Raw genomic sequence first — 45,635 nt, 5'->3', positions numbered from 1 at the left:
TCACGCCGGGGGTCGCGGGTTCGAGTCCCGTCCGCTCCGCCACTAATTTTAAAGGCCTTCCCGATTGGGAAGGCCTTTTTGCTATGGGCAGATTTTGCCCATTGAAGCCCATGTTTGCACACCAGAGTGAACACCAAAGCCCGCTTTCTCGACTGGGCTTTGTCATTTTTAGTGTGTTAAACAGTCAATGCTTGGCGTTTACCTACCGGGAGATGGCTCAAAAACCTGTCATTCCCGCCATTTTCTATCTATATCAGAGCCTTATCAGCTCAATTTACAGCCATTTGATTGGTGCTATGTCCGACCACAAATCAGGCTTCTGCCGCCTGCTGGCTACAGAGAAGTTCCATATTGACCACCCCATCCTCCATCTGGACGTCGATCTTGAAGCCAAGCCGCTTGGCGAGGTTGACCATGCCACGGTTGCTGGGCATGGTCATGCCGGATAGCTGACCAATCCCCTGCTCTTTGGCATAACGGATGATCTTTTCCATCATCAATTTGCCGAGGCCCACCCCTTTCAAGTCCGATCGCACCAGAATGGCAAACTCGGCATCGCTCAGGTCCGGGGTCGAGATAGCGCGTACCACACCGAGGATCTGATCCTGCAGTTCGCCATCCTGCCCTACCGCCACAAAGGCCATCTCCCGGTCGTAATCGATCTGGGTCATGCGGGCCAGCTCTTCATGGCCCAGTTCGCCCACATCGGCAAAGAAGCGCTTGTACCTGTCTTCATCGGAGACTTGCAGTACGAACTGCTTGTGAGCCGGTTCATCTTCCGGCCGGATCGGGCGCAGCAGGATGTGGCGCTGGTCTTTCAGCCAGGCACCCTCCTCCAGTTCGGTGGGATAGGGGCGGATCGCCAGTCGATTGCTGGTCGGGATGGCGGGGTCTGCCAGCGTGAGGCTGGCATCCAGTACTACCATCTCGGCACCGCACGCTTGTAGCGGATGCAGATCCAGCTCCTGAATCTCCGGAAAGGCGAGCAGCAGCTCGGAGAGCTGGCAGAGCACCTGACCGAGAGCATCGATATCCAGGCGCTCCGGTGTCGCCTGTTCGCGGATTTTGCGACTCTTGAGTGCGCCGATGATCTGGTAACGAGCCAGCGCCTGATTGAGCGGTGGCAAGGCCGCTACCATCTCCTGCGGCTCCGCACCCGATTCACCCAGCAGGATGACGGGGCCAAAGATGGCGTCTTGCTGGATCCGCACCCGCAGCTCCAGGCCGCCGCTGCGTCGTGCCATCCGCTGCACCAGCAAGCCTTCGATGCGGGCGCCCGGATCATGTTGTCTGACCCGATCCAGAATGGCATCTGCGGCTTGCGCCACTTCGGCCGAGGTGCGCAGGTTGAGTACCACGCCATGCACGGCAGACTTGTGGAGGATGTCTGGTGATCGCAGTTTCACAGCTACCGGATAGCCGATCTGCTCGGCGGTCAGGGTCGCCTCGATGGCGTCGGTGACGATCCAGGTTGGCAGGGTCGAGAGACCTGCGGCTTGCAAAATCGGGTGCACCAGATGGGTATCCAGCCTCAGCTGCTTGCGCTCCTGCGCCTGACGGATCAGTTGTTGGCACAGCTCGACATTGAGCTGGTTGCCGTGCAGTGACGCCGGGGTTTCCATCAGCTGCTTCTGGTTGCGACGGTATTCCACCATGTGCATGAAGGCGGCCATGGCGCTTTCCGGGGTACGGTAGGTCGGGAAGCCCGCCTCGGTAAAGAGCTTGCGCCCCTCCTGCGCCGAGTATTCACCCGCCCAGTTGGTGAGGATGTTGAAACGGCGCGCTCTGGGGTGCTGTTTCAGATGGGCGATAAGATGGCTGGCCAGCGGCGCGCTCGGTGCCGTTAGCGAGGGGGCGTGGATGATCAGGATGGCGTCGATGCCGTCTTCTAGCAACACGCTGTCCAGCGCCTCCTGATAGGTGGTGATGGTGGCATCGCTGCCGATATCGAGCGGCGGGCGAGCCAGCTTGCCGCCCCGCTCCAGCAGCACATCCACTGCCATATTGGCCAGCCCGCGACCGTTGGAGATGATGGCGAGCCGCTCCCCCTTGAGGGTCATGGAGTGGCTGAGGGTTTCGACCGCGGCAAACAGTTCGTGGGTATCCCGCACCCGCAGCATACCGGCACGGCGGATGGCGGCATCATAGACATTGTCAAGGCCATGGGCCGGATCGTGGCGCCCGCTTTTCAGCACCAGGATTGGCTTGTTACGCGAGGCTGCCCGCGCCGCCGAGAGAAAGTGGCGGGCATCGTGCAGTTTGTCCATGTAGATCAAGATGGCGCGGGTGACGCTGTCGCGGGAGAGTTGATCCAGCAGCTGGCCGAAGTCGATATCGCAGTGGTCACCCAGGGAGATGAAGGCGGAAAAGCCCAGCTCATGCTGTTTGGCCCAATCCAGAATGGTGGTGCTGACGGCGGCGGATTGCGAGAGAAAAGCGACCTGTCCCGGCTTGGCGGCAATGGGGGAAAAGCTGGCGTTGATCCCCTGGCCGGGCAGCAGCATCCCCATGCTGTTGGGGCCGAGCAGGCGAATGCCATATTGCTGGCAGACCCGTTTCAGCTCCAGTCGCTCCTCGGGGGAAAAGTCGGCGGCCAGTATGATGGCGGCTCCCGCGCCCTTTTGGCCGAGCGCCTCCAGCAATGGCAAGACCCGTTCCCGCCTGGTGCAGATGATGGCGAGATCCGGGGTTAGCGGCAGACTGGCGATATCGGGATAGGCCAGCACGCCGGCGATGGCTGTGTTGCGCGGGGTTACCGGGAGGATGGGTCCTTTGAACTGGCCCGCCAGCAGGTGGCGCACGATTACGTGACCCGCCTTGAGCGGGTCGGTCGAGGCGCCGATCACGGCGATTGATTGGGGTTTGAACAGCCGATCCAGACCGCTTGCGTTCATGGGCACTCCCGACAAAAGGGGGAAGATACCAGTCTAATACGCCTTTGCTGCGGGTTCTGTGACCGGCTCCTGATCACCGTTTGTTCAGGGCATTGGCGCGCAGATAAAAGCGCAGTTCGCCTTGCACCCGGCGAATGGCGCCGAGGTGGCGTTCCTGCAGATAGATATCCTGCTCCCGGTCCAGCGCCGTGCTGGGCACCCCCATGCTTTGCAGATACTCGTCAAACAGGGTTGAACTCTTGATCTCTACCAGATGCTGTTTCATGGCTCTCCTCCCTGCGCCTTGGCGTTTGTTGATTAACGCCCAGTCTGCGATGACCTGTCGGGTTTGCCTATTGTCATTTCTGACACGAGATTTGACACGAGAGCGCTCACACATCTTTCAGAGAGGGCACCGTGGAGGCGCTGGCTGGCGTATCGGCAATCGAGCAGCCTATTCGCGCCCGTAATTTTCATCCCTCTGCCATCTAACTGCGGCCTATCGCGACCGCTATCAGCCTATTTCAGCGCAGTGAACCCTGATTCTGCGCGGTATCCCAGAAGGCACGGATCAGCGGTTCCTCCAGCCGCTTCTTGAGTACCCCGATCCCCACATCAAATGGCTTGAAGGCGGGTTTGAGGTCGATGATCCGCACCTTGTCGCCGAGGGGGCTGTGGTCGATCACCGCCGCCGGTACCAATCCTACGCCACAACCGAGCGCCACCATGGCGACGATCCCCTCGTTACCCGCCACTTCGGCGTAGATGTTGGGGGCTATCCCCTTGTTGCGAAACCACTGATCGCTGCGTTTGCGGGCCAATCCCTGCTCGGAGAGGATGACCGGCAACTGTTCCCAGTCCGGCTCCCCCTGGCGGAACCACTGGTTCAGCTGGGGCGCATTACGCGGCGCGATAAAGACCAGCGGCACCAGCCGCAGGCTGGCGAATTCGAGCTTGGCGGGCAGGGCATCGGGACGGGCGGCGATGGCGAGATCGGCTTCGTCGGCCAGGATCTTGTCCACCGCCAGCGCGGGGTCTCCGGTCTCCAGCTTGATCTCCAGCTGGGGGTAGCGGCGGCGAAAGCGCTCCAGCACTTCGGGCAGCAAAAAGTAGCTAGCAGTGACCGAGCAGAACACTCGCAGCCGCCCTTGCAGCGGTTCGTCGCTGCGTTTGAGCTCCTGTTTGAGCTGACGCCACTCCTGCAACAGGCCGCCACCAAACTCCCGCAGCTTCTCGCCGGCTGGGGTGAGCCGTACCGAGCGGTTGTCCCGCTCGAACAGGATGCAGCCGGTCTCCTGCTCCAGTCGCTGGATGGCGCGGCTCAGGGTGGAGGGGCTGACCGCCATGGCATCGGCGCTCTTGCCGAAGTGAAGGGAGTCGGCGAGGTGGAGAAATAGCTCGAGATTGCGAAGGTCCATTGATCACTTCCTGCTGCAGTCAGGGCATAAATTCATGCCGAACCGTTCGGCTCTGGCAACCGCCTCCCCGGATAAGTCAGCTGCAATTTTGCTGAAATGGGGAGTCACATGGGGTGAAACTGCCAAGAATCATCTTTCAATTCTTGCAACATACTGTTTCGAATATATCAGTTCAGGCAATAAGTGTCCCGCGCTATAGTGGTTCAGACAACGCCGCTAACCGGCATGGAATCAATCGAACGGAGCAATCACCATGGCTAACTATTTCAACACCTTGAACCTGCGTCAGCAGTTGGCCCAACTGGGCAAGTGTCGTTTCATGCAGCGAGCGGAATTCGCCGACGGTTGCGACGTGCTGAAGGGCAAGAAGGTGGTGATTGTGGGCTGTGGTGCCCAGGGGCTGAACCAGGGTCTGAACATGCGTGACTCAGGGCTGGATATCTCTTACGCCCTGCGCAAGGCCGCCATCACCGAGAAGCGCGCCTCCTGGCAGAAGGCTACCGACAACGGCTTCGCGGTCGGCACCTATGAAGAGCTGATCCCGACCGCCGATCTGGTGCTGAACCTGACCCCGGACAAACAGCACTCCGACGTCGTGAAAACCGTGATGCCGCTGATGAAGCAGGGCGCAGCACTGGGCTACTCCCACGGCTTCAACGTGGTGGAAGAGGGTCAGCAGATCCGCGCCGACATCACTGTCGTCATGGTAGCGCCGAAGTGCCCGGGTACCGAAGTGCGTGAAGAGTACAAGCGCGGTTTCGGTGTGCCGACTCTGCTTGCCGTCCACCCGGAGAACGATCCCAAGGGTGAAGGTATGGCCATCGCCAAGGCGTGGGCCTCTGCCACCGGCGGCGACCGTGCCGGGGTGCTGGAATCCTCCTTCGTGGCGGAAGTGAAATCTGATCTGATGGGCGAGCAGACTATCCTCTGCGGCATGCTGCAGGCCGGTTCCCTGCTCTGCTACGACAAGCTGGTTGCTGAAGGAACCGACAAGGCCTATGCCGGCAAGTTAATCCAGTTCGGTTGGGAGACCATCACCGAAGCCCTGAAACAGGGTGGCATCAGCCTGATGATGGACCGACTCTCCAACCCAGCTAAACTGCGCGCCTTCGAGCTCTCCGAGCAGCTCAAGACCCTGATGCGCCCGCTGTTCGAGAAGCACATGGACGACATCATCGCCGGTGAGTTCTCCCGCGGCATGATGGCCGACTGGGCCGAAGATGACGTCAAACTGTTCACCTGGCGTGAAGAGACCGGCAAGTCCGCTTTCGAAAACGCCCCGGCGTTCGCTGGCAAGATTGCCGAGCAGGAGTACTTCGACCATGGCGTGGTGATGGTGGCCATGGTCAAGGCGGGTGTCGAGCTGGCGTTCGAGACCATGGTGGCTTCCGGTATCTACGAGGAGTCTGCCTATTACGAATCCCTGCACGAGCTGCCGCTGATCGCCAACACCGTTGCCCGCAAGCGTCTGTACGAGATGAACGTGGTTATCTCCGATACCGCCGAGTACGGTAACTACCTGTTCGCCAACGCCGCTGTGCCGTTGCTGCGTGAGCACTTCATGCCGACCCTGAAAGCGGGCGATCTGGGTGCCAGCAAGGCGGAAGGGCAGAGCGTCGACAACCTGGCGCTGCTGGCGGCCAACGAAGCGACCCGTAACCATCCGATCGAGAAGATCGGTCAGGTACTGCGTGGTTACATGAAGGACATGAAACGCATCGCTGTTGGTGGTTAATCAGGTATGACCCGCAACCATGCCTGGTGCGAGAAAATCGGTCAGGTACTGCGTGGCTACATGAAGGACATGAAACGCATCGCCGTTGGCGGTTAATCAGGCATGACCCGCAACCATGCCTGATGCGAGAAGATCAGTCAGGTACTGCGCGGTTACATGAAGGACATGAAACGTATCGCTGTTGGCGGTTAAGCCAGCATCGGGCTGGATGATGAAGGGGCGGGGATGACGATCCCCGTCGCCAGTCGGACTGGACACCCGACCGGCCAGCCAGAAAATCCGGCCCGACAGCTATAAAAAAGCCCCGCTCATCGAGCGGGGCTTTTGCATTCAGAAAGGCCGGATAAATCAGGCTTTCCACGCTTTCCAGGTATTGATCAGACCGTTGGTGGAGCAGTCGTGGCTGGTGACAGCCTCGGTGGTGTTGAGCTCCGGCAGGATCTTGTTAGCCAGCTGTTTGCCCAGCTCCACGCCCCACTGGTCGAAGCTGAAGATGTTCCAGATTGCGCCCTGTACGAAGATCTTGTGCTCGTACATGGCGATCAGGGCACCCAGGGTTTTCGGGGTCAGGCTCTTGAACAGTATGCTGTTGGTCGGGCGGTTGCCTTCGAACACCTTGAACGGCACCAGATCCTTGACCTGCTCCAGAGTCTTGCCTGCCGCCAGGAACTCGGCTTCGACCTGCTCTTTGCTCTTGCCGAAGGCCAGTGCCTCGGTCTGGGCGAAGAAGTTGGCCAGCAGTTTCGGATGGTGGTCACCGATCGGGTTGTGGCTGATGGCTGGTGCCAGGAAGTCACAGGGGATCAGCTTGGTGCCCTGGTGGATCAGCTGGTAGAAGGCGTGCTGGCCGTTGGTGCCTGGCTCACCCCAGATGATGGGGCCAGTCTGGTAGTCAACCGGCTTGCCGTTGCGATCCACGTACTTGCCGTTGGATTCCATGTTGCCCTGCTGGAAGTAGGCAGGGAAGCGGTGCATGTACTGGTCGTACGGCAGGATTGCTTCGGACTCGGCACCGTAGAAGTTGTTGTACCACAGGCCAATCAGCGCCAGCAGCACCGGCACGTTCTGCTCATAGGAGGCGGTGGCGAAGTGCATGTCCATCTCGAAGGCGCCTTGCAGCAGGGCTTCGAAGTTTTCGAAACCGACGGAGAGGGCGATGGGCATGCCGATGGCAGACCAGGAGGAGTAGCGGCCGCCAACCCAGTCCCAGAACTCGAACATGTTTTTGGTGTCGATACCGAATTCGGCCACGGCCTTGCCGTTGGTGGAGAGCGCAGCGAAGTGCTTGGCAACGTGGGCCTTGTCACCGGCGATGTTGATGAACCAGTCGCGGGCGGTCAGGGCGTTGGTCATGGTTTCCTGAGTGGTGAAGGTCTTGGAGGCCACCAGGAACAGGGTGGTTTCCGGATCGATCTTCTTCAGGGTCTCGGCGATGTGGGTGCCATCGACGTTGGAGACGAAGTGCATCTGCAGGTGGTTTTTGTAGGGGCGTAGTGCCTCGGTGATCATCACCGGGCCCAGATCAGAGCCACCGATCCCGATGTTGACCACGTGCTGGATTGCCTTGCCGGTGTAGCCTTTCCACTCGCCGGAGATGATCTTCTCGCAGAAGCCCTTCATCTTGGCCAGTACGGCGTTCACTTCCGGCATCACATCCTTGCCGTCGCACTCGACGGGGCGGTCGGAGCGGTTGCGCAGGGCCACGTGCAGTACGGAGCGGCCTTCGGTCATGTTGATCTTCTCGCCATTGAACATGGCGTCGATCGCGCTGCGAAGATCGGTCTCTTTGGCCAGATCAACCAGCAACTTGAGGGTATCTTCGGTGATCAGGTTCTTTGAGTAATCAACCAGAATGTCGCCGCCGAAGGTGAGGGAAAACTTGTCAAAGCGCTTCGGGTCCTGCGCGAACAGATCCTTGAGTTGTGTCTCTTTGTTTGCTGCAAAGTGGGCTGCCAGTGCCTGCCAGGCCTGGGTTTGGGTTGGATTGATATTTTTCATAGGATTCCTGAAATGCCAAGTTGTGTTTGAACCTTGCAGGCAAGGTCCCGCCAAACCTTATTATCCGAGCATTATAGCGAGCCGATCGGGCGGCCCGTGTAACAGATTTTTACCGATTGTCTTTTACCGCAATGGGTCACTGTCGGGAGCATACAACCAGAACATTGGGATTATGAGTCACTAAAGCAAGGCGGATCTTGCGCTTGCTCATGATTGGGGCCACCCCGATGACCTGAAATTGTTTTCATCCGGTTGGCTTGGTTATGCATTGCAACGGCCATGGGCCGGGGCCAGAAACGACAATGCCAGCCCGAAGGCTGGCATTGTGTATTGCAGCAGAACCGCGATCACGCCTGCGGTTTTTGCATGTGCATGACCATCTGCGGGAAGGGGATCTCGATGCCTTCGGCATCAAAGGCCAGTTTCACCTTCTCGTGGAAGTCGAACCAGACACCCCAGTAATCAGCGGTTTTCACCCAGGGGCGTACCACGATATTGACCGAGGAGTCGGCCAGTGCGGCGACGGCGATGGTGGCAGCCGGATCTTTCAGGATGCGCGGCTCTTCATTCACCAGCCGCTCGAGGATCTGCTTGGCCTTGCGCAGGTCAGAGCCGTAGCCAATGCCGAAGGTCATGTCGACGCGGCGGGTATCCATCCGTGAGTAGTTGACGATGGTGCCGTTGAGAATGGCGGAGTTCGGGACTACCACCATCTTGTTGTCAGCGGAGGTGAGGGTAGTGGTAAAGAGCTGTACGGATTGCACGACCCCGTTGGTGCCTGCTACTTCGATAAACTCACCCGCCTTGATGGGGCGGAAGATGATCAGCAGGAAGCCAGCGGCGAAGTTGGAGAGCGAGCCCTGCAGCGCCAGACCGATGGCCAGACCGGCGGCACCGATAATGGCGACGAAGGAGGCGGTCTGTACCCCGACCCGGCCCAGCGCGGCGATCACCACGAACACCAGGATGGCGTACTTGAGGATGCTGCCGACGAAGTGAGTGATGGTGATGTCGAGCTTGCGGGTTTGCATCACCTTGACCACGCCGCCGCTGAGCAGGTTGGCGGCGATATAGCCGACCAGCAGGGTCAGCAGGGCGGCGGCAATATTGACACCGTACTCGATCAGCAGTCCCTGATTATTGACCAGCCAGGTCTGTGCTTCGGTAATGATTTCGGGTTCCATAGGATGTCCTGTCAGGTTCTAAAAGGTTTATGGTGGATAAATCTAACACCGCAGCGCGACAGTCCGGGTCGCATCTGGTACTTCTTTTCTGCCATAAAAACCTGACACAAAAAAGAAGGGAGGCCAAGGCCTCCCTTCTTTTTTGCCGAATGACGCTAAAAAACCATCAGCTCTGCAGCAACTGGCTGCGGATAAATTGCCACTGATCCTCGAACCCGGCGGTCGGCTTGAGCTTGAACTCGGAGCGCACAAACTGACTGATGCGGCCTTCGGTGTAGGCCAGCAGCAGATTGGCCAGCATGGTCTCGTCAAGTTGGAAGCCCTGACCCTCGCGCAGTCGCTTCTCGCGCAGCACCTGTTTGAGCTGGGTTTCCAGCTTGTCGAACAGGATACTGATGCGATCCCGCAGCCGATCGTGTTCACCCAGCAGGGCGTCGCCGTTGAGGATGCGGGTGATGCCGGGATTGCGCTCGGCAAACACCAGCAGCAGCTGAAGGATGTGGTGGCAGCGCGCCATGGTGTCCTTCTCTTCCGCCATGATCAGATTGACCCGTGACAGCAGGGAATCCTCGATAAAGTCGATCAGCCCCTCGAACATCCGCGCCTTGCTGGGAAAATGCCGATAGAGGGCTGCTTCAGATACGCCGACCTCGGCCGCCAGACGGGCCGTGGTGATGCGCTGCCCCGGACTGGTTTCCAGCATATGGGCGAGCGCTTGCAGGATCTGATCGCGCCGACTCTGTTTCTGATTACTGCTTGCCATGGATTCCCCTAAAAAAACAATGGCTTGGTTCTATTATTAGACACCGCCCAAAGGGCTGGTGTGGTCTGTTATTGACGACCAGAAGAACCAAAACCGCCTTCACCCCGTTCGCTCTGATTGAACTCATCGACCAGTTGGAAGCTGGCCTGAACCACCGGCATGATCACCAGCTGGGCGATGCGCTCGCCGGGCTGCATGGTGAACTCATCTTTGCCACGGTTCCAGACCGAGACCATCAGCTGGCCCTGGTAATCGGAATCGACCAGACCCACCAGGTTGCCCAGCACGATGCCGTGCTTATGGCCGAGGCCGGAGCGGGGCAGGATGGTGGCACACAGAGCCGGATCCTGAATGTGAATGGCCAGACCGGTCGGCACCAGGGTGGTATCACCGGGGGCCAGGGTCAGCGGCGCATCCAGCAGGGCGCGCAGGTCCATACCGGCAGAGCCCGGTGTGGCGTAGGCGGGCAGCGGGTACTCGGTACCGATACGGGCATCCAGAATCTTCAGTTCAATTTGTGTTGTCATGAATCGCTTGTTCAGTTGGATCTTGTGTCGGCGCCCCTCTTGGCACGGCAAGGGGGGCGTCATGAGTCTTGCGTTATCGGGACGCTCAGCGCCGGTAGTGGCGCGCAATCAGGGCGATCAGGTGACGGGCCAGCGTCAGCTTGTCGGCCAGCGGCAGCGGGGCCTGGCCCCCTTGCCAGAACACGGTCAGGGCGTTGTCATCGGCGTTGAAGCCCTGCCCTTCGCGGGACACATCGTTGGCGGCGATCATGTCCAGCCGCTTACGCTGCAACTTGTCGAGGGCGTATTGTTCCACATCCACGGTTTCGGCGGCAAATCCGACGGTGAAGGGTTTGTCTGCCAGGGCACCAACGGCCGCGATGATGTCGGGATTCTTCACCAGCTTCACCATCATCTGGTCGTTATCGCCGGTCTTTTTGATCTTCTGGCTGGCCACCTGCTCGGGGCGATAGTCGGCCACCGCGGCGCAGCCGATGAAGAGGTCACACTCGCCGACCCGGCTCATCACCGCCTGATGCATCTGCTCGGCGCTCTCCACATCGACACGGGTAACGCCAGCCGGAGTGGCCAGTGCCACAGGCCCGCTCACCAGCGTCACCTCTGCACCCGCCTCACGGGCGGCACGGGCGATGGCATAGCCCATCTTGCCGGAGCTGTGGTTGCTGATGTAGCGCACCGGATCCAGCGCCTCGCGGGTTGGACCTGCGGTCAGCAGCAGCTTGATGCCCGCCAGCAACGGCTCGGCGGCCAGCTGCTGACAGCAGCGATCCACCAGATCGAGGGGATCCAGCATCCGGCCGGGGCCGACATCGCCACAGGCCTGGCTGCCGGCATCCGGCCCCCACAGCAGAATGCCGCGGCTGGCCAGGGTCTTGAGGTTGGCCTGGGTCGCGGCGTTGAGATACATCTGCTGGTTCATGGCGGGCGCCAGCGCGATGGGTGCCGGGGTCGCCAGACAGAGGGTGGTCAGCAGTTCGTCGGCCATGCCGGCGGCCATCCGTGCCATCAGGTTGGCGCTGGCGGGGGCGATCAGTATCAGATCGGCCCACTTGGCCAGCTCGATATGGCCCATGCCCGCTTCGGCAGAGGGATCCAGCAGGCTGTAGGCCACCGGATGACCGGAGACCGCCTGCAGGGTCAGCGGGGTGATGAACTCTTTGGCGGAGCGGGTCATCACCACCCGAACTTCGGCCCCCTGATCTTTCAGGCGACGTACCAGCTCGGCACTCTTGTAGGCGGCGATCCCGCCACTGACACCCAACAGGATGCGTTTATCGGCCAATCTCATCTGCTGTTTCTCTATCCGGCTCACTTTGACTGGTCGGCTAAGATACCACAGGCAATGGATGACGACAGGGGTTGGCATCAAGGGGGTGGTCGGGTGCGCGCAATTTTTTGCTATGTTTTCTCTCAACAGGGATGAGGGAGAGACAAATGAGCATTAAGGAGTGGCCGGAGGATGAACGACCCAGAGAGAAGCTGCTGCGTCAGGGGCCCGCTGCGCTCTCCGATGCCGAGCTGCTCGCGATCTTTTTGCGTACCGGTGTCAATGGCCTGAGTGCGGTGGATCTCTCGCGCAACCTGTTGAATCAATTCGGCTCTTTGCGCAGCTTACTGGGGGCGGATCAGCGGGCATTCTGCGAGGCACACGGCTTGGGCCCTGCCAAATATGCCCAGTTGCAGGCGGTGCTGGAGATGGCCAGGCGTCATTTGGCCGAACAGTTGCAACGGGGCGATGCCCTCAGCTCGCCCCAGCTAACCCGGGATTATCTGCAGGCTCAGTTGCGAGATCGGCCGCGAGAGGTATTTGCGCTGTTATTGCTCGATAACCAGCACAGAGTCATTCAATTTGTTGAGCTTTTTTACGGCACAATCGATTCGGCCAGCGTCTGGCCCAGAGAAATCGTGCAGATCGCGCTCAAACATAATGCAGCTGCGGTGATTCTGGCGCATAATCACCCGTCCGGCGTCGCCGAGCCCAGCAGGGCCGACCGCCAGATCACGGATCGGATCACGGCCGCCTTGGCCCTGATCGATATTAGAGTGCTGGATCACTTGGTGATCGGTGATGGCATCACGGTTTCGTTTGCCGAGCGCGGTTGGTTATGACTGTGCTCCGGCTCCGTATTAGTTGATCTTTGATCATGGATGCTGTATAAAATGCCGCCTTCTGTTTGCCCCGCAATCGAAGGCCAGCGGGGCAGACATTTGCTCGAGCAATTGAAGTAAGATTTGGAGAGACGGACATGTCTAGAGTATGTCAAGTAACCGGCAAGCGTCCGGCCGTTGGTAACAACCGTTCGCACGCAAACAACGCTACCAAGCGTCGTTTCCTGCCGAACCTGCACACTCACCGTTTTTGGGTTGAGGGTGAAAAACGCTTCGTAAGCCTGCGCGTATCCGCAAAAGGCATGCGTATTATCGACAAGCGTGGCGTTGAAGTGGTTCTGGCTGAACTGCGCGCCAGCGGTGTTAAGGTATAAGGAATTAGATCATGGCTAAAGGTATTCGCGATAAGATTCGTCTGAACTCCAGCGCCGGTACTGGTCACTTCTATACCACTACCAAGAACAAGCGCACCATGCCCGAAAAAATGGAGATCAAAAAGTTTGATCCCGTTATTCGTCAGCATGTGATCTACAAGGAAGGCAAAATCAAGTAATTACTTGATGCTGCATTCCCAAAAACCCGGCTTCGTGCCGGGTTTTTTTATGGGCGGAATTCAGTACACTGCCGGAGCGAAAGGAGGCTTGTCATGTTGAAATTGAGCCGCAAAGGCTGGAATAACGTGATCATCGTGGTGGTGCTGATCGTGATCACCCTGTTGCACCGGATGGAGAGTGCCCAGCAGGAGAACAGCGCCAAGCGGGCGCGCCCCTTGCTGCCTGATGCGGCCGTGGTGCTCACCTGGCAGGGGCCGAGCTGGCAGATCGAGCGGATTGGCCAGGGCTGGCGCAGTGGGGCGGAGCTGGGGCTCAACAGTGAGCAGCTGGCTGCCCGTCTGGCCCGTTGGCAGAGCTGGTTGCTGCCCCCCGGCGAGGCGGTGCGTGGTACGCCGGTGACCATCAAGGTATGGATGGCCGGCCAGAACGATCCGGTCGAGATTGGCCTCTATCAGAACAGCGGCCAATATGGCGCCCAGCTGCCATCCGGTCTCTGGCTCTCCCTCACTGTCGAGCAGTATCGCGATCTGTTGCGTCCTGCTCCCTGAGTGCTTTTTCCTTGCGAGGTGCCAATGCCTGAATTGCCAGAAGTTGAAGTCAGCCGTCAGGGGATCTCCCCCTGGCTCACCGGCATCAAGGTGACGCGCGTGGTGGTGCGGGATGGCCGCCTGCGTTGGCCGATCCCCGGTGAAATTCAGGAGCTGGTGGACCTCACCATCCATCGGGTGCGTCGCCGTGCCAAATACCTGCTGCTGGAGACCGATTTCGGCACCGCCATCCTTCATCTGGGGATGTCTGGCAGCCTGCGGGTGCTGGATATCGGCACCCCGGCCGAGAAGCACGACCACGTGGATATCGAGCTGGAGAATGGCAAGCTGCTGCGGCTCAACGATCCGCGCCGCTTCGGCGCCCTGCTGTGGACCCGTGAACCGGCCGAAGCCCACGCGCTGCTCGCCAAGCTGGGGCCCGAGCCGCTCACCGATGCCTTCAATGCTGATTACCTGCGCGAGCGCGCCAAGGGGCGCAGCACCGCCATCAAGCAGTTCCTGATGGACAATCAGGTGGTGGTCGGGGTGGGCAACATCTACGCCAATGAGGCGCTCTATGCCGCTGGCATTCACCCCAAACGGGCGGCGGGCAATATCAGTGGTGAGCGGCTGGGAACCCTGGTGGCCGAGATCAAGCGAGTACTGGCCGAGGCCATTCGTCAGGGGGGCACCACCCTCAAGGATTTCACCAGCGCCGATGGCAAGCCGGGCTATTTCGTGCAGCAGTTGCAGGTCTATGGCCGTGGCGGTCAGCCCTGTTTCCACTGTCACACCTTGCTGACCGAGATAAGAATGGGCCAGCGCACCACCGTTTTTTGCAGTCATTGCCAGCGCTGAGCGCACTTTTTGCTCCGATCCGGGGGAAGTTGTAACAGCGTATTGCCACGCTGTTGAAGATTTGCACAGCTGTCACTAATATCCCGACCGTTCAGGCGGTTTGAGAATATAAAAATGACAGTTAAATCAATAGACTGGGAATATTTATCCCGGCAGGAGCGCTATTGCGCAAAATCCATGGCCCGCTTCCTCTACCCCGAGGGATGTGACCGAAAAACCTTCAATCGCGGCAAGTTCGTGCTGCGCAGCCTGCTCTATCGCAAGTCGCTGAGCCGGGTCTTCAGCCTGTTTCAGTGCGAGTCGCTCAATGCGCTGCCAGCCATCTACCCCGAGCTGCTCGACAAGCCGATGCGTCCTTACCGATTCGCCTGTGCCAGCGCCCGTCAACGGGCCGAGATGCTGGAAGCTCACTATCGGTTGCTCCTCGAGTGTTACCCGCAGCTGATTGACCCGCTCTATCTGGGCGAGGGGATTGAGCTGGGGCACTATCCCCAGAGCGGCTGCCGCATCCTGCTGCGCCATGACGGCACCTTCCGCCGCGAGGCCGAGCTGGCGCTCTCCATCGTCAACGGCGAGGGACAGCGCCTCTACAGCTGCGCCTTTTCGCTGGCGGGCAGTGCGGAGCGTTTGATTCTAATGATCGGCTCCATGCAGGGGCCGGAGCCTGCGGTCGACAATGCTCAGGATCGGGTGCGCGAGCTGACCAAAGAGGGACACGGCCTGCGGCCCAAATCCCTGCTGGTACAGCTGGTGCTGCAACTGGCGCAGAGCATGGGGGCGGCAGAGGTGCTGGCGGTGCGCAAGCGGGCCCACGTGTTCCAGGCCAAGCGCTACAGCAGCAAGCAGAAAGCCAACCTGCAGGCTGATTATGACGAGCTGTGGCAGGAGTTCGACGCTCGGGATGTGGACGCCAACTTCGTCGCCCTGCAAGCGCAGCCGCGCAAGCCGCTGGAGGAGATCGCCTCCAAGAAGCGGGCCATGTACCGGCGCCGCTACGAGTGGCTCGATCTGTTGGTGCAGGGGATGACCGCGCGGTTTGCCCGCCAGTAACCGGCAAGTAGGCTGAAGTCTCCATAACGAGGCTAATACAACAAGGGCTACCCGCGGGTAGCCCTTGTTCGTTGTTGCTGCTTTGGAAGGTTTTTTACCCTTTCTGCTTGGCGGCGATGGCCTTGGCCACCACGGGATCGACAAACTGGCGGATATCACCGCCGTGCAGCGCCACCTCTTTCACCAGGGTGGAGGAGATAAAGGAGTTCTCTTCCGCCGGGGTGAGGAAGACGCTCTCCAGCTCCGGCATCAGACGGCGGTTCATGTTGGCCAACTGGAACTCGTACTCGAAGTCGGAGACGGCGCGCAGGCCGCGGATCAGCACATTGGCCTGATGCTCCTTGGCGAAATCCACCAGCAGGCCGGAGAAGCCCACCACCTTGACGTTAGGCAACTGGCTGGTCACTTGCTGTACCAGCTGGACCCGCTCTGCCAGATCGAACAGCGGGCGCTTGCTCGGGCTGTTGGCAACGCCGACCACCACCTCGTCAAACAGCTTGGCGGCGCGGCCGATCAGGTCAGCGTGGCCATTGGTCACGGGATCAAATGTCCCGGGATAAATTACCCTGGTAGTCATGTTTGCAGTCCTGCAGCCTGTAAATTTGGTCGCATTATAGGGGGGATTTGGCTGTTATCGCGACAGCCGACGCCTCAGAATTTATTCATTGCGCGCTGTCTGAGGTACATTTTGGCGGTTTTAATCCATGTCAGCAGGTCTCTTCGCTTGAGAATAGCCCTGCATCAGGCAAGAATACGCCCATCGCGCATCAAGCCTCCTTGCAGTGGTGACAGGGAGCAAAGGGATTTTTATGAAACGTATTCTGGTCGTTCGCAATGACAAGATTGGTGACTTCATGCTGGCATGGCCGAGCTTCGCCATGCTCAAAGGATCCATGGCGTGTCATGTGACGGCGCTGGTTCCTGCCTACACTGCGCCGCTGGCCCGGCTCTGCCCCTGGATTGACGAGGTGATCATCGATCCGGGCGTCGGTGCCGACAAGGAGCAACAGCGCGCGCTGCTGGCGCGGATCAAGGCGGCGGCGTTCGATGCGTCCATCTGCCTCTTCTCCAACTCCCGCAACGCCATGCTGGTATGGAAGGCACACATCCCCTACCGGCTGGCCCCGGCGACCAAGCTGGCGCAGGTGCTCTACAACCAGCGACTGGTGCAGCGCCGTTCCCGCTCCCAGAAGCCGGAGTCCGAGTACAACCTGGAGCTGATCCGCCGTTTCCTGGCCGATCAGCAGGTGGCCGTGGTGGAGCCCCAGACGCCTTTTCTGCAGTTCGACCCCGCAACCCTGTTGCAGGTGCGCGAACAGTTGGCGCTCAGGCTCAAGCTCGACGTTAACCGCCCCTGGCTGATGGTGCATGCCGGCAGTGGCGGTTCGGCCAACAACCTCTCCATCGAGCAGTATGCCCGCATCATCATCAAGCTCAATCAGGCCTGCCCAGAGCTGCAGTGCGTGCTGACCGCAGGTCCGGGCGAGGAGAAGATCGCCGAACAGCTGGCTGCCGAGCTGTTAGCCCACGGCGGCAACGGCTGGATCTACCGCTCCAGCGATGGTCTGCCGATGTTCTGTCAGGTGCTGGCCAACGCGGCGTTGTTCGTGGCAGGCAGTACCGGGCCGCTCCACATTGCCGGCGCGCTGGATGTGCCGACCATAGGTTTCTTCCCGATGCGCCGCTCTGCTACCCCGCTGCGCTGGAAGCCCCTCAACAGCGAAGGTCGTCACCTTGCCTTCAGCCCGCCAGAGGATAGCGACCACCCGGAGGATATGAGCCAGCTCGATCCCAAGGCCATGGTGCCGGAGATGGCCCGCTGGGCGGCGCCTTTCTGGCAGAAGTAAGGTATGCAGCAATGCAAACAGGGCCCCGCGGGGCCCTGTTTCGTATGACGGTTATTCCGGCTGCTGTGGCTGCTGGCGCACCCAGAGGTCGGCGTATTTGACGAAGGTGGAGTGGGCGGAGAGGATCGCCAGCAGCAGCCCCTGCTTGCCATCGAGGAAACCGGCTTTTAGCAGGTACATCTTGAGGAAGCAGCCGACGGCGTGGAGCAGCCCCTGACTGAGGGAGCCCTTCTTGCCGCGAGCAGTGCGCTGATCGGCCCAGGCACGGGCATAACCGGCGGATTTCACCAGATAGTGCTCCAGATCCCGATAGGTGAAGTGGAGCAGGTCGCCATGGAGATTGACGATCTTCATGTTGGCCCGCACTTCCACCTTCTCGTGCACCAGCGCTTCGTTGTAGCTGGTGAGTGCCTTGGGATAGAGGCGCAGCACCCGATCCGGATACCAGCCGCTGTGGCGGATAAAGCGGCCAAACACCCAGGAAAGGCGTGGGATCGAGTAGATGGTATCGCTGGCTGGATTGGTCATCACCTTGGCGATGGCGGTTTTCAGCTCGGGGGTGAGCCGCTCGTCGGCATCCAGCCACAGTACCCAGTCGGACTGCACGTGGGACTGGGCCAGTCGGCGCTGCTTGCCAAAGCCCGGCCACTTCTCGTTGACGAAGAAACGGGCGCCAAACTCGGCGGCAATGGCCGGGGTCTCGTCCTGGCTGCCGGAGTCCAGAATGACGATCTCGTCCACCAGTCCGTCGAGGGAGGCGAGGCACTTGCGCAGGTTGTCGGCTTCATTCTTGACAATCAGAACGGCAGCCAGAGTCGGTTTTTTCACAAAATTGGGCTCATGGTTATTGCCCGGCTGGTGGGGCGAATGGGTATTGATGGGCCATTCTAACGGAAAAGCGGGCCAAAGAGAGAGCCGCCATTGCCCGTTTCTGCCTGCTGTTTGCCTGTTTCGTCTCGCCCGGTTGGAAGAAGGTCACCGCTGGAAAAATGAGGTTGCTGGGGGGATTGCCAAGGATCTTCTGTTATTTATCCGACCATTCTTGGGGCATAATCTCGCCCAGTGATGATTAACAGTCGGGCCCGTCCCGAGAGAAGACGCGTGATGAAAATATTGGTGATCGGCCCCTCCTGGGTCGGCGACATGGTGATGTCCCAGAGTCTCTACAAGGCGATCAAGGCCAACCACCCGGAGTGTGAGCTGCACGTGATGGCGCCATCCTGGTGCTGCGCCCTGCTGGAGCGGATGCCGGAGGTGGACAAGGCGATCACCATGCCCCTTGGCCACGGTGACTTCAAGCTGGTGGCGCGCCGCCGCCTTGGTAAGCAGCTGGCGGCCGAGAAGTACGATCAGGCCATCGTCCAGCCCAACTCCATGAAGTCGGCGCTGATCCCCTGGTTTGCCCGCATTCCGGTGCGTACTGGCTGGAAGGGCGAGAGCCGCTACGGTCTGCTCAATGACCTGCGCAGCAACAAGTCTGCCTTCCCGCTGATGGTGGAGGGCTATCTGGCGCTCGCCTATCCCAAGGCGCAGATGAAGAGCCGGGCCGATATTCCGACCATTCCGCACCCTTCTCTGCACGTTGACCTGATCAACCAGAGCAAGGCGCTGGAACGGCTGGGGCTGGATCGCGCCCGCCCGGTGCTGGTGCTCTGCCCCGGTGCCGAGTTCGGCCCGGCCAAACGCTGGCCGGAGGGGCACTACGCCGTGGTGGCCCAGCAACATCTGGACGAAGGGTGGCAGGTGTGGATCTTCGGCTCCAACAAGGATCTGCCGGTCGGCAACACCATCCGGGATCGGGTCAATCTGCTGACCCGCCCCAACTGCCATGTGCTGGCGGGCAAGACCAGCCTGCACGAGGCGATCGATCTGATGGCGCTGGCCAGCCGGGTCATCTCCAACGACTCCGGCCTGATGCACATCGCCGCCGCCCTCAACCGGCCACTGGTCGGCGTTTATGGCTCCACCTCGCCGCTCTACACCCCGCCGCTGGCGGATCGGGTCGAGATCGTCCACACCGACATCGAGTGCCGCCCCTGCTTCAAGCGCACCTGCAAGTTCGGCCATCTCAAGTGCCTGATCGACTTGCCGCCGGAGCAGGTGGTCGATGCCTGCAAGAAGCTGGAGCAGAGCCAGTAAGATGCCCTACCGTCTGCTCTACAACCTGCTGATCCATCTGGGATTGCCGCTGGCGCTGCTGGCGCTCTACAAGCCGAAAAAGGGTAAGCCCGGCTTTGGCGAGCGCTGGGCCGAGCATCTCGGGCGACTGCCCGCCACCGGACAGGATGCACCGCTGTGGATCCATGCGGTGAGCGTGGGGGAGACGCTGGCCATCACGCCGCTGATTCGAGCTCTCAAGGCGGAGCGGCCCGATCTGCCGATCCTGCTCACCACCACCACCCGCACCGGCGCCGAGCAGGCCGCCAAGCTGGGGGAGCTGGTTGTGCATCGCTACGCGCCGCTCGACTACCCCTGGGCGGTGGCGGCTTTTCTCGACACCTTCAAGCCGCGCGCGCTCTGGGTGATGGAGACCGAGCTGTGGCCGAACTGGCTGGCCGCCTGCGAGACGCGCCATCTGCCGGTGACCATCATCAATGCCCGCCTTTCCGAGCGATCCTGCCAGCGTTATGCCCGCTTCCATGGCGCCTTCGACGCCCTGAGTCGGCCGCTGACCCATCTGCTCTGTCAGCATCAGGATGACGCCGACCGCTTCGCCCGCCTCGGCATCGATCGTTCGCGGCTGGCGGTGACCGGTTCCATCAAGTTCGATATCCAGTTTGGTGACGAGGTGCAGACCAAAGGGCGCGCCCTGCGTCAGCAGCTGGGGGCGGAGCGGCCGGTCTGGATCGCCGCCAGCACCCATCAGGGTGAGGACGAGCAGGTGCTGGCCGCCTTCGATCTGCTGCTCAAACGCCATCCCGCTGCGCTGCTGATCCTGGTGCCGCGTCATCCCGAGCGGTTCGATCGGGTGGCCGAGCTGTGCGCCTCTTATGGCTGCGTGCGGCGCACTGATGGTGCTGCGGTGAGTGCGGAGGATAAGGTCTATCTCGGCGATACCATGGGCGAGCTGCCGCTGATGCTGGCGGCGGCCGATGTGGCCTTCGTTGGTGGCAGTCTGGTGAAGATCGGCGGCCACAACCTGCTGGAGCCGGCGGCGCTCGGCAAGCCCTGCCTGACTGGCCCCGCCTACTTCAACTTCAGCGATATCACCCGCCAGCTGGTGGCTCAGGGGGGCGCCGCCATCGTGGCAGATGCCGCCGCACTGGGCGAGCAGGTGAGCCAGCTGTTTACCGATGAGACCGCTTGCCGCGAGATGGGGGAGCAGGCCCGTGCCGTGGTGCTGCGCAATCAGGGGGCGCTGGCGCGCACTCTCTCGCATTGCCTCGCCGCGCTGGAAAACGACTGACTCCCGGCCATGCAGACAAGATGGCAGCCATAAAAAAACGGAGCGCGATGCGCTCCGTTTTGTTGTTGGCTCTGGCCGGGATTAGCGAACGATCAGCCCCAGCAGGATGCCCAGTACCCCGAAGTCGGAGTCGCTGAAGGTGGTGTTGGCAAAGCCTAGGTCGCCCAGCACCGGCAGCAGGAACACCGGCAGAATGGTGAGCAGCAGCAGGCCGTTGGCGAAGGAGCCCAGAATGGCACCGCGACGGCCACCGGTGGCGTTACCGAATACCCCTGCTGCGGCGCCGACGAAGAAGTGCGGTACCACGCCCGGGATGATGACGGTCAGGCCCATCACGTAGAGCAGCGCCATCCCCACCAGACCGGCGGCAAAGCTCGACAGGAAGCCGATCAGCACGGCGTTGGGGGCGTAAGGGAAGACGATGGGGCAGTCGAGCGCCGGTTTGGCGTTCGGTACCAGCTTGTCGGAGATCCCTTTGAAGGCCGGTACGATCTCGGCGATGACCATCCGCACACCCTGCAGGATGACGTAGACCCCAGCGGCGAAGGTGATGGACTGCATCAGGGAGAACATCAGCCAGTGTTTGCCCTTGGCGACGCTGGTCACAAACTCGGGGCCAGCGAAGGCTGCGGTCACCAGGAAGATGATACCCATGGTGAAGGAGATGGCCACCGGGGTGTCGCGCAGGAACAGCAGGCTCTTGGGTACCTGCACATCTTCACAGCTGTGGGCCTTGTTGCCGAATTTGGCGCCGATCAGGGCGGAGAGCACGTAGGAGCAGGTGGAGAAGTGGCCCAGTGCCACATCATCGGAGCCGGTGATCTGTCTCATGAACGGCTGGGCAATCGCCGGGAAGAAGACCATGGCGACACCAACCACCAGGCTGCCGACCGCGATGAGCGGAATGCCGCTCATGCCACCGGCGGAGAGGATCACTGCGACCATCATCGACATAAAGAGGGTGTGGTGGCCGGTCAGGAAGATGAATTTCCACGGGGTGAGGCGGGCGATCAGGATGTTCACCAACATGGCGAAGAACATGATCATCGCCATCTCTTTGCCAAACGAGGTCTGGGCAATGGAGACGATGGCCTCGTTGTTGGGCACGACCCCTTTGATGCCGAAGGCGTGCTGGAAGATGACGGCGAAGTCACCCAGCGAGTTGATCACCAGGGTGGCACCGGCCCCCAGAATGACAAAACCCATGATGGTCTTGACCGTGCCCTTGATGCACTCGGTCACCGGTTTTTTCTGGGCTATCAGGCCAATAAGTGCAATCAGGCCAACCAGTACGGCGGGCTCTGACAGCACGTCAAACATCAGAAAATTGAAAAATTCCATGGTCAGCTCCTGGCAATGGAAGATGCGGCCCGCAGGCCGCATGGAGGATGCTTAGAGGGCGCCCAGTTCGCGCAGGGCGGTGGAGAGCTGCTCTTTCATGGCGACCTTGTCGACCATGTTGGCGAGGGTCACCAGTCGGCCATTGACGCCCATGGATTGCAGCTGCTCGGCGATGTCGCGAGTGGCGACAAAGATCTCGGCGGTTTCGCTACCGGCGGAGGCCAGATCGCGGTGATCCACTTCGGCAGTGACTGCCAGCTCTTTCAGGATGCTCTTGATGCTCATTTCCATCATCAGGCTGGTGCCCAGACCGTGACCGCATACAACCAGAATTTTCATCGTTTCTTCCTTTGTCAGGTGCGCCTTGGCGCAGATCAGTAGCGCGCCAGAATGCGCAAGATGTCGTCTTTGGTGTCGGCCGCAATGATGGCCGCCACGTCCTCTTCATTCATAAACAGCTCGGCCAGCTGGGCGATGGTCTCCACATGGGAGTTGCTGTCGCTGGCTGCCAGGGTCACCAATAGCTGGACCGGGTCGTTGCCTTCGGAATCAAAGTTGACTCCCTGCTTGATGACGGTCAGCCCCAGACCCAGCCGGTTGACCCCATCCTCGGGGCGAGCGTGGGGCATCGCCAGACCGGGGCCCAGTACGTAGTAGGGGCCGAGCTCTTCGTGGGAGCGAAACAGCGCCGCCACATAGGAGGGTTCGATGGTGCCATTGGCCAGCAGGGGCGCCGTTGCCAGCTCGATGGCGTGGCGCCAGTCGCGAGCGGCAGGTTCGATGCGGATGACATCCTCGGTCAGCAGTTGAGTCAGCATGGTGGTGATCCGGCTAGTTAAGATGGGGCCAATCTAACGATCTTGCCGATGGGAAACTGTGAGGGTGATCGCGAAAGTTAGCGCTATCAGATAGCGCTAACATGAAACTGTGATAGCGCTATCACTTCATCCATTAACGGGAGTCATCTTGCCCCCGTGATCCGGGAAAGAGGGTAGAATCGGCCCTGAGCAAATAGTCAGTGCCGCACTTTTGCCTTAAAGTGGGCAGCCGCAAGTCAAGGATGGGATGGATGTCAGAAGCAAAGAAGCGCCGTAGCACGGGTCGGGTGACCCTCAATGATGTGGCTCAGCTGGCCGGGGTGGGAGCCATGACGGTCTCCCGCGCCCTGCGTACTCCCGAGATGGTCTCCGACAAGATGCGCGAGCGTATCGAAGCTGCGGTGGAAGAGCTCGGCTACATTCCCAACCGGGCGGCTGGGGCGCTGGCGTCTGCTACCTCCCAGACCATCGTAGTGATCGTCCCCAGTCTGGCGGAAGCGGGTTGTGGCGAGATGATCGCCGGTCTGCAGCAGACCCTGCTCGATGAGGGCTACCAGATCATGTTGGGGGATGCTCAGCACCTGAAGCAGCAGGAAGAGAGCCTGCTGACCAGTTTTCTGCAGCACAATCCGGCGGCGGTGGTGCTGTTTGGCGGCGATCTCGGCGAGACAATCCGGGCCCGCTTGAAAGCTTCTCGTCTGCCGGTGGTGGAAGTGGGTGCCATGGCCCGCAGCCCTATCGACATGAATGTGGGGGTTTCCAACTTCGATGCCGGTTATCAGCTGACCCGGCACCTGATTGAGCGGGGTTATCGCAATATCGGTTTTCTCTGTGCCCGTCAGGAGCAGTGGATGCTGCAACAGCGGATGCAGGGCTGGCAGAAGGCGCTGCTCGACAATTACCTCTCCCCCGATGCCATCATCAACACCTCGGAGCGGCCCAGCTTCAGCACTGGCGCCACCATGCTGGGGGAGTTTCTGCTGCGCTGGCCCGAGCTGGACGCGCTGATCTGCGTTAACGACGAGCTGGCTGCGGGCGTGCTGTTCGAGTGCCAGCGGCGCCATCTCGCTGTGCCCGGCAAGCTGGCCATCGCCGGATTCGACGATCTGGATGTGGCGCGCGCCTGTTATCCGACCCTCACTTCGGTCAGGATCCCCTATCGCAAAATGGGGCAGGAGGCCGCCGAGCTGATCCTGCGCCAGCTGGCCGGGGAGTCCGTGAGCGGTACTGCTCTGGCTCTCGATTTTCAACTGCAAAAGCGCCAAAGCAGCTGACCCCCATTTCACACGTCATCAAAGAGGCAACCATGTTCAAGGCTCTATTACTGGAAAACCAAGACGGCAAGACTGTTCCAACCCTGACCCGGCTGGCCGAGAGCCAGTTGCCGGACGGTGAAGTGCGGGTGGCGGTCACCTACAGCTCCATCAACTACAAGGATGGGCTGGCGATCACCGGCAAGGGCAAGATCGTGCGTCAGTGGCCGCTGGTGCCCGGCATCGACTTCGCCGGTACCGTGCTCGAATCTGCCGACAGCCGCTATCAGCCCGGCGACAAGGTGGTGCTGACCGGCTGGGGCGTGGGCGAAGGGCACTGGGGCGGCATGGCCGAACAGGCACGGGTCAAGGGGGACTGGCTGGTGCCGCTGCCCGCTGGGCTCGATGAGCGGCAAGCCATGTGTATCGGTACCGCCGGTCTCACCGCCATGCTCTGCGTGCTGGCGCTGGAAGAGGCGGGCATTACTCCCGAAAGTGGCGAGGTACTGGTCACCGGCGCGGCGGGCGGCGTGGGGTCCACCTCGGTCGCTCTGCTGGCGGCCCTTGGCTATCAGGTGGCGGCGCTGACCGGTCGTCCCGAAGAGCAGGGCGCCATGCTCACTGCGCTGGGTGCCAGTCGCATCGTGCCGCGCAGCGAACTGCTGGTGCCCGCCAAGCCGCTGGAAAAACAGCTGTGGGCCGGTGCCATCGATACCGTCGGCAGCCAGGTGCTGGCCAAGTTGCTGGCCCAGATGAACTATGGCGGCGCCGTGGCGGCCTGCGGGTTGGCGGGCGGTTTCGATCTGCCGACCAGCGTGATGCCCTTCATCCTGCGCAACGTGCGGTTGCAGGGGGTCGATTCGGTGCTGTGCCCGTTTGAACGTCGTCAACTGGCGTGGCAGCGACTGGCGCGGGATCTGCCAGCCAGCTTCTTCGAACAGGCAGTCACCGAGATCGGGCTGGAGCAGGTGGTCGCGGCCGCCGAGGCCATTACGCTGGGTCAGATCGCTGGCCGCACCCTGGTCAAGTTTTGATCTCCCCTTGACTGGCGAGCCCGACATTTCCGGATAAAATTGGAGTGCGGGTGAACTATCCAAGGAGAGTGAAGATGGGTGGACACAAGCCGGATTACGACTCCTCTGATGACGAGTGGGATCCGGAATCCTGGGAAGAAGAGCTGGATCAATGGGAAGATGAAAGCTGGCAGGATGATGACACTTTCGATGACCAGTGAACCACAGCATTAAATGAACAGGCGGGCTTTGGCCCGCCTGATTTTTTTGCCGCGCTCACAAGGTTGACTGTTCGCCCTTGGTCAGTGCTGGGCTGCTGGGTAGAATGAACTGCCCAAATGACACTCAAGGATGACTATGCGACTCACCATCATACTGTTGGCTGCCCTGCTGGGTGGCTGCGTCTCGAACGATGATCCCTGCGAGAAGGTGTGGAGCGAGGTAGGGGAGGCGGATGGCAAACTGGGCTTCACCAGTGAGCGGATCGACTTTCATCAGGATCAGTGTGGCAAGAAGGTGGATGCCGAGCTATGGGAGCAGGGACGCCAGAAGGGGCTGGCCTGGTATTGCCGCCCTGAGCATCTCTATCTGGCTGGCCGTTCCGGCAGTGAATATCGCGGTGTCTGCCCCAACGATACCCAGGCGCGCAGATTATTCGATCAGGGGCGTCACGGCTGGACCGATCAATAACGCCCTGGTTGAGAGGGGGCTACTCCTCTTTCAACCGCAGCGGCTGGCAGAGATAACCCTTGTCATTGGCACTGCGGGCACACTTGCCGCAGACAAACTTGGGTTTGCGCACTATCTTGCGCAACGCCTTGAGATCGGTGGGGATCTCGTGACGGCGCCACTCACACAGGGTTTTACTGCCCATAACGACTACCTCTACGACTCGATGGGCGTATTGTAATCGATTTTCATTTCGAATAAACCGGCGAAGCTCGCTTATTGGCCGATATGCCAATAAGCGACTGTTTCGGGAGGGATTACTGGTAGAGGAACTTGGTGAAGATGAGCTCGCGCACCGCTTTCTTGCCGGTCTCTTTCACCAACAGCTCGTTGACCTTGGTCTCGCACTCCTTGCGCAGTTCTTCGCGGCTGACCAGAGATTTGATCTGATCGGCGCTCTTGCTGCCCATCAGGCGGATGATGGTGTCGCGGATCAGCGGGTCATGCTGCTCCAGCAGCTTGAGATCGGCCTCGTTTTCCGCCATCAGCTCCACTGTGACCCGGATATAGCCGAGGGTTTTGCCATCGCTCAGATAGTTGGTGATGATGTCGGGATCGAGCGCGTGGTAGGAGAAGCCCGGCTTGGCGGCCGCAGCGGCCTCTCCCTCTGCGGGCGGCTCCTCTCCCCCGGATGCAGATACCTGAAGCGCGCCGCAACTCAGTAACAACACCAGCAGAATTTTGAAGATCTTCATATAGATGGCTCATCAGCAAGAGATACCCCATTTTTGATGCTGCCATCGGGGCCGTCAAGCACGGATGTTCTTACATTTCGCTATTGATTTACGGATAATAAACCGGATTTTAACCTGAACACGGAAATCTCTGGATGGTGAAGCTGTGAAGTCCGAGTTGACTGTTCCCCTCACGCCATTAAGCGGCTGGTTGGCCCCTGAATGTTGCGAGTTGCCTGCCAGCTTGCGCCCCTGGCTGCTGGAGCCTGGCTCCATGACCCGGCGCCTGCGCCAGCACAATCGCCACTTCTCGGTGGCGTGGCTGGGCAATCACCCGGTCGCCCTCACTGCCGATGAGCAGTGGCTGGTGGATTCGGCTTCGCCGGTCGGCACCTGCCGCGAAGTGATCCTGCACGGGGATCGTGGGCCTGCCGTGCTGGGTTGGACCCTGTTTGCCGATGGTGCGCTGCAAGGGAGCGGCATTGCCGAGCTTGGCGAGCAGCCGCTGGGTGAGCGGATATTTGGCCATGAGCCTGCCCGCCGCGATCATCTGCAAGTGGCGCGCTTCGAGATTGCCGCCAATCCCCGTTGCCCGACAGCCATCGTCTGGGGGCGTCGTTCCCGTCTGTTTCTGGGGCAGTGGCCACTGCTGGTGCATGAGCTGTTTCTGCCCTCTCTCGTCTGTGACAAGGAGCTGGAGTGAATCTGTTAACCAAGGAGCGGGGACTTGCCTACATGCAGTTGGCCCGCGTCGATAAACCTATAGGCACTCTGCTGCTGCTGTGGCCAACCCTGTGGGCGCTCTGGCTGGCGGCCGGTGGCCTGCCCAATCTCTGGGTGCTGACCGTGTTTGTGGTCGGAGTCTTTCTGATGCGCTCGGCCGGGTGTGTTATCAACGATTATGCGGATCGCAACTTTGACGGCCACGTCAAACGCACCGCTGGTCGGCCATTGCCCACGGGCAGGGTCAAGCCGTGGGAGGTGCTGGCGCTCTTTTTCGTGTTGGCGATCATCTCGTTTGCGCTGGTGCTGACCATGAATCCGCTCACCATCAGCCTGTCGTTTGTCGGCCTGCTGCTGGCGGTGAGCTACCCCTTCATGAAGCGTTTTATCTCCAACCCCCAGCTGGTGCTCGGAATGGCCTTCTCCTGGTCGATCCCGATGGCCTATGCGGCGCAGGCGGATGCCCTGCCGCTGGTGGCCTGGCTGCTCTTTTTCGCCAATCTGCTGTGGACCGTTGCTTACGATACCCAGTACGCCATGGTGGATCGGGATGACGACCTCAAGCTCGGCCTCAAGTCCAGCGCCATCCTGTTTGGTCGTCATGACAAGCGGATCATCGGGGCGTTGCAGCTTTCGGCGCTGCTGCTGCTGTTGGCTGTGGGCCATCTGATGCTGCTGGGTGGCTGGTATTACTGGGGATTACTGGGGGCGGCGGTGCTGTTTGTCTATCAGCAGCGGCTTATTCGCGAGCGGCAGCGGGAAGCCTGCTTCCAGGCGTTTCTCAACAACAACTATGTGGGGGCGCTGGTGTTTGCCGGTCTGGTGCTCGACTACCTGCTGGCGTGATAACGTGCTGAGTCACGCGGAATAAAAAAGAGGGTCGCGTGTTGGGGTGCTGTTGTTTGCCGGTCTGGTGCTCGGCTACACACTGCTGACGCGATAGCGCGCTGAGTAAAACGGAATGAAAAAAGAAGGCCGCATGATGCGGCCTTCTTTGTTTGCGTTGCAGGTCAGAGCTGGTTGCCCGCCTGAATGGTGCGGCGGATCTTGTTGCTCAGCAGCGGCACTATGTTGTCGGTCAGCGCCTGGAAGCGGCCGAGATCCGGCTTGCACTCGGGGGAGAGGTAGCCCTCTTTGCGCAGGGTGTGGATCAGAGTGCTGAACAGCTTCTGGTCGAAGAACTCGGGGGCGTTGATGCCGTGCAGGGTGCCGAGGCGTTCTGCCATCATCAGGCCGTCGGCTTCCAGCTGCTCCGCCTCGATACGGGGCTGGGCCAGTACCCGGGTCAGCACGATGGCGTAGCGTTGCAGGGTCTCCTGAATACTTTCTGCCAGCAGCAGCAGGCGCATCTGGTTGCCCGGATTAACCCAGTAACCGCCATCGCGCAGCTCAATCAGTTGCTGGACCTGCAGGGCATCGAGCAGGCTGTCTACCACCGCCGGTAGATCTTCTTCCTCATAATGAAGGAACAGTTCTGTCTTGAGCAGCGGATAGATGTCGATGCAGCGGGCCACGATCTCGCTGTGGGAGATCCCCTCGCAACGCTCGATCAGTGCTGCCACCAGGGATGGCATGGCGAACAGGTGCAAGATGTTGTTGCGGTAGTAGGTCAGCAGGATCGCCTGATAGCGGTCCAGACTGATGATCTGCCCCAGCTTGTCCTCGCTCACTTCGAACTTGTTGAGCTCCATCGCCTGATCCAGCAGGGTCTTGGCATCCTCATCCGGAATGGTGCTCTGCGAGCTGTAGGGTACCGCCTTGAGCAGATCCAGATAGGTGTTGAGCTGGGCCTGCAACTCGTCGCGGGTCAGGGCATGACGCTCGGCGGCCAGCAGCGCCAGCGCGCTCAGGGTCAGGCCGTTGACGGCGGCCGCATCGTTGATGCGGGTCATCAGCAGTTCGGCCAGATCGTTGACGGTGCCCGCCATCCACTCCGGACGCTCCTCTTCCCCGATGTGCTTCTTCCAGTCCGGAATATGTTCACTCAGGTAGCTGTTGAGGGTCAGCGGCTCGCCGAAGTTGACGAAGCCGCGGCCGTAGTTGCGCAGCTTGCGCAGGATGCCGAGCACCTGCAGGAAGCTCTCTTTTTCCTTGCGGCTGCCCTTGAGCTCGTTGTGGTAGGTGTTCACCTCCATCACGTGCTCGTAGCCCAGATAGACGGGCACCAGAGTGACCGGACGATCCAGTCCGCGCATCATGGCCTGCAGAGTCATCGCCAGCATGCCGGTCTTGGGCGGCAGCAGGCGACCGGTACGGGAGCGGCCGCCTTCGGTGAAGAACTCCACCGAGTAACCCTTGGCAAACAGCAGGTTGAGGTATTCACGGAACACCGTGCTGTAGAGCGGGTTGCCCTTGAAGGTACGGCGAATGAAGAAGGCGCCACCGTGGCGGAAGATCGGGCCAGCTGGCCAGAAGTTGAGGTTGATGCCTGCCGCGATATGGGGCGGCACCATCCCCTGGTGGTAGATGACGTAGGAGAGCAGCAGGTAGTCCATGTGGCTGCGATGGCAGGGGACGTAGACGATCTCGTGCCCCTCCTGCGCCAGCTGGCGTACCTTCTCGGCGCCATTGACCGACAAGCCGCGATAGAGCTTGTTCCACAGCCAGCCGAGGAAGCTCTCGCCCAGGCGGATCAGCCGGTAGGAGAAGTTGGAGGCGATCTCGTCCATGTAGCCATGGGCGCGTTTTTGCGCCTTCTCGAGGCTGATGCCCTCGCGCTGGGCCTCCTCTTCAATCGCCTGCTGGATCACCGCGGAGTCGAGCAGCTGCTTGAACAGCAGGTTGCGGTTCGGCAGTTTCGGGCCGGTGGCGGCCAGCTGCTGACGGCTGAAGTGGGTACGGGCCACTCGCGCCAGCTTGTGGGCGATGGCCTCGTCGGTGCCGTGCTTGTCGGCCATATGACGCAGGGAGAGCGGCGGCGAGAAGCGCACCAGATTCTCGCGACCCTTGAGGATCACGATAAGCGCCTTCTTCAGCCGGTTTGGCGCCAGACTGCTGATAATGTTGAGGCCGGAGGCTTCTTCTCCCTCCCGACCCGGAGCGCGGCCCCAGAACAGGGTCACGGGCACCACCTGGATATCCAGTTCGGGATCCTGCTTGTGCAGATCCAGCAGCTGGTGGAACTCTTGCAGGAAGGGCAGCGGCTTGCTGCGTTTGCCAAACAGGGGAGGCGGACGATCCAGACAGACATAGCGCGGCAGCAGCTGGCCGTTAAGTTCCAGCGGCGTGAAGGGGCCGGGCAGACCGAGATCCTCGCAGCACTGCTGCAAGGTCATCAGGTCGGTGATCGAACTGGTTTTCAGGGCGTAGACGATGGGTCTGGCCGGATCCAGATTGAGCTCGGTGATGGGATTTTCCGGCAGGCTCTTGTGATTGACCAAGCCGCTGACCGGCCATTGCAAGATGGCTCTGGAAATCTTCTGTCCTAGGGACATGTGCGTCTGCTCTCCAAAAAAATGCGGCGTGAGCATAGCAAATCGGCAGCCCCTTGTCGCCGAGAGGTACGATGAGTCGGCTGCGCAGGATCAAAACAGCAGTAAATGAGGGGTTGGTTGCGACAAATGTCAGCTGCGCCTTGCCTTGGCCACTGCACTGTATATACTGCCAGTGTGCTGTATAAAAAGACAGGTGCCAATGCTATGAAACCCCTTACCCCCCGCCAGGCCGAAGTGCTGGAGCTGATCAAGGTGAACATGAGCGAGACCGGCATGCCGCCGACTCGCGCCGAGATTGCCCAGAAGCTTGGTTTCAAGTCGGCCAATGCGGCCGAAGAACATCTGAAGGCCCTGGCCAAAAAAGGGGTCATCGAGATCATGCCGGGCACGTCCCGCGGCATTCGCCTGTTGCTCGAAGAGGAAGAGGTGCTGGAAGAGAGCGGCCTGCCGCTCATCGGCAAGGTGGCCGCCGGTGAACCCATCCTGGCGCAGGAGCATATCGAGAGCCACTATCAGGTGGATCCCGCCCTGTTTCATCCGCGCGCTGATTTTCTGCTGCGGGTGCAGGGGATGAGCATGAAGAACATCGGCATTCTGGATGGCGATCTGCTGGCGGTGCACAAGACCCAGGAGGTGCGCAACGGTCAGGTGGTGGTCGCCCGTCTCGATGAGGATGTCACCGTCAAGCGCTTCCAGCGCAAGGGCAGTCAGGTATGGCTGCTGCCGGAAAATGAAGAGCTCGCCCCCATCGAGGTGGATCTCTCCTGCCAGCAGCTCACCATCGAAGGGCTGGCCGTCGGGGTGATCCGTAACGCCGACTGGATGTAATTATCCCCGCCAACTGCGTTTGCCACATGGCCTCCTTCGGGAGGCCGTGCTGTTTCTGGCGCACTTTCCCTGTCATATCAAACAGATCATCGGCGGCAGCATTTTGTCCCGTGCAATCGGTTACCAATCATCCATTTCAGATATATGCTCAGATCAGTGCCCTGTCGCCAAGATGGGGCTTGGCGCCTCCCTCTGGCAACCGCAATGCGCCGTGACGGGAGGGCCGGTAACAACGAGAATCGGGCAGTACACCTTCACGGGATATGAAGGGGGAGTGGGGAGATCCCGAGCCTTGTCGGGCAAAGGGGACCATTCGTAGTGGTTGCAGAGAGTCGTGACGGGCCTGACGTCAGTTCAGGCCGACGAAGCAACATGACCTGTCGGTCAAGGAGGACTGGTATGGCATCAAGATCGCCATGGGATTCAGAGGCTGCGACTGCGCCAGCGGAATCGTCTATTACCCGTTTTGTCAAAGGGAGCCGGATGACCTGGTTCTACGGTCTCTGGTTGCACCATCGTGGGTCGCACTGGACGCTCTGGCTGGGATGCCCGAAAGAGAAGGTGGTGCGTCTGGTGTTGCTGTTCAAGCGGGGTCACGGCGATCGCCAGGGAGAAGAGGGCTGGCTGGCCCCCGTCATTCCCATCGGCGTGCGGGCCATCGGCAAGATGTTGCAGCAGGGGCGTAACGCTCGCCCCTGAGCAGAAGAGGCAAGCAGACGCACACCTAACCGGCACCCGAGGGGCCGGTTTTTTTATGGTCTGAACTGGCGATCAATTGTGCCAAATGGTCGGTTCCTGACTGTGCGAGACACAAGGTTGACCCACGTTGCTGGCTCGCTGGGGTACAATACCCCTCTTGTCCGGTCACTGCTGGCCATCTACCTCGAACTTAAAGGGTCTCTTGTGATGATGAAGCTCCGCTATCCCCTGCTTTTTCTACTGCTGACAGGCTGCCTGACCCTGGCGTTCTACGCCACCCAGCCTGAGCAGCCGCAACAGGCTGACTACTATCCTGCGGGGCGGGATATCAATGATTTCGCCTTTACCGATGCGGACAACAAGCCGTTCACCCCTGCCAACCTGAAGGGGCACTGGACCTTTCTGTTTATCGGCTACACCTTCTGCCCCGATATCTGCCCCACTACCCTGGCAGATATGCGCTCCGTGTATGACCAGCTGAAGAAGATGGCGTCCAACAGTCAGGTGGTGTTTATCTCGGCAGATCCCCAGCGCGATGACATTCCCCGTCTCAAGACCTACACCGCTTTCTTCAATCCCGAGTTCAAGGCGGCCACCGCCCCCCACGACCAGCTGTTCCCGTTCGTGCGCAATCTGGGGTTGATCTACTCCATCGCCAATCAGGGGGAGAAGGATTACCTGATCGATCACTCCGCCTCCATCGTGCTCATCAATCCCAAGGGCAAGCTGCAGGGGGTGTTCCGCCCGCAGGTGGTGCCGGGTGAGGTGCCCCGGGTGCCGATGGCCACCATGTTGTCTGATTTTTCCCGCATGATGAAGCTGGCTGGCTACTGAAAATGACCCCGCCGGTTGCCCCATGGTGGCGTGATCCCTCTCGTCACCGTGCGGTCTTTGTTCTCGCCCTGCCCATGGTTTTTTCCAATATCACCACCCCCTTGCTGGGGCTGGTGGACACCAGGGTGATCGGTCATCTCGGTCAGGCCTGGTTTCTGGGGGGCGTTTCGGTCGGTGCGACCCTCATCAACCTCATTTTCTGGCTGCTCGGTTTCTTGCGGATGTCGACCACCGGGCTGACGGCGCAGGCCCACGGCGCCGCCGACGGTCGTGCCCAGCTCGATACTCTGCTGCGGGCGCTGGGGCTGGCCATTGCCCTCGGCTTGGCGCTGCTGTTGTTGCTCTTTCCCCTGTTGCCACGATTGATCGCCTTGAGTGGCGGCTCGGCAGAGGTGCAGCTCTATGCCAGCCACTATGTTGAGGTGCGGATCTGGAGCGCGCCGGCGGCGCTCTGCAATCTGGTGATCATGGGTTGGCTGTTGGGGATGCAGGATGCCCGCAGCCCCATGGTGATGCTGATCCTCACCAATCTGGTCAATATGGCGCTCGATGCCCTGTTTGTGCTGGGGCTCGGCTGGCGGGTGCGAGGGGTGGCAGCGGCCTCGGTCATGGCGGACTACTGTGCGCTGGCGGCCGGGATCTGGCTGGTGCGCCGTCAGCTGCGGCAGCTGGCACCGACGGTGTGGCAGGATGGCTGGCAGCGCTGGCGGCAACTTGCCCCCATGGTGCGGCTGCTCGGCCTCAATCGCGATATCTTCCTGCGATCCCTCTGTTTGCAGCTCTGCTTCGCCTTTATGACCCTGCAAGGAGCGCGGCTGGGGGATGTGGCGGTGGCCGCCAATGCGGTGCTGCTCAACTTCCTGATGCTTATCTCCTATGGGCTCGATGGCTTTGCCTACGCGGTGGAGGCCATGGTGGGGCGTGCCATCGGCCTGCGGGATCGGCAGAAACTGCGGGAGGCCATAGTGCTCAATCTGGGCTGGGCCGCGCTGATTGCGACCGCATTTACCTTGGGCTTCGCCCTGCTGGGTGGCTGGCTGGTGGGTCAGATTACTGACATTCCGGCGGTAGTGGCGGAGGCGAACCGCCAACTCCCCTGGCTGATCGCCATGCCGTTGCTGGCGGTCTGGTGCTTCCTGCTGGACGGGGTGTTTATCGGAGCGACCCGGGCGCGGGAGATGCGTAACAGCATGATGCTGGCCGCATTTGGCGGCTTCTTCCCGATCTGGTGGCTCTGTCAGTCGTGGGGCGTGGCCGCCTTGTGGGCGGCGATGGCGGCACTGATGGTGGGGCGCGGTCTGTCGCTGGGGGTCAGCTGCTGGCGGTTGGAGCGTAGCGGGCAACTGCTCGACGCCCGCCACTGATCCGCGATGGCGCTTACATGGCGCCGTCGTAACCGAGCTGGCGCCAGCTCTCGTAGACGAATACCGACACCGCGTTAGAGAGATTCATGCTGCGGCTCTGGGGCACCATAGGGATGCGCAGCCGCTGCTCGAACGGCAGGCTCTCGATGATCTCGATAGGCAGGCCGCGACTCTCCGGGCCAAACAGCAGGGCATCGCCAAGGGCATATTGGGCCGCCGAGTGCGCGGTGCGGCCCTTGGTGGTGCAGGCGAACACCCGCTTAGGCGCCACGGCTGCCAGAAAGGCTTCATAGCTTGGCCAGCGCTTCACCTCGGCAAACTCGTGATAGTCGAGTCCCGCCCGCTTCACCCGCTTGTCATCCCACTCAAATCCCAGCGGCTCGATCAGATGGAGCCGGTAACCGGTATTGGCGCAGAGCCGGATGATATTGCCGGTATTGGGCGGAATTTCAGGCTGGTAGAGGACGATATCGAGCATGACGAGTTCCTGCAAAGAGAAGTAAAGCCAAGAAGGGGCGCCAGCATACCCAGCGCCCGTCCGGATGAAAAGGATCAGGCGATGGGCAAGCGGATGGTGATGGTCAGCCCGGTCGGATGATTGTTGCTGGCCGCAATGGTGCCGCCATGGCGCTGAATGGCCTCTGCGGCGATGGCCAAGCCGAGCCCGGTGCCGCCGGTCTTGGCGTTGCGAGCATCATCGACCCGGAAGAAGGGCTGGAACAGCAGCGCTTGCTGCTCGTCAGGCACCCCGGGACCGTCATCCCGAATGATCATCACCCACTCCAGCCCCTCCCGATACCAGTCTACCTTGATGAACTCGCGGGCATACTTGAGGGCGTTGCGCAGGGGGTTCTCCACCGCTCGTGCCAGCAGCTCGGGCCACATCTGGATTGATTCGGCAGGCAGCGGCTGCAATCTGAGCTGCTTGCCACTCTGGTTCGCCTCGAACATGGCATCCTCGAGGATGGGTTCCAGCAGCGCTGCCAGCGGATGGATCACCGGCGCTTCTACGTGCTGTTGCACCCGCGACAGATCCAGCAGATCGCCGATCAGCTTGTCCAGCCGTCCTATCTCCGATTCGATCCGTGCCAGCTCGGCGCTGTCCCCTTGCTTGCGGCGGATCAGCGCCTGCGCCAGCTGCATTCGGGTGAGGGGGCTGCGCAGCTCGTGGGAGATATCAGAAAGCAGCTGTTTCTGCTTCTGGATCATGCTCTTGAGCGTCTCCACCATGCGACTGACGTTATCTGCAAGTTGGCCAATCTCGTCCCCCCGTCCCAGGTTGGGGATCTGCACCTCCAGATTACCGGCCGCCAGCTGGGAGACGGATTTTTGTAGTTGCAGGATAGGGCGGGTCAGCCGCCAGGCCAGCAGCAGACAGAGCGGGGTACTGACCAGCATAGAGATGCCCAGAATGCGGATCGGGTGGTCCAGCACCTGAATGAACAGGAACAGGTAAGGGTTCTCGGCATTGAGGCCGAAATAGACGTGGTAGCTGTGGCCGTGATGCTCCATCAGAAAGGGGCCGGCGATCGCCTTGCGATCCTCGTTGCCCAGCATGGGGTTGGCCGGGTCATCGGCATCCACCATAAAGCGCACCACGAACTTGCGGGGATGGGCGGTGGACTGGATCTGCCCCTTCTCATCACGGATGTAGACGTTATCCACCGGCAGCATGGCGATTTTGTCCATCACCCTGCTCAAGTCGAAATCCCGATCCGGCTCGGCGGCGTTGAGCAGGGCCTGCACGTTATTCTGCATCCGCGTCGCTTCATGGGTCGGCAGCGGGATCTGGTTGCGGGGATCCAGGGTTGGCAGGCTGATCACGGCGGCCAGCATCACCAGCAGCATGAACCAGAACCAGAGGAAGATGTGGGTCGAAATGCTGTTGAGGGAGCGGGGGCTCTCTATTCTTGTTCTAGCCACAGGTAACCGCGCCCCCTTACGGTTTTGAAGCGGGGCTGGTCATCGATACGATCTGGCAGCTTCTTGCGCAAATTACTCAGGTGCATGTCGATAGCGCGATCGAAGGGCTCCAGCTTCTTGCCCAGCACCTGTTCCGAGAGGTGGCTCTTGCTGACGATCTGGCCGGGGCTGCGCAGCAGGCACTCCAGCAGGCCGAACTCGGTGGCGGTCAACTCCAGCAGCTGTTCGCCGCAGCGAGCTTGTTGCAGACCGGGTTGCAGCACGATGTCCATAAAGTGAACTTCGTCGGAGGCGTTGCCACGCTGGGGTGGGGCGCTCTGGGTGCGGCGCAGGATGGCACGTACCCGGGCCAGCAGCTCCCGATCATCAAAAGGCTTGGCCAGATAGTCGTCAGCCCCCGCCTCCAGACCGTTGACCCGGTCCTGGCTGTCGCCGCGCGCAGTCAGCATCAACACCGGGGTGTCGTGGGTCTTGCGCAGCTTGGTCAGCATGGCAAAGCCGTTTAGCCTGGGCATCATCACATCCAGCAGTACCAGGTCAAAAGTCTGCTCGGTCAGCCGCAGCAGTCCCTCTTCACCATCCTCTGCGACCGTGACCTGAAATCCCTCCAGGGTCAGAATTTCGGTAAGCAACTGGGTCAATTCAAGGTCGTCATCAACGAGGAGTATTCTGTTCATCTGGAGTTATTCCGCAGATTTTCGCGCCAAACTGGCGTCGGGGTCAGGGTATAATAAGTTTTTCACCGTCATAGGAAAGCCGGTTTTGAGCCATCAACAATATTCCCGTTGGGTTACCTTTGCCAGTATGGCTGCGGTCGCCACTGCTACCGTGCTGATTATCGGCAAACTGATCGCCTGGTTGATGACTGACTCATCGACTCTGTTGGCGTCACTCACCGACTCTTTTATGGATGTCAGTGCCTCCATCATCAACCTATTTGCCATCCGCTATGCGCTGGCCCCTGCCGATGACGAGCACCGCTTTGGTCACGGTAAGGCGGAGTCGCTGGCGGGGCTGATCCAGTCTGCGTTCATTTCGGGCTCGGCGCTGCTGCTGGTGATGCACGGCATCTCCTCTTTGCTCAACCAGGCTCCGATCCATCGACTGGAGGCGGGGCTGTGGGTCAGTGGCGGGTCTATCGTGCTGACCCTGCTGCTGGTCAGTTTTCAGGGTTTTGTGATCCGCAAGACCAACAGCGTGGCCATCAAGGCCGACATGTTGCACTACCGCTCAGATCTGCTGCTCAATGCCGGTGTCTTGCTGGCGCTGGTGTTGGCGGGGCAGGGGTGGTACTGGGCCGACGGCCTGTTTGCCATTCTGATCGGGCTGTTCCTGTTGTGGGGAGCAGGACACATCGGCTACGAGTCGGTGCAGGCGCTGCTCGATCGTCAGTTGCCAGCCGAAGAACAAGCGAGAATAATGGCCCTCTGCTGCGCCGTAGAAGGTGTGCATGGTGTGCATGATCTGCGTACCCGTCAATCCGGGCCGACTCGCTTCGTTCAGTTGCATCTGGAGCTTGATGATCAGATCCCGCTGGTCCAGGCCCATCAGATCGCCGATGAAGCCGAACTGGCGGTGCGCCAGGCATTCGAGCGGATGGATGTCATCATCCACATGGACCCCATCTCGGTGCTGACAAAAGAACAACAGAGCCCCCACCCTGAACAACAGTAGGCTGCAACATGGATGAACTGGTTGCCAAAACCTGGCAGAAAATTCAGCAAGAAGCACAGTGCATGGTGACCGAAGAGCCCATGCTGGCCAGCTTTTTCCACTCCACCATTCTCAATCACAAGAATTTGCGGTCGGCTCTCAGCTTCCAGCTTGCCAACAAGCTCGACAGTGCCACCATGCCAGCCATCGTCTTGCGCGAAGTGATCGAGCTGGCCCTGCACAGTGAGCCGCAACTGCTGGCAGCTGTTGCGGCTGACATCTGCGCCGTGCAGGAGCGTGACCCGGCGGTCGATCTCTTCTCCACCCCGTTGCTCTATCTCAAGGGCTTCCATGCCCTGCAGGGCTATCGGGTTGCCAACTGGTTATGGCGGCAGGGGCGGCGCTCGCTGGCCCTCTATCTGCAAAACCAGATCTCGGTGGTGTTCGGGGTGGATGTGCACCCGGCCGCCCGCATCGGCAAGGGGATCATGTTTGACCATGCCACCGGTATAGTGGTCGGTGAAACGGCGGTGATCGAAGATGACGTCTCGATCCTGCAGAGCGTGACCCTCGGCGGTACCGGCAAGGAGAGCGGCGATCGCCATCCCAAGATCCGCGAAGGGGTGATGATAGGGGCGGGCGCCAAGGTGCTCGGCAATATCGAAGTGGGCATGGGGGCCAAAATCGGCGCGGGCAGCGTGGTGATCAACCCGGTGCCGCCCCATACCACAGTAGCCGGAGTACCGGCCAAGATCGTTGGCCGCCCGGATTGCGACAAGCCTTCACTGGATATGGATCAGTGCCTCTGATCCCCTGACCGAGACAATTCGATGGCCAAGCGCTGGTCAGGTTACCTGATCCTGGGGATGTGGCTGCTCAACCTGCTTCATCTCTATCTGGGGTTATCCCCCTGGCCAGCGGCCATCGCGGCCTGGGGGGCGTCACTGCTCACCTGGCCATGGCTGGTGGGGGCCGCCAAACGGCAAGCGCTGGCTCTTTATGGTGCAGCCCTGTTGCTGCTCATTTTCTCCTGGTTGCGGGGTGCGACCCTCACCGCCGGTGACTGGTTGTTGCCCAACATCAATATGCTCACCATGTTTGCCGCGGTGAGCACTCTCAACCTCGCCACTTCCGGCTTGCTAACCGGCACCACCTCCTGGACCGGGCGAAAGGGGCTGTGGAGCACCATGGCCAGCCTCAATCTGCTGGGGGCCGTCATCAACCTCTCGGTGCTGTTCATCATCGGCGATCGGCTGGAGCGCAACGGGACGCTGGAGCGGCGTCAGGTGATGGTGCTGAGCCGGATTTTCTGTGCCGCCGCCTTCTGGTCACCCTTCTTTGTCGCCATGGCGGTGGCGCTTACCTATGCGCCGGGCTTGCAGCTCTCTCATATTCTGCCGTTCGGGATCCTCGCTGCCTTGCTGGCGATGGGCTTGACCGCCTGGCAGGTGGAGCGGATCGGGGTGGCCGACTTTGCCGGTTATCCGCTGCGACTGCAGACGCTGGGCTTGCCGGTCACGCTGGCGTTGCTGGTGCTGCTGATCAAGCAGATTTGGCCCCAGCTTGGCATTCTGGCGGTGATTGCGCTGGTGGCCCCTTTGTTGGCGTTGCTCTTTATGCCGAGGGTCGGGCGCAAGGCTGCCCTCAAGCGACAGGTGGTGGAGCGTTTTCCCGCCATCGGTGGTCAGCTGGTGCTGTTTCTGGGGGCCGGTTTGCTGGCGGCGGGCATTAACAGTGCGCTGTCGGTAGTCGAGTTCGATATGGGGCACGGTCTACCGCTGTTCAACCACTTTGGCTGGCTCGAAGCCTCCCTGACGCTGCTATTCATTTTGCTGGTGGCCATTGTCGGGGTTCATCCGCTGATCACTATTTCTGCCGTGGCGCCGCTGCTGTGGCCGCTGTCGCCAGACCCCAGTCTGCTTGGCATGTGCTTCTTGCTGGGATGGGGGCTCGCCACCGGTACCAGTCCGCTCTCCGGATCCAATCTGGCGCTGGCCTCCCGCTACAACTTGAGTGCTGCCCTGATCCTGCGTTGGAATCTGTGTTACGGGCTGATGATGTACGCTATCGCCAGCCTGTTGTTGGGGGCTTATAGCACCTTGTATGGATGAGGGGGAATAGATCCTGATCTTACCCTTGGCCAGCCTGTTGGCAGGGGGTTGTTTGCTGGTTATCAGGCTCTTGTAGCGGATCGGGCGCAGGATGCGAGAAAAATAGACGCATATTTAGACAATACATCTTTGGAAGGCGCATTTTGCAGCGCACTGGCTTGTTTGTGCCAATGCGGTCGAGGTATGCTGGCTTCACGCGCTTGAATCGCCCTCTGTGGGGCATCGCAATTGAACAAACAGGTATGCATATGTCACTAGAAGTCCTTGAGCAACTCGAATCCAAAGTACAATCCGCCGTCGATAACATCTCCCTGCTGAAAATGGAGCTGGACGAGCTGAAAGAGCAGAATGGCAAGCTGCAAGACGAGAACCATCAGCTGCGCAACGAACATGTTGCATGGCAGGAGCGTCTGCGTGCCCTGCTGGGCAAAATGGAGCAGATGGGCGAAACCATCTAATTCATTGCCATCAGGCAGAATTGAAAACGGGCCGCTCCATGAGCGGCCCGTCTGTTTTTGGCGAGTTTGGGATTACAGCGCCAGTAGCTGCCTGACTGTTTTCTCGATGCCGTCTGCCGCTTCAACAATATTGCTGGCCAGCATGTAGGCGGGGGTGGAGATCACCTTGCGTTCCTGATCCACCACGAACTCGTTGACCGGGCAGTTGAGGTGACTGCCGCCCATCGCCTCGATGGCGTTGGCGGTCCCCTCGTCATGGCCGATGGTCGCCAGCGTTCCGGCGCCATAGATCAGCGGGATCATCGCCGGTGCAATGCAGATATAGGCGGCCGGCTTGTTGGCGTTGGCAAAGCTTTGGCACGCTTTCAGCACATCGGGCTGGATTTGGCACTCGGCCCCCTTGATGGCGAAGTCGCACAGGTTCTTGGCGGCGCCAAAGCCACCGGGCACCAGCAGGGCATCGTAATCGCGTGCATCTAACTCTGCCACATCGCGGATCTGGCCACGGCAGATGCGGGCGGCTTCGACCAGCACATTGCGGCTCTCTCCCTCGCTCACTTCACCGGTCAGGTGGTTGATCACATGAAGCTGTGCCACGTTCGGTGCGAAGCACTGCACGGCTGCTCCCTGGCGGGCCAGCGCCAGCAGACTGATGACGGCTTCATGAATTTCGGACCCGTCAAAGACGCCACAGCCACTCAAAATCACGGCCACTTTTTTCATGGCAAACTCCTTGTTGTTGAAAATGTGAGCCAAGATAGATTGTTGTACTTTTGTATGGTTATCGCTCGCCATCCGCTGGTCAAGTCATCTCGCTGTGCTAGGATTGTTTCGTTTTGGATCCTGCCTTACCTACTCCCTTAAATCTTTTTCCACATTGATCGAGATCATTTTAACGGTGTTGTGGTCTATTTATTGGATTTCAACCTGTTGTTTTCTATTGGTTTTTATATTTTTGTGCACAGCTTTATCACTGGTGAACATCCAAGTGGCTATTTTTGAACACAGAGTTATCCACAGTCTTGGGCGTTTGAAGTGCCCGTTTATGGTGGTATTACGCCCCTTGGTGTGAAGGGGCCCCTGTGGCATCCTAGCGGCTATTTATCTTTGGCAGGACGATTTCATGGCCTCTAGCAATCCCCTTATTCTGGTCGACGGCTCCTCTTATCTGTACCGCGCTTTCTTTGCCTCCCAGCAGGCCGACCTGCGTACCTCGACCGGTTTGCCGAGCGGCGCCGTCCGTGTCATGGCCAACATGATGCGCAGCCTGCGCAAGCAATATCCTGACTGTCATGTGGCCGTGGTGTTTGATGCCAAGGGCAAGACCTTCCGCGACGACATCTATCCCGAATACAAGGCCAATCGCCCCAGCATGCCGGAAGATCTGCGCAGCCAGGTCGCTCCCATCCATCAGATGATCAAGGCGATGGGTTTCCCCTTTTTGATGATCGACGGGGTTGAGGCGGACGACGTGATCGGCACCCTGGCCCGTCAGGCGACCGAGAAGCAGCTGCCAGTGCTGATCAGCACCGGTGACAAGGACATGGCGCAGCTGGTCTCCGACCATGTCACCCTGATCGATACCATGAAAGATCTGAAGACCGATCGGGAAGGGGTGATCGAGAAGTTCGGCGTACCGCCCGAGCTCATCATCGACTATCTGGCCCTGATGGGTGACAAGGTCGATAACATTCCCGGCATGACCGGTGTCGGCGAGAAGACCGCACTGGCACTGCTGCAGGGGATTGGCAGCATCGACGAGATTGCCGCCAACCTCGACAAGGTGGCCGCCCTGGGCTTTCGTGGCTCCAAGGCGTTCGCCGACAAGTTCCGCGAGCAGGAAGAGCAGGTTCGTCTCTCTTATACCTTGGCGACCATCAAGACCGATGTGGTGCTGGAGCAGGATCTGGAACAGCTGTTGCTCAAATCGGTCGACAAGGAGTCGTTGTTGGCGGTCTACCGCGAATATGAGCTGCGCAACCTGATCAAGGAGCTGGACTCTGGTGGCGAAGAGAGCGTCGGATCGGAAGAGGCAAGTAGCGAGGCGGCTGCTCCGGTTGTCGCCATCGAAACCGACTACCGCTGTATTCTGGACGAGGCCGAGTTTGATGATTGGCTGGCACAGCTTAAAGCGGCACCGCTGTTCGCCTTCGATACCGAAACCACCAGTCTCGACTATATGGAGGCGCGGATCGTCGGTGTCTCCTTCGCGGTAGAACCGGGTAAAGCCGCTTATGTACCGTTTGGCCACGACTATCTCGGGGCGCCGGTGCAGTTGACCGAAGCCGTGGTACTGGGCAAGCTCAAGCCGCTGCTGGAAGATCCGACCCGTCTCAAGGTGGGGCAGAATCTCAAATACGATCGCAACGTGCTGCTCAACCACGACATCGACCTGCAAGGTATCGCCTACGACACCATGCTCGAATCCTATGTGCTTAACTCCACCGCCAGTCGCCACGACATGGATTCGCTGGCCAAGCGTTACCTCGGGGTCGAGACCACCTCCTTTGAAGATATCGCAGGCAAAGGGGTGAAACAGCTCACTTTCAACCAGATCGAGCTGGAGCAGGCCGCTCCCTATGCGGCGGAAGATGCCGATATCACCCTGCGTCTGCACCAGACCCTGTGGGGTCAGCTGGAGGCCGTGCCGGGTCTGTGCCAGGTATTTAGCGAAATCGAGCTGCCGCTGCTGCCGGTATTGGCGCGGATGGAGCTGCTAGGCACCACCATCGATCCCAAGCTGCTGCACCAGCAGAGTCAGGAGATCGAACTGCGGCTGGCGGAGCTGGAGCGTCAGGCCCATGAGCTGGCCGGACAGGAGTTCAACCTCTCCTCACCCAAGCAGCTGGGGGAGATCCTCTTCACCAAGCTGGGCTTGCCGATCATCAAAAAGACCCCCAAGGGAGCGCCGTCCACCGCAGAAGAGGTGCTGGCCGAGCTGGCCGAGACCTATGAACTGCCACGCCTGTTGATGGAGCATCGCGGCCTGGCCAAGCTCAAGTCCACCTATACCGACAAGCTGCCGCTGATGATCAAGCCCCAGACCGGGCGGGTACATACCTCCTATCATCAGGCGGTAGCGGCCACGGGTCGTTTGTCATCGTCTGATCCCAACCTGCAGAACATCCCGGTGCGCAACGAGCAGGGGCGCCGGATCCGGCAGGCCTTCATTCCGAGCGCCGGCTACAAGCTAGTGGCGGCGGACTACTCCCAGATCGAGCTGCGCATCATGGCACACCTCTCCGGTGACAAGGGGTTGCTGACCGCTTTCGCCGAGGGCAAGGACATCCATAAGGCGACAGCCGCCGAGGTATTCGGCGTGGCGCTCGATGCGGTCACTACCGACATGCGCCGCAGCGCCAAGGCGATCAACTTCGGCCTTATCTACGGCATGAGTGCCTTTGGTCTGGCCAAGCAGCTGGGGATCGGTCGCGCCGAGGCGCAGAAGTACATGGATCTCTACTTCGAACGCTACCCGGGGGTACTGGAGTATATGGAGCGCACCCGCCAGCAAGCGGAAGCCCAGGGTTATGTCGAAACCCTGTTTGGTCGTCGTCTCTATCTGCCGGACATCAAGTCCCGCAACGCCGGTCTGCGCAAGGGCGCCGAGCGGGCAGCCATCAATGCTCCGATGCAAGGCACTGCCGCCGATATCATCAAGCGCGCCATGATCAACGTGGACAGTTGGATCCGCGGCATCGAGGATGAGTCGATCCGTATGCTGATGCAGGTACACGATGAACTGGTGTTCGAGATCCGCGCAGAGAAGCTGGAGGAGTACACCGCCATCATCAAGGAGAAGATGTCAGCGGCGGCCGATCTGCATGTGCCGCTGTTGGTCGAAGCGGGCTCCGGCGATAACTGGGATCAGGCCCACTGAGCCACCATGTTCGGTTGCTATATATAGCTATATAAGAAGAGAAGCCCGGCACCCTGCCGGGCTTCCTGTTTCTGCTCCTGCCATCAAGCCTCTTGCAGATACTCATCCTTGAGCAGGACATAGTTGTCGGCCGAGGTCTTGAGAAAGGTGATTTCGGCAGGTTTGAGGGGGCGAGCCTGCTTGACGGGATTGCCTATATATAGAAAGCCCGATTCGAGTCGTTTGCCAGGTGGTACCAGCGAACCTGCGCCGATCATCACATCATCCTCGACCACCACCCCGTCCAGAATAATGGCCCCCATGCCGACCAGCACCCGATTACCGATGGTGCAGCCATGCAGCATCGCCTTGTGGCCGACCGTGACATCTTCCCCGATCAGCAGCGGATAACCATCAGGGTTGCTGGCACTCTTGCGAGTCAGGTGCAGCACGGTGCCGTCCTGAATATTGCTGCGGGCGCCGATGTGGATATGATTCACGTCGCCCCGCGCCGCTACCATGGGCCAAATGCTGGCATCATCGGCCAGCTCGATATCACCCACCAGTGTTGCGCAGGGATCTATATATACCCGTTTGCCCAGTTGCGGGCGTTTTCCCTTGTAGGGTCTCAGTCGCAAGTCCATCTTGGCCTCCTTGTTTTCGGCCATTCTAGCAATCCAGAACCAGATTCTGTGGATAAGTTTGTATAAAAGCTGTGTATTGATATGAATAACTAAAAAATCGCACTTTTTAGCAATTTAAAAGCTTTAAAGCCTTGCAAGCATGTCGAAGATCCCTATAATGCGCCCCTACCAGCACGGCGGAACACGCCGGACTGATGAGCTAGCTTCTTAATGAAGTGGGCGCCGAAAGAAAAGCGAAAACAATCGCTTGACTCTCGAAGTGAGAAGCGTATTATACGCCTCCTCAGCGCGACAAGCGCAACGCTCTTTAACAATTTGAATCAAGCAATCTGTGTGGGCACTCACAGCATCGAGCATCAAAATTAATTTTTGATTTTCAATGTCTGGTGAAGTGACCAAGACGATTTCTTAGCAATAAGAAGTCGAAC

Annotated in this window: 46 protein-coding genes; 25 read left to right on the top strand and 21 right to left on the bottom strand. The window is 60.1% G+C overall.

Annotated elements, in window-relative coordinates; genetic code table 11:
• Nucleotides 1-311: 311 nt before the first annotated feature.
• The 3 genes from BN4575_RS18960 to ilvY all read right to left on the bottom strand — a co-directional run bounded on the left by BN4575_RS18960 (nucleotide 312) and on the right by ilvY (nucleotide 4,291).
• A complete protein-coding gene (locus BN4575_RS18960) occupies nucleotides 312-2,894 on the bottom strand; it encodes a bifunctional acetate--CoA ligase family protein/GNAT family N-acetyltransferase (protein ID WP_068979349.1) in 2,583 nt (860 codons plus the stop codon).
• A gap of 73 nt (nucleotides 2,895-2,967) precedes the next feature.
• Nucleotides 2,968-3,159 carry a hypothetical protein gene (locus BN4575_RS18955; RefSeq protein WP_068979348.1) on the bottom strand — a complete coding sequence of 64 codons (192 nt, stop codon included), beginning with the start codon at nucleotides 3,157-3,159 and terminating at the stop codon, nucleotides 2,968-2,970.
• Between the two features lie 238 nt (nucleotides 3,160-3,397).
• Nucleotides 3,398-4,291, bottom strand: coding sequence for an HTH-type transcriptional activator IlvY (gene ilvY, locus BN4575_RS18950; protein ID WP_068979347.1), 894 nt, complete (start codon nucleotides 4,289-4,291; stop codon nucleotides 3,398-3,400).
• A 253-nt stretch (nucleotides 4,292-4,544) separates the two neighbouring features.
• Here ilvY and ilvC point away from each other — a divergent pair, with 253 nt between their 5' ends.
• Entirely contained in the window at nucleotides 4,545-6,026 is a 1,482-nt protein-coding gene (gene ilvC, locus BN4575_RS18945) for a ketol-acid reductoisomerase (RefSeq protein WP_068979346.1), read from the top strand.
• Nucleotides 6,027-6,374: 348 nt separating this feature from the next.
• Here ilvC and pgi read toward each other — a convergent pair whose 3' ends face one another.
• The 5 genes from pgi to coaBC all read right to left on the bottom strand — a co-directional run bounded on the left by pgi (nucleotide 6,375) and on the right by coaBC (nucleotide 11,786).
• Nucleotides 6,375-8,024 carry a glucose-6-phosphate isomerase gene (gene pgi, locus BN4575_RS18940; protein ID WP_068979345.1) on the bottom strand — a complete coding sequence of 550 codons (1,650 nt, stop codon included), beginning with the start codon at nucleotides 8,022-8,024 and terminating at the stop codon, nucleotides 6,375-6,377.
• Between the two features lie 347 nt (nucleotides 8,025-8,371).
• Nucleotides 8,372-9,208, bottom strand: coding sequence for a mechanosensitive ion channel domain-containing protein (locus BN4575_RS18935; protein WP_068979344.1), 837 nt, complete (start codon nucleotides 9,206-9,208; stop codon nucleotides 8,372-8,374).
• A gap of 166 nt (nucleotides 9,209-9,374) precedes the next feature.
• Nucleotides 9,375-9,971 (bottom strand): nucleoid occlusion factor SlmA, encoded by a 597-nt coding sequence (gene slmA, locus BN4575_RS18930; RefSeq protein WP_033113593.1) that lies wholly within the window; start codon nucleotides 9,969-9,971, stop codon nucleotides 9,375-9,377.
• A gap of 68 nt (nucleotides 9,972-10,039) precedes the next feature.
• On the bottom strand, nucleotides 10,040-10,498 hold the full coding sequence (gene dut / locus BN4575_RS18925; RefSeq protein ID WP_033113594.1) for a dUTP diphosphatase: 459 nt from the start codon (nucleotides 10,496-10,498) through the stop codon (nucleotides 10,040-10,042).
• A gap of 85 nt (nucleotides 10,499-10,583) precedes the next feature.
• Nucleotides 10,584-11,786 carry a bifunctional phosphopantothenoylcysteine decarboxylase/phosphopantothenate--cysteine ligase CoaBC gene (coaBC, locus tag BN4575_RS18920; RefSeq protein WP_068979343.1) on the bottom strand — a complete coding sequence of 401 codons (1,203 nt, stop codon included), beginning with the start codon at nucleotides 11,784-11,786 and terminating at the stop codon, nucleotides 10,584-10,586.
• 146 nt (nucleotides 11,787-11,932) lie between these two features.
• Here coaBC and radC point away from each other — a divergent pair, with 146 nt between their 5' ends.
• The 6 genes from radC (at nucleotide 11,933) to BN4575_RS18895 (ending at nucleotide 15,596) form a co-directional block, all read left to right on the top strand.
• Nucleotides 11,933-12,607, top strand: coding sequence for a RadC family protein (gene radC / locus BN4575_RS18915; RefSeq protein ID WP_068979342.1), 675 nt, complete (start codon nucleotides 11,933-11,935; stop codon nucleotides 12,605-12,607).
• A 137-nt stretch (nucleotides 12,608-12,744) separates the two neighbouring features.
• Nucleotides 12,745-12,981 carry a 50S ribosomal protein L28 gene (gene rpmB, locus BN4575_RS21370; RefSeq protein WP_005321271.1) on the top strand — a complete coding sequence of 79 codons (237 nt, stop codon included), beginning with the start codon at nucleotides 12,745-12,747 and terminating at the stop codon, nucleotides 12,979-12,981.
• A gap of 11 nt (nucleotides 12,982-12,992) precedes the next feature.
• On the top strand, nucleotides 12,993-13,160 hold the full coding sequence (gene rpmG, locus BN4575_RS18910) for a 50S ribosomal protein L33 (protein ID WP_005323752.1): 168 nt from the start codon (nucleotides 12,993-12,995) through the stop codon (nucleotides 13,158-13,160).
• A 93-nt stretch (nucleotides 13,161-13,253) separates the two neighbouring features.
• The gene (locus BN4575_RS18905) at nucleotides 13,254-13,709 is read left to right on the top strand and encodes a hypothetical protein (RefSeq protein WP_068979341.1); all 456 of its coding nucleotides are present in this window, start codon (nucleotides 13,254-13,256) and stop codon (nucleotides 13,707-13,709) included.
• A gap of 24 nt (nucleotides 13,710-13,733) precedes the next feature.
• The gene (gene mutM / locus BN4575_RS18900; RefSeq protein ID WP_068979340.1) at nucleotides 13,734-14,546 is read left to right on the top strand and encodes a bifunctional DNA-formamidopyrimidine glycosylase/DNA-(apurinic or apyrimidinic site) lyase; all 813 of its coding nucleotides are present in this window, start codon (nucleotides 13,734-13,736) and stop codon (nucleotides 14,544-14,546) included.
• A gap of 114 nt (nucleotides 14,547-14,660) precedes the next feature.
• Nucleotides 14,661-15,596: a VirK/YbjX family protein gene (locus tag BN4575_RS18895; protein ID WP_083221083.1), complete on the top strand. Its 936-nt coding sequence runs from the start codon at nucleotides 14,661-14,663 to the stop codon at nucleotides 15,594-15,596.
• 94 nt (nucleotides 15,597-15,690) lie between these two features.
• Here BN4575_RS18895 and coaD read toward each other — a convergent pair whose 3' ends face one another.
• Complete coding sequence (gene coaD, locus BN4575_RS18890) at nucleotides 15,691-16,173, bottom strand: pantetheine-phosphate adenylyltransferase (RefSeq protein ID WP_042022649.1); 483 nt, start codon at nucleotides 16,171-16,173, stop codon at nucleotides 15,691-15,693.
• A 232-nt stretch (nucleotides 16,174-16,405) separates the two neighbouring features.
• Between coaD and BN4575_RS18885 the strand changes: the two genes are divergently transcribed.
• Nucleotides 16,406-17,443 (top strand): glycosyltransferase family 9 protein, encoded by a 1,038-nt coding sequence (locus BN4575_RS18885; protein ID WP_068979338.1) that lies wholly within the window; start codon nucleotides 16,406-16,408, stop codon nucleotides 17,441-17,443.
• Between the two features lie 51 nt (nucleotides 17,444-17,494).
• Here BN4575_RS18885 and BN4575_RS18880 read toward each other — a convergent pair whose 3' ends face one another.
• Nucleotides 17,495-18,271, bottom strand: coding sequence for a glycosyltransferase family 2 protein (locus BN4575_RS18880; protein ID WP_068979337.1), 777 nt, complete (start codon nucleotides 18,269-18,271; stop codon nucleotides 17,495-17,497).
• A 276-nt stretch (nucleotides 18,272-18,547) separates the two neighbouring features.
• Here BN4575_RS18880 and waaF point away from each other — a divergent pair, with 276 nt between their 5' ends.
• Both waaF and waaA read left to right on the top strand, forming a co-directional pair.
• Nucleotides 18,548-19,582 carry a lipopolysaccharide heptosyltransferase II gene (gene waaF, locus BN4575_RS18875; RefSeq protein WP_068979336.1) on the top strand — a complete coding sequence of 345 codons (1,035 nt, stop codon included), beginning with the start codon at nucleotides 18,548-18,550 and terminating at the stop codon, nucleotides 19,580-19,582.
• A gap of 1 nt (nucleotide 19,583) precedes the next feature.
• Nucleotides 19,584-20,849: a lipid IV(A) 3-deoxy-D-manno-octulosonic acid transferase gene (waaA, locus tag BN4575_RS18870; protein ID WP_068979335.1), complete on the top strand. Its 1,266-nt coding sequence runs from the start codon at nucleotides 19,584-19,586 to the stop codon at nucleotides 20,847-20,849.
• A gap of 81 nt (nucleotides 20,850-20,930) precedes the next feature.
• On the opposite strand, the gene BN4575_RS18865 is transcribed toward waaA, so the two are convergent.
• The 3 genes from BN4575_RS18865 to BN4575_RS18855 are packed head-to-tail and all read right to left on the bottom strand — an operon-like array spanning nucleotide 20,931 to nucleotide 23,008.
• Entirely contained in the window at nucleotides 20,931-22,190 is a 1,260-nt protein-coding gene (locus tag BN4575_RS18865; RefSeq protein ID WP_068979334.1) for a PTS ascorbate transporter subunit IIC, read from the bottom strand.
• 51 nt (nucleotides 22,191-22,241) lie between these two features.
• Nucleotides 22,242-22,529: a PTS sugar transporter subunit IIB gene (locus tag BN4575_RS18860; RefSeq protein WP_042022659.1), complete on the bottom strand. Its 288-nt coding sequence runs from the start codon at nucleotides 22,527-22,529 to the stop codon at nucleotides 22,242-22,244.
• Nucleotides 22,530-22,564: 35 nt separating this feature from the next.
• Nucleotides 22,565-23,008 carry a PTS sugar transporter subunit IIA gene (locus BN4575_RS18855; protein WP_042022661.1) on the bottom strand — a complete coding sequence of 148 codons (444 nt, stop codon included), beginning with the start codon at nucleotides 23,006-23,008 and terminating at the stop codon, nucleotides 22,565-22,567.
• 251 nt (nucleotides 23,009-23,259) lie between these two features.
• On the opposite strand from BN4575_RS18855, the gene BN4575_RS18850 reads away from it, so the two are divergent.
• From BN4575_RS18850 to BN4575_RS18840, 4 genes are all read left to right on the top strand, one after another.
• Entirely contained in the window at nucleotides 23,260-24,282 is a 1,023-nt protein-coding gene (locus tag BN4575_RS18850) for a LacI family DNA-binding transcriptional regulator (RefSeq protein ID WP_068979333.1), read from the top strand.
• Nucleotides 24,283-24,314: 32 nt separating this feature from the next.
• Complete coding sequence (locus tag BN4575_RS18845) at nucleotides 24,315-25,295, top strand: acrylyl-CoA reductase (NADPH) (RefSeq protein WP_068979332.1); 981 nt, start codon at nucleotides 24,315-24,317, stop codon at nucleotides 25,293-25,295.
• 74 nt (nucleotides 25,296-25,369) lie between these two features.
• Complete coding sequence (locus BN4575_RS22505) at nucleotides 25,370-25,495, top strand: hypothetical protein (protein ID WP_256029019.1); 126 nt, start codon at nucleotides 25,370-25,372, stop codon at nucleotides 25,493-25,495.
• Nucleotides 25,496-25,631: 136 nt separating this feature from the next.
• A complete protein-coding gene (locus BN4575_RS18840) occupies nucleotides 25,632-25,964 on the top strand; it encodes a DUF2799 domain-containing protein (protein ID WP_068979331.1) in 333 nt (110 codons plus the stop codon).
• A 19-nt stretch (nucleotides 25,965-25,983) separates the two neighbouring features.
• Here the strand turns inward: BN4575_RS18840 and BN4575_RS21920 are convergent, their stop codons facing one another.
• Nucleotides 25,984-26,148 (bottom strand): hypothetical protein, encoded by a 165-nt coding sequence (locus tag BN4575_RS21920; protein WP_098971330.1) that lies wholly within the window; start codon nucleotides 26,146-26,148, stop codon nucleotides 25,984-25,986.
• Nucleotides 26,149-26,260: 112 nt separating this feature from the next.
• Entirely contained in the window at nucleotides 26,261-26,698 is a 438-nt protein-coding gene (locus BN4575_RS18835; RefSeq protein WP_042022667.1) for a flagellar basal body-associated FliL family protein, read from the bottom strand.
• A 145-nt stretch (nucleotides 26,699-26,843) separates the two neighbouring features.
• Between BN4575_RS18835 and BN4575_RS18830 the strand changes: the two genes are divergently transcribed.
• Both BN4575_RS18830 and ubiA read left to right on the top strand, forming a co-directional pair.
• Nucleotides 26,844-27,380, top strand: coding sequence for a chorismate--pyruvate lyase family protein (locus tag BN4575_RS18830; RefSeq protein WP_068979330.1), 537 nt, complete (start codon nucleotides 26,844-26,846; stop codon nucleotides 27,378-27,380).
• On the top strand, nucleotides 27,377-28,246 hold the full coding sequence (ubiA, locus tag BN4575_RS18825) for a 4-hydroxybenzoate octaprenyltransferase (protein WP_083221082.1): 870 nt from the start codon (nucleotides 27,377-27,379) through the stop codon (nucleotides 28,244-28,246). Before BN4575_RS18830 ends, ubiA begins: the two co-directional genes overlap by 4 nt.
• A gap of 164 nt (nucleotides 28,247-28,410) precedes the next feature.
• Here ubiA and plsB read toward each other — a convergent pair whose 3' ends face one another.
• A complete protein-coding gene (gene plsB / locus BN4575_RS18820; RefSeq protein WP_068979329.1) occupies nucleotides 28,411-30,834 on the bottom strand; it encodes a glycerol-3-phosphate 1-O-acyltransferase PlsB in 2,424 nt (807 codons plus the stop codon).
• Nucleotides 30,835-31,038: 204 nt separating this feature from the next.
• On the opposite strand from plsB, the gene lexA reads away from it, so the two are divergent.
• The 4 genes from lexA to BN4575_RS18800 all read left to right on the top strand — a co-directional run bounded on the left by lexA (nucleotide 31,039) and on the right by BN4575_RS18800 (nucleotide 34,559).
• On the top strand, nucleotides 31,039-31,662 hold the full coding sequence (gene lexA, locus BN4575_RS18815; RefSeq protein ID WP_033136389.1) for a transcriptional repressor LexA: 624 nt from the start codon (nucleotides 31,039-31,041) through the stop codon (nucleotides 31,660-31,662).
• 399 nt (nucleotides 31,663-32,061) lie between these two features.
• A complete protein-coding gene (locus tag BN4575_RS18810; RefSeq protein WP_042061161.1) occupies nucleotides 32,062-32,361 on the top strand; it encodes a hypothetical protein in 300 nt (99 codons plus the stop codon).
• A gap of 207 nt (nucleotides 32,362-32,568) precedes the next feature.
• The gene (locus BN4575_RS18805; protein ID WP_068979328.1) at nucleotides 32,569-33,195 is read left to right on the top strand and encodes an SCO family protein; all 627 of its coding nucleotides are present in this window, start codon (nucleotides 32,569-32,571) and stop codon (nucleotides 33,193-33,195) included.
• A 2-nt stretch (nucleotides 33,196-33,197) separates the two neighbouring features.
• Entirely contained in the window at nucleotides 33,198-34,559 is a 1,362-nt protein-coding gene (locus BN4575_RS18800) for an MATE family efflux transporter (RefSeq protein WP_068979327.1), read from the top strand.
• Between the two features lie 13 nt (nucleotides 34,560-34,572).
• On the opposite strand, the gene trmL is transcribed toward BN4575_RS18800, so the two are convergent.
• The 3 genes from trmL to BN4575_RS18785 all read right to left on the bottom strand — a co-directional run bounded on the left by trmL (nucleotide 34,573) and on the right by BN4575_RS18785 (nucleotide 37,159).
• Complete coding sequence (trmL, locus tag BN4575_RS18795) at nucleotides 34,573-35,037, bottom strand: tRNA (uridine(34)/cytosine(34)/5-carboxymethylaminomethyluridine(34)-2'-O)-methyltransferase TrmL (protein ID WP_005339545.1); 465 nt, start codon at nucleotides 35,035-35,037, stop codon at nucleotides 34,573-34,575.
• 74 nt (nucleotides 35,038-35,111) lie between these two features.
• Nucleotides 35,112-36,467 carry an ATP-binding protein gene (locus BN4575_RS18790; RefSeq protein ID WP_068979350.1) on the bottom strand — a complete coding sequence of 452 codons (1,356 nt, stop codon included), beginning with the start codon at nucleotides 36,465-36,467 and terminating at the stop codon, nucleotides 35,112-35,114.
• A complete protein-coding gene (locus BN4575_RS18785) occupies nucleotides 36,464-37,159 on the bottom strand; it encodes a response regulator (RefSeq protein ID WP_068979326.1) in 696 nt (231 codons plus the stop codon). Before BN4575_RS18785 ends, BN4575_RS18790 begins: the two co-directional genes overlap by 4 nt.
• Nucleotides 37,160-37,244: 85 nt before the next feature.
• Here BN4575_RS18785 and BN4575_RS18780 point away from each other — a divergent pair, with 85 nt between their 5' ends.
• The 4 genes from BN4575_RS18780 to BN4575_RS22125 all read left to right on the top strand — a co-directional run bounded on the left by BN4575_RS18780 (nucleotide 37,245) and on the right by BN4575_RS22125 (nucleotide 40,704).
• Complete coding sequence (locus tag BN4575_RS18780; RefSeq protein ID WP_042022684.1) at nucleotides 37,245-38,156, top strand: cation efflux pump FieF; 912 nt, start codon at nucleotides 37,245-37,247, stop codon at nucleotides 38,154-38,156.
• A gap of 8 nt (nucleotides 38,157-38,164) precedes the next feature.
• Complete coding sequence (gene cysE / locus BN4575_RS18775; RefSeq protein ID WP_042022685.1) at nucleotides 38,165-38,944, top strand: serine O-acetyltransferase; 780 nt, start codon at nucleotides 38,165-38,167, stop codon at nucleotides 38,942-38,944.
• 21 nt (nucleotides 38,945-38,965) lie between these two features.
• Entirely contained in the window at nucleotides 38,966-40,246 is a 1,281-nt protein-coding gene (locus tag BN4575_RS18770) for a hypothetical protein (RefSeq protein ID WP_068979325.1), read from the top strand.
• 248 nt (nucleotides 40,247-40,494) lie between these two features.
• Nucleotides 40,495-40,704 (top strand): cell division protein ZapB, encoded by a 210-nt coding sequence (locus BN4575_RS22125; RefSeq protein WP_042022687.1) that lies wholly within the window; start codon nucleotides 40,495-40,497, stop codon nucleotides 40,702-40,704.
• A 72-nt stretch (nucleotides 40,705-40,776) separates the two neighbouring features.
• Here the strand turns inward: BN4575_RS22125 and elbB are convergent, their stop codons facing one another.
• Nucleotides 40,777-41,427 (bottom strand): isoprenoid biosynthesis glyoxalase ElbB, encoded by a 651-nt coding sequence (gene elbB, locus BN4575_RS18760; RefSeq protein WP_068979324.1) that lies wholly within the window; start codon nucleotides 41,425-41,427, stop codon nucleotides 40,777-40,779.
• Between the two features lie 400 nt (nucleotides 41,428-41,827).
• Here elbB and polA point away from each other — a divergent pair, with 400 nt between their 5' ends.
• Nucleotides 41,828-44,584, top strand: coding sequence for a DNA polymerase I (gene polA / locus BN4575_RS18755; protein WP_068979323.1), 2,757 nt, complete (start codon nucleotides 41,828-41,830; stop codon nucleotides 44,582-44,584).
• An 83-nt stretch (nucleotides 44,585-44,667) separates the two neighbouring features.
• On the opposite strand, the gene BN4575_RS18750 is transcribed toward polA, so the two are convergent.
• Nucleotides 44,668-45,231 (bottom strand): gamma carbonic anhydrase family protein, encoded by a 564-nt coding sequence (locus BN4575_RS18750; protein WP_240037911.1) that lies wholly within the window; start codon nucleotides 45,229-45,231, stop codon nucleotides 44,668-44,670.
• Nucleotides 45,232-45,635 lie beyond the last annotated feature (404 nt).

This window comes from Aeromonas sp. EERV15 (assembly GCF_900079845.1).
Lineage (GTDB): Bacteria > Pseudomonadota > Gammaproteobacteria > Enterobacterales > Aeromonadaceae > Aeromonas > Aeromonas sobria.
This window is presented reverse-complemented; position numbering and strand designations above follow the sequence as displayed.

What these genes read in the sequence shown, in the direction of transcription:
- BN4575_RS18960 (WP_068979349.1), bottom strand. Translation starts at nt 2,894, where the DNA reads ATGAACGCAAGCGGTCTGGATCGGCTGTTCAAACCCCAATCAATCGCC.
- BN4575_RS18955 (WP_068979348.1), bottom strand. Translation starts at nt 3,159, where the DNA reads ATGAAACAGCATCTGGTAGAGATCAAGAGTTCAACCCTGTTTGACGAG.
- ilvY (WP_068979347.1), bottom strand. Translation starts at nt 4,291, where the DNA reads ATGGACCTTCGCAATCTCGAGCTATTTCTCCACCTCGCCGACTCCCTT.
- ilvC (WP_068979346.1), top strand. Translation starts at nt 4,545, where the DNA reads ATGGCTAACTATTTCAACACCTTGAACCTGCGTCAGCAGTTGGCCCAA.
- pgi (WP_068979345.1), bottom strand. Translation starts at nt 8,024, where the DNA reads ATGAAAAATATCAATCCAACCCAAACCCAGGCCTGGCAGGCACTGGCA.
- BN4575_RS18935 (WP_068979344.1), bottom strand. Translation starts at nt 9,208, where the DNA reads ATGGAACCCGAAATCATTACCGAAGCACAGACCTGGCTGGTCAATAAT.
- slmA (WP_033113593.1), bottom strand. Translation starts at nt 9,971, where the DNA reads ATGGCAAGCAGTAATCAGAAACAGAGTCGGCGCGATCAGATCCTGCAA.
- dut (WP_033113594.1), bottom strand. Translation starts at nt 10,498, where the DNA reads ATGACAACACAAATTGAACTGAAGATTCTGGATGCCCGTATCGGTACC.
- coaBC (WP_068979343.1), bottom strand. Translation starts at nt 11,786, where the DNA reads ATGAGATTGGCCGATAAACGCATCCTGTTGGGTGTCAGTGGCGGGATC.
- radC (WP_068979342.1), top strand. Translation starts at nt 11,933, where the DNA reads ATGAGCATTAAGGAGTGGCCGGAGGATGAACGACCCAGAGAGAAGCTG.
- rpmB (WP_005321271.1), top strand. Translation starts at nt 12,745, where the DNA reads ATGTCTAGAGTATGTCAAGTAACCGGCAAGCGTCCGGCCGTTGGTAAC.
- rpmG (WP_005323752.1), top strand. Translation starts at nt 12,993, where the DNA reads ATGGCTAAAGGTATTCGCGATAAGATTCGTCTGAACTCCAGCGCCGGT.
- BN4575_RS18905 (WP_068979341.1), top strand. Translation starts at nt 13,254, where the DNA reads ATGTTGAAATTGAGCCGCAAAGGCTGGAATAACGTGATCATCGTGGTG.
- mutM (WP_068979340.1), top strand. Translation starts at nt 13,734, where the DNA reads ATGCCTGAATTGCCAGAAGTTGAAGTCAGCCGTCAGGGGATCTCCCCC.
- BN4575_RS18895 (WP_083221083.1), top strand. Translation starts at nt 14,661, where the DNA reads ATGACAGTTAAATCAATAGACTGGGAATATTTATCCCGGCAGGAGCGC.
- coaD (WP_042022649.1), bottom strand. Translation starts at nt 16,173, where the DNA reads ATGACTACCAGGGTAATTTATCCCGGGACATTTGATCCCGTGACCAAT.
- BN4575_RS18885 (WP_068979338.1), top strand. Translation starts at nt 16,406, where the DNA reads ATGAAACGTATTCTGGTCGTTCGCAATGACAAGATTGGTGACTTCATG.
- waaF (WP_068979336.1), top strand. Translation starts at nt 18,548, where the DNA reads ATGAAAATATTGGTGATCGGCCCCTCCTGGGTCGGCGACATGGTGATG.
- waaA (WP_068979335.1), top strand. Translation starts at nt 19,584, where the DNA reads ATGCCCTACCGTCTGCTCTACAACCTGCTGATCCATCTGGGATTGCCG.
- BN4575_RS18865 (WP_068979334.1), bottom strand. Translation starts at nt 22,190, where the DNA reads ATGGAATTTTTCAATTTTCTGATGTTTGACGTGCTGTCAGAGCCCGCC.
- BN4575_RS18860 (WP_042022659.1), bottom strand. Translation starts at nt 22,529, where the DNA reads ATGAAAATTCTGGTTGTATGCGGTCACGGTCTGGGCACCAGCCTGATG.
- BN4575_RS18855 (WP_042022661.1), bottom strand. Translation starts at nt 23,008, where the DNA reads ATGCTGACTCAACTGCTGACCGAGGATGTCATCCGCATCGAACCTGCC.
- BN4575_RS18850 (WP_068979333.1), top strand. Translation starts at nt 23,260, where the DNA reads ATGTCAGAAGCAAAGAAGCGCCGTAGCACGGGTCGGGTGACCCTCAAT.
- BN4575_RS18845 (WP_068979332.1), top strand. Translation starts at nt 24,315, where the DNA reads ATGTTCAAGGCTCTATTACTGGAAAACCAAGACGGCAAGACTGTTCCA.
- BN4575_RS22505 (WP_256029019.1), top strand. Translation starts at nt 25,370, where the DNA reads ATGGGTGGACACAAGCCGGATTACGACTCCTCTGATGACGAGTGGGAT.
- BN4575_RS18840 (WP_068979331.1), top strand. Translation starts at nt 25,632, where the DNA reads ATGCGACTCACCATCATACTGTTGGCTGCCCTGCTGGGTGGCTGCGTC.
- BN4575_RS21920 (WP_098971330.1), bottom strand. Translation starts at nt 26,148, where the DNA reads ATGGGCAGTAAAACCCTGTGTGAGTGGCGCCGTCACGAGATCCCCACC.
- BN4575_RS18835 (WP_042022667.1), bottom strand. Translation starts at nt 26,698, where the DNA reads ATGAAGATCTTCAAAATTCTGCTGGTGTTGTTACTGAGTTGCGGCGCG.
- plsB (WP_068979329.1), bottom strand. Translation starts at nt 30,834, where the DNA reads ATGTCCCTAGGACAGAAGATTTCCAGAGCCATCTTGCAATGGCCGGTC.
- lexA (WP_033136389.1), top strand. Translation starts at nt 31,039, where the DNA reads ATGAAACCCCTTACCCCCCGCCAGGCCGAAGTGCTGGAGCTGATCAAG.
- BN4575_RS18810 (WP_042061161.1), top strand. Translation starts at nt 32,062, where the DNA reads ATGGCATCAAGATCGCCATGGGATTCAGAGGCTGCGACTGCGCCAGCG.
- BN4575_RS18805 (WP_068979328.1), top strand. Translation starts at nt 32,569, where the DNA reads ATGATGAAGCTCCGCTATCCCCTGCTTTTTCTACTGCTGACAGGCTGC.
- BN4575_RS18800 (WP_068979327.1), top strand. Translation starts at nt 33,198, where the DNA reads ATGACCCCGCCGGTTGCCCCATGGTGGCGTGATCCCTCTCGTCACCGT.
- trmL (WP_005339545.1), bottom strand. Translation starts at nt 35,037, where the DNA reads ATGCTCGATATCGTCCTCTACCAGCCTGAAATTCCGCCCAATACCGGC.
- BN4575_RS18785 (WP_068979326.1), bottom strand. Translation starts at nt 37,159, where the DNA reads ATGAACAGAATACTCCTCGTTGATGACGACCTTGAATTGACCCAGTTG.
- cysE (WP_042022685.1), top strand. Translation starts at nt 38,165, where the DNA reads ATGGATGAACTGGTTGCCAAAACCTGGCAGAAAATTCAGCAAGAAGCA.
- BN4575_RS18770 (WP_068979325.1), top strand. Translation starts at nt 38,966, where the DNA reads ATGGCCAAGCGCTGGTCAGGTTACCTGATCCTGGGGATGTGGCTGCTC.
- BN4575_RS22125 (WP_042022687.1), top strand. Translation starts at nt 40,495, where the DNA reads ATGTCACTAGAAGTCCTTGAGCAACTCGAATCCAAAGTACAATCCGCC.
- elbB (WP_068979324.1), bottom strand. Translation starts at nt 41,427, where the DNA reads ATGAAAAAAGTGGCCGTGATTTTGAGTGGCTGTGGCGTCTTTGACGGG.
- polA (WP_068979323.1), top strand. Translation starts at nt 41,828, where the DNA reads ATGGCCTCTAGCAATCCCCTTATTCTGGTCGACGGCTCCTCTTATCTG.
- BN4575_RS18750 (WP_240037911.1), bottom strand. Translation starts at nt 45,231, where the DNA reads ATGGCCGAAAACAAGGAGGCCAAGATGGACTTGCGACTGAGACCCTAC.